Origin of the sequence: Winogradskyella sp. SM1960 (assembly GCF_020179375.1) — a bacterium.
In the GTDB taxonomy this organism is placed as follows: domain Bacteria; phylum Bacteroidota; class Bacteroidia; order Flavobacteriales; family Flavobacteriaceae; genus Winogradskyella; species Winogradskyella marina.
The window spans coordinates 1-57,671 of the sequence record NZ_JAICBG010000008.1 but is presented as its reverse complement, the minus strand read 5'-3'; the positions used below and the strand labels follow the sequence as shown (position 1 = coordinate 57,671).

The window sequence follows — 57,671 nt, the reverse complement described above, 5'->3', positions numbered from 1 at the left end:
TAAGACGTTATAATTGATATCATTAATACTATAATTAAATAGTATTTTAACAATCAGAAAACAATTCACTATCAAAAAAATCTTTTAATGATATATTAATCATTTTACAGAATCGGTTTATAGTATGTATGGAAATACCTCTGCTATCTTTAGTGTTTTCCCAACGGCTAATTATTTGTCTATCCACAAAATGAGCTTCAGCAAATTTAGATTGACTTTTATTCACGTTCAATCTTAATTCTTTCACTCTTAATGCTACTCTTTTATTAAATTCTATATCTTCTGACTTCAATTTGGACATACTGCAATTTTGACATTTAATTAATAAATGTTGTAATCCATTTGGATGACAAAAAATAAATTTGTTATATTTGTTATCAATTACATAAATTTGCGATTCTTCGTATTTAAAAATATTTGAAGCCATCGCTTTGAGTCTCTCAATAGAAAACTGGTAATTTTTGCAGATGAGATGATAAGTAGATAGGCTCACGTCCCGGGCGTGAGCTCTCTTATCTCTGCACGGTATACCAGTACCTCTATTGGATAAGTTGAGTTTCACGCCCTATTTTTTTTAGCATAATTTGAAATTTGAAAAACATTGGGAAGTTTTAAGTAAAACCGTGTGATGCTTAAAGTTTATCTGGAAATCATTAAAAAGTTTCCTCTAAAAACCAATGGAACATGTCCAAAGACAAAGTACACCTCAAAAGTTTGGACGGGTTTAAGTCACTTTTTGAGACCCTCTACCCTTCGTTGTGCTTATTTGCCAACAAATATCTCAATGATATGGATACGTCTAAGGATGTTGTACAAGAGGTATTTATTAAGATATGGGAACGAGACACCCCATATCCTAATTTTTATGCGATAAAATCTTTATTGTATACATCCGTTAAAAACCGCTGTTTAGACTACCTAAAAAGTAAATATCACAGGAGTATGGTTCAATCTCCAGATATTGACTTTGACCATATGGTAAGCGACACGTTTTTTTATACCCAATTAACACTTATTGATACCTATGCCCAGCTAGAGACTGCCATAAAGCAACTCCCCAATAAAAGTGAAGCCGTTATTAGGTTAACGCTAAATGCCTATACTAATAAAGAAATCGCTGAAGAACTCTCTATAAGCAAAAACACCGTTAAATCTCAAAAGCGTATTGCCTATAAGAAACTAAGGCATGCACTTGGCAGCCTTCTGAATATTTTTTAATTCTTTTTTACACCCTCTTTTTAACTTTTGTCGTTTTGGTGTTATAACCCACGGTTTAACATGACAATTTTTAGAGACCTATTTAAACTCAGCAAGAAGCTATCTAAAGCCCTACTTGAAAATAAAGGCTTCCGAGATTTGGAAGCGTCTGATTTGTTTTCAGATGACGCCAAGACGCATATTAAACAACATCTGTCTAACGAAGCCATTAAAGAAAATTTAGAACTCCTTAACCAAATTGATAAGGAGGCGGATTGGAAAAACGTAGAGCAAAGTATCTCTGGTGATGGCAAATTAAAACCTAGAAAGCGTCGTTCTATGTCTACTTTTATGAAAGTGGCTGCTGTGGTTATTCCTGTAGTCTCGTTAACCTATATGGTACTTCATAATCGTACTAACACCACGCTTTTGGAGGTAGAACCGCTACCAATTACAGCAGGAACGGATAAAGCCATTTTAACCCTTGACGATGGTGTAGATATAGCTCTTGAACAGGATAACCCCTATGAAAATGCTATGGTTAAAAGTAATGGCGAGCGCTTAACGTACAGCAAAGCCACTACCCCTTCTAAACTGGCTTTTAATTACCTCACAGTACCTAGAGGTGGGCAGTATCAAATTGCCCTATCAGATGGCACTTTAGTGTGGTTAAATGCAGATAGTCAACTAAAATATCCTGTAAATTTTGTTGAAGGAGAGCCTCGCATTGTTGAGTTAGTCTATGGCGAGGCTTACTTTGACGTGTCCCCTAGTACCGAGCATCAGGGGAATCATTTTAAAGTGCTCACCAAACAACAAGAAGTGGACGTTCTCGGTACCGTATTTAATATAAAGGCCTACCAAGATGAGCCTTATATGTATACCACCTTGGTTGAGGGCCATATAAATATACTTATAGACGATACCTTAGAAGAATTAATCCCCACAGAGCAAACTCAAATAGACTTGAGAACAGGCCAGTTAACAAAGTCTATAGTGAATGTGGATTATACTGTGGCTTGGGTAAAGGGCTACTTTAATTTTAAAGATACCTCTTTACAGGACATTATGAAGGTGCTTTCTAGATGGTATGATGTGGATATATCCTTTGCGTCTGATGACCTTAAAGACGTCCGTTTCAGTGGTCTTCTAAATAGAAAACATAATATTAATACTCTACTAAACGGAATTAAAAACACACAATTTATAAATGCCTATGAAATAAAAAACAATACGATTACAATTAAATAAGAAAAGGGAATAAAGCTACTACCTGGACAGTACTCAGCTAAATCCCCTTTATACACTAACCGGTTTTAAACCAATTAACGCACAAATTTATGCAAATTAAATTTACAAGCCTGCATTTCTTTCGATGGAAAGGCATGTCGATGTTCATCATGAAAACTTTATTCCTCCTATTCTGCACTACTGCTTTTAGTCTTGCACCAAGCGCTACTTTTTCGCAAAACGCGAAAGTGACCATCGCCTCAGATAAGACTATGACTATTTATGAGGTGTTGGAACTAATAGGACAACAAACAGAGTGTACCTTTATTTACCAGTCTGACATATTTAACGATGTCCCAAACATCCCACTCAAAAGCGGAGTGATTAAGGTTATGACGTTATTATCACAATGCCTTCCAGCTAGGAATTTCAAAATTAATAGCAACACAGAGAACCTCATAACTATCAGTCGCACGTATTCTGAAGATTTGCAAAAAGAACCTATTCAAGTCAAAGGAACAATTAAGGATATTAATGGTGTACCCTTAGCAGGAGCCACAATCATAATCAAAGGTACTATGAGAGGCACCACATCAGATTTTGATGGGAATTATGAAATTTCGGCAAACTCTGATGATGTATTAATAGTTTCGTACTTGGGTTACAAGTCCATAGAACAACAAATTAATGGGCAAACCATCATCCCTATTATCCTTCAACCAGATGCCGAAAATCTACAAGAAGTGGTTATTAATGCAGGCTATTATTCGGTAAAGTCAAAAGAGCAAACCGGAAGCATTTCAAGAATTACCTCAAAGGACATTGAAGACCAACCCGTGCCCAATGTCATTGCGACTATGCAGGGACGTATGCCTGGTGTAAATATTGTTCAAGAAAGCGGTATTGCAGGTGGTGGATTTAGAATCAACATTCGAGGGTTGAACAGTCTTCGAGAAAATGCAAACAACCCACTTTACATTATTGATGGTGTCCCCTATTCTTCCGACCCCATAAGCGATGCCCAAACATCTAGCTCCATTCCAGGAGATGGAAACCCATTAGCAAGCCTAAATCCAGCCGATGTTGAAAGTATCGAAATATTGAAAGATGCAGATGCAACCGCCATTTATGGTTCGAGAGGGGCAAATGGTGTCGTACTTATTACCACAAAAGGCGGGAAAATTGGAAAAACAACATTAACCATCAATTCAACCCATTCAATCGGAACGGTTACAAAAATGATGGACTTAATGAATACGGAACAGTATCTAGATATGCGACGTGAAGCTTTTGCCAACGATGGCATCACTGACTATCCGTTTAATGCCTATGACATAAATGGGACTTGGGACCAAAACAGATATACTGATTGGCAGAAAGTCTTAACAGGTGACACTTCCCATATTAGCGCATTACAGGCTTCTGTCACTGGAGGCAACGCGCAAACCAAATATATCTTGAGTAGTTATTATCGAACTGAAAGTAGTGTATTTCCTGGAGATTTCTTGTATAAAAAAGGTGGTGCACGACTCAACTTCAATCATACATCAACGGATAGAAAATTTAATATAAATTTATCTGGAAGCTATACTCTACAGGACAATGATCTACCCTGGATTGATTTTGTAACACTTTCAAGGCAACTCGCTCCTAATGCTCCAGCCCTATTTGATGATGAGGGCAATCTGAATTGGGAAGATAACACATGGACAAATCCACTTTCAAATTTGGAAAGCAAAAGTTTAGCTACTACCACGGATTTAATAGTGAATACCACAATAAATTATCAGTTAAATGAAGATCTCTCTTTTAATTCCAGCTTTGGCTTTACGGAACTGCATAATGATGAGAGCCGGTCAATTCCTTCAACCATTTATAATCCTGCTTACAATTTGGGCAGCCAATACTCTTCAATTTACATGAATACCTTTAAAAGAAAGTCATGGATTATTGAGCCAAAAGTTAACTGGCAGAAAGACTTTGGCAAATCGCGTTTTACGCTATTAGCAGGAGCAACTTTCCAAAATCAGATTAGCGATAAATTTGTAATTCTTGCCAGTGGATTCTCCAACAATAGTCTGCTATATGATTTAGCTTCCGCATCAGAAACATTGGTTAGAAACAATGATGAATTAGTTTATAAATATCAAGCGTTCTTTGGCAGAGCCAACTACAGTTATGCAGATAAATACTTCCTGAACATTACGGGAAGACGAGATGGCTCAAGCAGATTTGGACCCGGAAAACAATATGCCACTTTTGGAGCTGTAGGAGCCGCTTGGCTATTTTCTAAAGAAACTGCTATAGCTGAAAATATGGAGTGGCTATCATTTGGAAAATTAAGAGCTAGTTATGGAGTTACAGGGAGTGACCAAATTGGAGACTATCAATTTTTAAATACGTATACCTCATCAGGTTTCCAGTATGCAGGCAGTAGTGGTTTAATGCCATCTCAACTTTATAATGCCAATTTTGGTTGGGAAACCAATAAAAAGCTTGAAGCATCTTTAGAACTTGGATTTTTAAATGACCGTATGTTGCTAACAACGTCATGGTATAAAAATCGCTCTTCAAATCAATTGGTTGGGTTTCCATTACCTGCAACAACTGGGTTTTCGTCAATACAAGCGAATCTTGATGCCTCTGTTGAAAACACAGGGTTTGAAGCCACATTGAGATTGGCACCAATTCAAAAAGAGCATTTTTCTTGGGTTGCCAATATCAATTTTACAAAGGCCACAAATAAACTATTATCCTTTCCCGGATTGGAAGAGTCGAGCTATCGTAGTCAATTCATTGTGGGACAACCTACAACCATACAAAAGCTGTTTAATTTCATAGGAGTCAATCCAGAAACAGGGCTTTATGAATTTGAAGATGTGAATGGAGATGGCGAAATCACCTTTGAAAATGACCGTGAGGCTTTTAGAGATTTCAATCCAGAGTTTTACGGAGGAGTTCTTAACCAATTCAATTATAAGAATTTTCAACTGGATTTTCTATTTCAATTTGTAAAGCAGGAAAATTTCAATTTAGCCAATACACAACGCTTTGCCGGTTTATTAAGCAACCAACCGACTGCTTATATTGATAGTTGGCGTCAACCTGGAGACGTAAAGCCTTACCAAATGTTCTCTAATAGTCAAGACGCTAGACAAGCAAGTGATTTTTTTGCTTTGAGTACAGGAGCAGTTAGTGATGCTTCCTATATAAGATTCAAAAACATCTCATTGTCCTATAATTTCCCAAGGGAACTACTAAAACATATGGAATGTAGACTATCGCTACAAGCACAAAACCTTTTTACCATTACATCCTTCAAAGGAGCAGACCCTGAATTCACGCAAGGTGGTACTCTACCTCCATTACGCATTTTTTCAGTAGGCATACAGCTTGCTTTTTAATCTTTAAAATAAAACAAATGAAAAATCAAATCATTACATATTTCAAAAACTTGCTAGCATTATTATGCATAATGCTCGTATCTAATTGCGACGATTTCATTGACGTAGACAGACCCAATTCACAACTCACGACAGATACTGTTTTTGAGGATGAAACAACAGCAACAGCAGCTATAATTGATATCTATGCGCAAATGAGAGAAAACGGCATTATAACAGGTAGAATTGACGGTTTATCAAGTCTTTTAGGAACATATGCGGACGAACTTGTATCCTTTGAAAATGGAATTTACACAACGGAAAGCTTTTACAACAATTCATTGCTCCCTTCTAGTAATTACGTTTCAAATATCTGGAACGCTAGTTATAGCCAGATTTATGCAGCAAATGCAATTTTAGAAGGTATTGATGATTCCAACACCTTGACCGAAAACGTCAAAAGTCAATTACAGGGTGAAGCTCTTTTTATTAGAGCCTTCTTACATTTTCACCTTGTCAATACCTATGGAGACATCCCATATGTTGCAACAACCGATTACGTCGAAAACAGTAATGTTATCCGAATGCCTATTGAAACTGTTTATCAAGCAATCATATCTGATTTGGAAGTGTCCATAGGATTACTGAACACGCAATATTCCAATTCCGAAAGAACTAGACCCAATAAAAGCACAGCTCAAGCATTTTTGGCAAGAGTTTATCTATATCATGGTGATTTTGAAGAAGCCGAGACTATGACTACATCGGTCATAAATAATACAGAAAATTATGCTTTAGAAGAAAATATTGATGATGTATTTCTAGCGAATAGCATGTCCACTATTTGGCAGCTTTCTCCTGGTGCGAGTGGGGCAAATACATATGAAGCCATTACTTTTATTTTCTATGAAGGTCCTCCGAGTCAAGTTTCATTAAATGAAAACCTGATTTCTCAATTTGAGGATAATGACTTAAGAGAAACACACTGGGTTGCAGAAGTAAGCGATGGTAATGAAACTTGGTATCATTCCTTCAAATACAAACTTGACTATTCTACAGGTTCATCTTCAGAAAATTCCATTGTGATGAGACTTGCAGAACAGTATTTAATTCGGTCTGAAGCAAGGGCAATGCTTGGCAATATTACAGGTTCTAAAGAAGATTTAAATCAAGTAAGAAATCGAGCAGGACTACCCAATACGGATGTGAATTCTCAAAATGAATTAATTGAAACAATTCTTCAAGAGCGTAACCTCGAGCTATTCACAGAGTTCGGTCATCGCTTTTTTGATTTGAAACGTTCAGGTAGACTTGACGATACCTTAAGTTCAAAGTCTGGGTGGAATACAAATGACAACTTATGGCCACTTCCATTGACAGAACTTGTTGCAAATCCAAACTTAACCCCACAAAACCCAGGTTATTAAATGAAAGCTATAACTTATAACAATATCATTAAACTCGTGAGTCCGAAAAACAAATCATTTGTGGATTGTACAGGCACGTTAACCATATTACTTCTTTTAATTGCAAACATAAATCTCTGGAGCCAAACTCAAAAAAAAAAGCCAGTAACTGTTTCTGATTATAATCGTTGGGGTACAATGCACAAACACAAAGTATCAGAAGAAGGAAATTGGGTCAGCTTTCTAATGCAATACGATGAAAGTCCTGATACACTTTTGGTAAAGCAGGTTCATGGTAAAAAGACCTTCCGACTTTTAAATACTACTGATGGAAAATTCTGGAATGAGGACAAATTTGCTTTTTTGGACCGTAGTAATCTCCTTCATGTAATCGATTTGGATAGCGGTTCTGAAAATATAATTGAAAATGTAAAGGACTTCTCAATTGCCAAAAACGGAAAGTATTTGATTACTCGAGAATTAAAAAATGGAATTCAGCATTTGGTAATAAGAAATTTGGAGGGTCGTGAATTGGAACGCATTGAAGGTTTACAATATTATAAGATGAATAATTTAAAAGATGCGATGGTCAACATCATTTCTAAAAATGGTTCAAGCAAGGTGCTTTTAATGAATCTAGGAGTTAAAATTGGTAAAATACTCATTACTGAAAGTGATGACTTGAAATTTTCGAAACCTGTTTGGAGTAATTCTGATAATTCGATCGCTTTCTTCAATGTTACCTTGGATGAAATTTCGGTAGGTATCAATCACTATGAACTTAAAAATAACAAATTGAGTTATTTTATGCCATCAAAATTTGAAAATGTGGTTAATGATTATTCATTGAGCGATGTAAACAACAATTTATTTATTTCTCCTGACAATAAAAGAGTTTTTTTTTTGATTATGAAAAAAACCGACCCTAATACAAAGGCTGATAGTGTACAAATCTGGAATACTAACGACGCTGAAATTTATCCCCAAAAAAAAATAGTTGAGAATTTTGAATCCAACACTAAAGTTATGACCTGGATTCCTGAATCCAATAAACTTACGTCGATTACCGATAAAGAATCACCCTATTGTTTAATAAATCCCACTAGGGATTTTGCTCTTACCTATAACACTCAGGACTTGGGAGCTCAATATAAAATGAATCCTAACGTCAATTATTTTTTAAAAAATCTTAAGACAAATGAAAGTGAGATGTTACTTGAAAATCAGATCACCACATCAAGGTGGTCCACCTTATCTCCTGACGGCCGCTATTTTGCCTATATAAAGGATAAGGATTGGTGGATCTATGACTTTAAGAAGAAGGTCAAATTCATAGTTGCGAGTGAAGCTCTTATACAAACAATAAACAATGATGATCCTTGGAAAATAACCTACGGTGTCGCAGGATGGGGTTTAAACGATAGATACTTATTGTTATATGACAAATATGATATATGGAAGATAACATTTGATGGCATTAAACCTGTTAGATTGACAAAAGGTAGAGAGAAGAAAGTGGTATATAGAATTCCACGATTAAATCAGGAAAAATACGCCGAATTTTATGATGTAGTTGATCAAGTGATTGACACTAAAGGTGATATTCTATTATCTGCCAATGGGGAAAATCAAACTGGCTACTTTATGTTACAGCCAAACGGGCAACTTAAAAAAATTATTTTTGATGATTATTTCTATGGAAATATTGTTAGGTCGTCCAAAGGCAACAATTATGTTTTTCAATATAGAAGGTACGATAGTCCTCCGGGTTTAATATACTATAATGTTCAAGGCGATTCATTAAATTCATTTTACCAAAGTAACAAACATCATTATGAGTATTTATGGGGTAAACAGGAAATAATTCATTATAAAAACTCAAAGGGTGTTCCACTGAAAGGCATTTTATATTACCCTGCGGATTATAATCCAAACAAGAAGTATCCTTTGGTCGTATCCATATATGAAGATCAAAACTACCTTAAGAATTATTATATTAATCCAACACTTTATAATCCAGCTGGATTAAATGTTACCACCCTGAATGCTCAAGGTTATTTTGTATTGCTTCCTGATATTGTTTACGAAGTTGGAAACCCCGGTATTTCGGCCACAGATTGTGTAGTGGCGGCTGCAAATAAAGTCATAAACACAGGACTTATTCTTAAGGAAAAAATTGCCTTAATGGGACAGTCTTTCGGAGGTTATGAGACTAATTTTATAATTACCCAAACCGATTTATTCAAAACAGCAATTTCAAGTGCTTCCGTTTTTGATTTGACTAGCTTTTATTTATCTATAAGTAAAAATTCAAGTGTGCCAGAACATTGGCGATTTGAAAATCAGCAATGGCGCATGGGAAATTCACTATTTGCAGATAGAGATAAGTATAATGATAATTCTCCTTTGACTTGGGTCGAACAGATACATACTCCAGTTCTAATTTGGACAGGGGAAAACGACACACAAATCAATCCTAATCAAAGTTATGCCATGTATTTGGCATTACGAAGATTAAATAAAAAAGCAGTAATGCTGGTTTATCCTGAAGAATCCCATTCCCTCATTTTTAAAGAAAACCAAAAAGATCTTTATTTTAAAATTCAAGAATGGCTGGCATATTTTCTCAAAGATAAAACTGAAGTTAACTGGGTCAATAAAGGCATGTAATAAGGAATGCAGGCTAAAATAATTATAGCCTGCATTGATTTATCCTAAAAAAGGATTAAGGTCGGTGCGTGAGCAATTCCGAACAATCCGATGTAGGAGATGGCTTTGCATACATTTGATCGAATCCATCAACACAAAGAATTGACCCAATGTTATTACACTTTTTTACGGCCTGACAATTAAACGGGGAAACTCTCTTCCATCCTTGAATCTCGGCGGTTGTCGTGTTTGCGTTTCCATTGACAGAACCCATAGCACCCGCAGAAGCGAATAAAAATGCTAATACTGGTACAACCATTTTAAATACTGAAGTTTTCATAATATTAAATTTAAATTAATTTATTTGACCTACTCTTTTTTACAGGTTTTCAGTCTTACTCCTGATACTAGCCAGTATATTTTAAATCAGTTTTTATATTTACTTTGAAGTGACTCGCTCAATTTGTACGAAACAAGGTTAGAACCTATCAATACAAACAAATGACTATTAGTTACGATTAAATCGTCTATTTTATCACCGTCTATTTTATATATATAAAAACTCATTACGTAAGTTTTTGTAAGAATGTCGTATACATCAATAACGTTTGCATTCTTCCACATTTTAATTTCGTCGTAACGACCAGGCAGCATGGAATTTACAAACAACAGGTTGTTATGTATAGCACTGATCCTGTTAACCAAAAAAGGAGGGGCTGAAAATTTTCTTTCCTTTCTGCTCTCCACATATTCCATTTTAATTTTTGCACGAGATGTCGTGTCAATAGTATTTCCTCTTTTTAATAAGTTTAATTCATAATCCGTAACCGTATATTCGTTACGATAATAGTATAAGTAAACAAGTTTTTCTTGTTTAGAACTATAATGTAAAGTTCCATCAGTATCAAATAAACCGTCAATCTGTTTTTGAAGTAAATTTGGTGCCGACTTCTTGACCTGCCCTGTATGAATATCTATAGTAGATAATAAATTCTCTCGTTTCTCGCTTAATGTCCTTATTGCAAGTGTTGAAGAGTCAATAACTTCTGCCTTTGTAAATCCTGGAATTTCTGTAGTTTGCAATAAGGCAATGCTATCATTCAAATTTCCTCTAAAAACACACGGGACCGTTCCATCAAAAAGAAAAAAATAAGGTGGTGATACACGTAGTTGTATGTTATGAAAATCAAATAATGTGTCGGTAATTTTAATATTATAATTATTAGTTACAGTAAGCGTCGTGTCTAATACAACTATTAATGCAGGTGCTGAATGGTTGCCCAAATACACATTCTTATCATCTTTTCCAGCAAAATAATAAGAGTTGAATTTTAAGTCTTTAACATCAACTCGTTTAGTTGGAAAAGGAGGAAATCTTCGTACGAAATTATTGCGCTTATATATGATATTATCGGATGCCAAATACAAGCCAAACATAAAAATAGAACTTGATAAAATTATTGTGAGAACTCTAAAATTAATTTTTCGATTGTGCTTGTATATGACATTCAAAGAAACCCATGCAAGAATAACAAAGATGATATTAAACCAGAGATGAGTTTTCCAACTCATGCTTTCAAGCACTCCTCCACAAGCACAAGGTATGAACGTACTGTAATTTAAAACGATAAAAATATAAAGTGTAAATAGAACCATTAAAATAAATGCAAGATGAATTCCAATATTTCTAGTTCTTGAGTAGGACAACAATATTGCTATTATCAATTCAAATGAAATCACTGTATAGGAAATGAATCCAGCAAAGGCACCCAATAAAGGAGATCGACCTAACTGAACTTGAAAATTCTGAAAGTCAATTATTTTACTTACCGCTGCATAAACAAATAATAAAATGTATAGATAACTAACAATGATTGGTAGATTGTTATATATCGACTTATTAAGTTTCATATCATTTGATTTGATATGATAAAATTCGGAAGATAATTTTATTTTAAAAGTGCAATCCCTTAACTATAAAGGATTAATCCATTCAAAGACTTTCAAATACTATTTGTCGCTTGAGATAGAATTATTTCTTAATGCACTCGGTGAATAGCCATAACGTTTTTTAAATGAGCGTGAAAAATGCGGCATACTTTTAAAACCAACCTTGTAGGCAATTGATTTTATTGAGACATCACTATACTGAATCATCATTTGTGCCTTTCGCAAACGCTCTTGCATCAAGAATCGATGAACTGTAGTTCCATATAATTCTTTAAATCCGTATTTCAGTTTGAATTCATTTGTACCAATTTGTAAAGCAAAATCCTTAAGAGACGGAAAATCGCTTTCTAAATTATTTATAATGATGTCATGTCCTTCACGTATTTTACGGATATCCTCAAAACTCAATCTTATTTTTGGTTTAGTGGATTTTCCTTTCCTTACTAAAGTAAGTTTTTCATCTTTTATAACGCGTTGCTTCAAATCTGCATCCAATTGATTTCGAAAGTTAGAATGGTGTATGACAGTTATAAGTATTCTCTTGTCATTAGTGGCAAAATCATGAAAGGTCGAAATGTATGCAATTTTAGGTATGATAAGATTTCCTTTTGATTTAAAATGCAATCCGATTGAAGTATCGAAGATTTCTTTCTTTATTAGTTGTTTCCATATCGCACTCCACATTATTGTTGATTCCTCGGTTATGAAGTTTTCAAAATCATTACCAACAATATCATCATATAAACAGGATAAAATACTACAAGTTAACTGATTAACCATTTGAACAATTCCTTTTTTATCAAGTATAAAACTCATCTGAACAATATCAAGATTGGTTTGATCAGTATTTGCATAGCCTTGATGCACTATAGTATCTTGTATCTCTTCGGCCAACATATTGAGCGTTAATATAAGTGCTTCAATATCATCATTTTCAGAATTTCGTTCAATACGGTAGAAGAAGTTACCAGAAGCCATTTCTAGCAACATCGTATTGATTACTTGCATTCTATGATGTAGATTAGTCTCCATTTATTCTGTAAGTTGCTCTATTCTAAAAATCATTTATATGGGTTTAAAAACTTTAAGGCCAAATCAAAATTATTAAAAGCTTTTGTAGGGATTGTGGGTGTGTTGGTTCGTAAGTAGAATTCTGATAACATTTCAGAAACAGGAGAATCAACTATAAATGCTACCGCCTTGACTAAAATAGATCCCTCGATTGATAAATAAGACCTGGCTGCTTTGTTAACTTCCTTAATCTGCCGAACATCACAAAGTACTGGCAGAGCACGTCCCTCATGGATTTCAAGACGTTCTTTAACCACATATACAGCTACGGGCAAATCTATTACAACATCTTTATTATAAGTTATAATTAAGATACCATCGGAAAATTTATACGACGCATAGTCATTTTCTGAAATTACTGTCATGATTTGAAAACTGGCTTTTCAAGAATATAAATTTACAAAATAATCAACATAAGATTTGCATCTTTCATTACAACCATTAGTCAATATGGATTAACTTTTGTCTACAAAGGATTAAGATTTGACTCTAAAGGATTTAGAAGTATCAAGATTTCTCATTGTCTAACAAAAGATATTAACTTAATATTCTAAATTATTGAAGATGGCAAAAATTAAGCACAACAACTTTTTAGATACAGTAAATAATGTATTTACAGATGCGATAGATGAGGGCATACTTCATCTATATGCCGAAGGCGAAAGTTTTAACGGAAGAACTATAGGAGTAAAAAACAAAAAATTATTCCATTTTGGCACAACAGGTTATTTGGGATTGGAACAAGACACCAGATTGAAAGATGCCGCAATTAGTGCAATACAACGATACGGGACTCAGTTTCCTTTATCAAAATCGTACATCTCCAACCCTCTGTATAGACAATTAGAGGAAAAGGTTTCAGAAATGTACAATCACCCCGTTGTCATCACAAAAAATAGCACCTTGGGTCATCTTGGCGTAATTCCTAGCGCTGTCAGAGATCAAGATGCCATTATTCTCGATCACCAAGTCCATTGGAGTGTTCAGAGCGCAGCTAAAGTTTTAAAATTAAGAAGTGTTCCTGTAGATATGGTTCGGCACAACGATTTGAACATGTTAGAAGATAAAATTAAATTGTACTCAAATACCAAAAAAAAAATATGGTATATGGCTGATGGTATTTATTCCATGTTCGGCGACTTCGCTCCTGTAAAAGAGTTAAAAGCGTTAAGCTTAAAATATCCGCAATTACATCTTTATTTTGATGATGTTCATGGCATGAGTTGGATTGGAAAAAATGGGACAGGTTACGTCATGAGCGAAATAGATGAACTATCAGAAAACATGCTACTTTTCGGAACCTTAAGTAAAACCTTTGGCGCGAGCGGTTCGGTGTTAGTCTGCTCAAATAAAAAATTGTATCAAGAGATAAAAACCTTTGGAGGGCCTTTGACCTTCTCTGCGCAATTAGAACCAGCATCTGTTGCTGCTGCCACGGCTTCTGCTGAGATTCATCTCTCTCCAGAAATCAACGAACTTCAGGAGGATCTAAAGGTCAGAATTGATTATTTTAATGAATTGGTAAAACAAACGGATCTACCGCTTGTAGATAAGAACAGATCTCCCGTGTTTTTTATCGGCACTGGCATGCCAAAGACTGGTTATAACTTTATCAATCGATTAATGAACGAAGGTTTCTATGTGAACTTAGGAATGTTTCCAGCTGTACCTGTAAAAAATACTGGCGTTAGAATAACCATCTCTAGACACAATCAACAGGAAGAAATAAAAGCCCTAGTTGACGCTATGGAATACCATTTACCTAAAGCTATCGAAGAAACCCATACGAATTTACGTCGTGTTTATGAAGCATTCAAATTAGAGCCAAAAACCTCCACAGATACCTCATCTAGCTCAGAATTAAAAGCGCAAATTGAAACTAGCATTTCGAATATTGACAAAGTCACCTGGAACAAATTGGTTGGAACTTCAGGAGTTCAGGATTATGATGGACTTAAATTTATTGAACATACCTTCAGTAATAACGCATTAAAAGAAAATAATTGGGATTTTTGGTATGTAATAATCTATGACAAACATGAACACCCTATTTTGGCTACAGTTTTGTCATCATCGATATGGAAAGATGATATGTTAGCAAATTTAAACGCTTCTAAAATTATTGAGGAAAAGCGCAAAACTGATCCTTATTACATGACCTCAAACGTTTTAAGTTTAGGATGTTTATTCACTGAGGGTAATCACCTCTATATCAACGGTAATCATCCCCGTAAGCAAGAGGCACTACATATACTTATGCAAACTTTAGAGACATTGGAACAGCGCTCTAATTCTAAAATGATTGCGCTTCGGGATTTTAGCATCAACGATAGCTTAAATCGTTATTTTCTTGGTCAGGGTTTTGTTAGAATACAAATGCCAAATTCATGTCGCATTAATTTAAGAGCTAATGAAGCCATTGAAGCTTATGTAGCCCGACTTTCCTCAAAAAACAGAAAACATTTGAGGAAAGACATTTTAACTTATGAAACCTCTTTAGAGATCTCAATTTTACAAACACTTAATGATCCCCAACTCAACCAAGTTCATTTACTGTATAATAATGTCCGCTTAAACAACCTTGGACTAAATACCTTTCCATACCCTATAAAATTGTTCAAAAACATGTCTGATCACCCCAATTGGGAATTTATACTCATACATCATCCTGAGCAACCTAACAAAATCATTGGAGTTATGTTTTGCTATAAAAACAACAATCAAACCTATGTTCCGTCCTTAGTTGGCATTGACTATGATTACCTTAAAATCTATCAGACTTACAGACAATTATTATATCAAACTTTAAAGAGGGCCATTCAATTAAAATTTAAAACAATTGATTTGGGACTAACCGCTTCATTTGAGAAAAAGAAACTTGGTGCTGTGGTAGAAGAGAAATATGCTTATATACAAGCTTCAGATAATTACACTTTGGAACTTTTGGGATTACTAGAATGTCGTTGAAAATGAAACACATGGCTTTGTATAGTTATGAAGTATCAAGAATTAATATCAGAATTTGAAACAACGGTGGAGTCTTTGGAGTCCCGTAGTGATGATATTTTATACAAAGCCGAAAATGGCATTGCTAAAGCTGAAAAATGCATTAAAAAACTCCGAAAAAGTGTCCTAAAAAAAGGGTTTAGTTCAAAAAATGAAGAAATTAGTTTTTTTAAGCACATAAAACCTCAAATATTCAGTCGATTGATTTATTACGTTAGGCTCTTTAATATAGAAAGTAAACGCCCTAGAAGTAGCTCCAAATACCAAATAGAATATTTAAATAATCACATCAATAAATTACAAGTCTTTTTCAACGATAATTTAGAGTTCTATCACTACTATCGAAGAGGAGCTACGACACTAGATGAAGAGTATTTTGTTAGGGGCAAATCTGATTTACGATTGCCGACTGAATTCTTTCACTTTTTTATTGATGACCAGTTTTCTACGTGTCAAGACACCACAGTAGCCACAATTATAGCCTATGATATGTTGATTGTTTACCTGCAACAAGAAATTGAAAAATTACAATCTCATAAAGACACAAAAATTAGGACAATGAAGCAAACATCTTCAAAACTTTTCTGGACAGGAAGCAAAACAGAATTAACTGAATTAATTTATGCTCTGCATAGTAGCGGATCCATAAATAGTGGCACTGCCGACATTAAGGAATTAGCCTCTATGTTTGAGCAAGTATTTAACATAGAACTCGGTAATTATTATCACACTTTTATTGAAATAAGAGCTAGGAAAAATAGTCAAACAAAGTTCTTAGATTGGTTGACAAAAGTACTTTTGAAGCGCTTTAAGGATTCGGATGAATAATCCTAAGTTTCCCCCAAGTTGGGAATACCATATCTCCTAAAAACTCCATTATTTTTAATACAAAATAGGGCAATACATTTATTGAACTCGCCCTTCTCATCTCCAAAACTATTTAAAACTTATATTAAAAAAAAACTCCCATCTCTGGATAAACTATTGAAGACAATAGAATAATCCCCCACAAATTTGCATAACGAAAGTCAAATCAACAGAACAGAGACTATCAAAATGTTTAAAGACCTTTTTTTAGTCTCTTTCTTTAAAACCCTTTTATTATGCCAGCCACTATAATCACGACCGATGATTTAAGAGAATTCAAATTAGAATTACTCGCTGATATTAAACACATTATCAGCAAACAATCACAAGGCCAATTGAAGAAATACTTAAAATCTTCAGAACTCATGGATTTACTCAAAATTAGTCCAGGCACATTACAGAACCTCCGAATAAATGGTACCCTTCCTTTTACAAAGGTTGGAGGTATTATATACTATGATTCCGCAGAAATTCAAAAGGTAATGGATAAGAACCGTGTAGACAATACCATTTAAAACGCTTTATGAACTATATAAAACATCTCAATTCAATATTTCAAATATTCTATTTAGATAAGCGATTAAATCCAACACATGTTAGTTTATATATGGCACTATTCCAATGTTGGAACGTTAACCGGTTTCCAAAAGAATTTTATATCGATAGACAAGAAATTATGTCACAATCTAAAATTGGATCAAAAGCAACCTATCATCGGTGCCTTAAGCAATTACATAGTTGGGACTACATACATTATTTGCCCTCTCATAATCCCTATAAAGGGAGCAAAATTAGGATGCTCATTTTTGATACAAGCTCTAAACAAGTTCTAAACAAGCATGAAACAAGCACTGAACAAGCATTAGTACCTAATACAAACATTACTAAACAAAAAGAAAACATAACTAAAACTAAGCTACCAAAAAATGAATTTGAAGTTATTGTTTTTTTTAAAAGTAAAAAATGGCCAACGATTGAAGCTTCAAAATTTTACAATCACTATCAAGCGATTGGTTGGAAAATTGGTGGTAAAATAAAAATTGAAGATTGGCACGCCAGCGCCAGTAATTGGATGCTTAAAGCAAAGGCACTTGAAACTAAAAATGAAGTGTCTCATAAAAAGGACAACTTGAGCACCTCAAAGCAAAAAGATTATGGTCAACCCTTGTAAACTCATTGAAGAAAACATAGAATATTCCATTGGATCTTTTAATGGCAAAGAAGTGATTTACGACTTTGAAAAAATATTAATTTACCTCGACGTTAAAGGAAAATTGCTATTTGGTAACCGTTTTAAAATCTATGAAGAAGACCATGACATTATTTTAAAACTCTGCCATTACCTTATAAAAGATGAAGACAATTGCGCTAAAAATGATATTGACATCAACAAAGGCATTCTACTTTCTGGACCAGTGGGCTGTGGTAAAACAAGCTTAATGTTATTGCTAAAACATATCGTCCCTCTACAAAAACCATATATTTTAATTCCGTGTAGAAATATTGTATTTGGATTTAATCATATTGGTTATAAAATTATTGAAGATTATGGTTGTAGGCAATTCTTTTGCTTCGATGATTTAGGTGTGGAACCTATGGGACGACATTATGGAAAAGACTGTAATGTTATGGGAGAAATTCTGATCTCGCGTCACGAGATTTTTTTAGACCACAAGATAAAAACCCATGCCACCACAAATCTAAATGCTGAAGAGTTGGAAGATCTATATGGTCATCGCGTCCGAAGTCGAATGCGCGAACTATTTAACCTTATTCACTTTGATGAAAACACCAATGATAAACGCAAATGAAAACCCGTATTATGAAAATCGCCACCTTTAACATTCAGAATTTATTTCACAGAGACAAAAGCCTTCTAGAAAAACCTTATGGAAAGAATCTCAAAGATTGGATAAATGAACTCGATGGACTAATGCTTCATCCTTCTAAATCGTTGAACCAACAAGACCGCATTAAAGAGTTATCATTTCTCATTGGCTTTGAAAAACCAAGCCCTCGCCCTTATGCTATTTTACGAAGAAAATCGGGTTTTCTTTATATGAAAGGCTTAAGTCATTCTTTAGAAAATAAAGCAAATGATATTACCAATTGGAATGGTTGGGTGGAACTTCAAACTATTCCCATCCAATCGAAGGCAACGGATCACAAAGCACGGGTTATTGCTGACGTAAATCCTGATATATTATTAGTTCAGGAAATTGAAGACAGAGCTTCATTTGAAGAATTCAATCAGCTCATTCTTCCAAAATATGGATGTCAACCATATCCACAATCATTTGTCATACAAGGCAATGATATGAATAGTTTAGAAATGGGTATTGCGTTTAGAGAAGGGTATCATCTTGAGTCTGTGAGAACGCACAACATCAACACCACCCTAAACGACGACGGTAAAAACCTCATCGTATATGAAATTACCACACCTTTCAAAAAAACAATTTGGCTGCTCAATGTCTACCTCATAAAAGACAAACAGGATAAAACCTATTCTGACACCATTAGAAAAAATCAAGCTACGCGAATTGCAGCGATTTATAATCAGCTTAAAACAGAAGGTAAAACCAATATCATCATTGCAGGCACATTTAATGCTCCTCCTTATTGCAATTCTTTATCGCCTATAATCCAAGACACAGACTTAAAAGACGTTACTAAACATCGCTCTTTTCATGTGGATTCTGATAAAGGGAATGATGCCAATTATTTTAGATTAGGTGCTTATCGTATGGGTGTAAATATTAAGCAAAACGATTATATGCTCTTCTCACCTGCTCTATTTGATAAGATGACATCATGTGGTTTAAATCGTAAAGCAATGTGGCCAGAAAAACAACCACAATGGTCTATTTACAAATCTGTTTCTAATAAGAATATGGCTGCTAGTGCGCATCCTTTGGTTTGGGGGAATATTGAGGTTTAAACTACTTAATTTTATTTATCTCTTTAAAAGAAAAGTCTTTCAAAGCTTCATTTATGAAGATATGTAGCCCGTTTTTTATTTCCATAATCTTATCATTTGACAAATGTTTTATGATTGAAGGATGGAATAAAATTCTTAATTGTTTATAAAACATGGTTAGTCGGTTTGACGTATCTAAGATAGAAATATAATCCTCTTTATTAACAGTTCTTTGTGGAATTAAAATTTCATTCCTATAATCGACATAAAAACCTGCATTTTTTAACTCATTGAACTTTTTGATGCCCTCAATTCTATTAATTGACATACTAACATTTGATAATACAAATGCTGCATCAGATAAAAACTGTAATGTATTATTAAGCCATTCTTTTTTCGTGTTAGGAATTTGCTTTTTGATTTGCCATGTTCAAGTTATAAGTGCAACTGGCCAAGTAGATTTTAATTTTTCTATTGGACTAATGTAGCCAAATTTTCTAACTCTTCTGTTATTGATTAATTTTTCTATTTCTTTAACGCGTTTATCACTCACTAAATTTAGGTCAGTCTTCTTAGGCAAAAACCTTCTTATCAAGCCTATTCGATTCTCTACAGTCCCTTTATCCTGCGACGTATACGGTCTTGTGAAATATGTTTTGACACCGTGCTGGTCAGCTATTTTCTTATGTTGAGCAAATTCTTTTCCATTGTCAAAGGTCATCGTTTTAATCCAGCTGCTACCTATTCTGGATACCCTGTCACTAATTAGTTCTTGAACGATTTTTGAGTCTTTTCCCTTTAATTTGTCCAAGGTCGTTATCAGTGTCGTTCTTTCTGTCATTACCAACAATGCGGAATTATGGTCTTTTCCCATCATCAGGTCAACCTCTATATCTCCCAGTCGTTCTCGATTCTCGACTACTTTAGGGCGCTTTTCTATAGACACCCTGTCTTTGATCGTCCCTCTGGTCTGCTTGTAATTTCCCCTTTTAAATCTGCGCCTGCCGTGTCTCAGGTAGCGATAAAGATCTTTAAAGGGCAGATTCTCTCTGCGGTTACTTTTTTTACAATCCCATATCCACTGATAGATACATTCTAAAGAAACTCCCTGAATACCCAAACATTCCCATTCGACCGCAATTAGCTCTGGACTCAGCTGCTCCTTCCTTAACCAGCCTGCCGCCTGCTCTTTGAGTTTATCTGTAAACTTTACTGATTTATTCTTTAGCTGATGTCTAGCATCTGTTCTGTTTTGAGCCAGACGTGGCACATATTCTCCAGCATGTTGTCCTCGCTTGCCTATATTCCGTTGTAGTTCACGGCTAATAGTACATTTGTGGACACCTATCAATAGAGCTATCTCACTTTTGCTCTTTCCTGCTTCCAATAGAACTCCAATTTGGTATCTTTGTTCCGTGTCAAGTTGTTTATAATTTTTTTTCACAATTCAAATTTAGCACTTGGCTAATCATTGGGGGCAATTTGTCCCCAATGATTTAATTTGAGTTGCACTTATTTGTTGAACTTAGATTTTTCTATTTTCCCACTTATCAATTGTTTCAAATAGAGACATTCCTGTTTCAATAAGCATTTGAAGCGAATGCCTTATTTCATGGTTTTTAAAAAAGCCTTTAGCATCTTTAAGCAAATAAACTCTATACCCATTAGTATGTAATAATACCAGTATAGCTTTAATTATTTCTTCAGAACTCAAAATAAGCAATGAACTTGCGCTACTATATGATTTATTTACATCAGCTAATACTGAAGAATCAGACTTTAACTGTTTTGCATTTTCAAAAATATGAATATGCAAACCTTTTGATTTTTCTTTGGATAAATTAATGAAAGTAATCTCTTGCATCGTTTCAATTTATGTTTTATTTAAAAATCTGTATTCTATTTTCTTTTCTTTTTTAAACTATTAAGTACTTGCTTTTTTAATCTCAACAATTCTTCTTTTTGTTCATCTAGCTGCTCCTCTAACTCAATAAATAAATTTTCTGTTTTTTCATTTTCAGTAACCTCTTTTTCTAAATCTTTGCTAAAAGAGATTGTAATTTCCTTAATAGAATCTAAATATTCTACTACGCTCTTTTCGTCCTCAGATAAAAAACTACCATGCTCCTCAATCCATTTTTTATCTTTTTCCAAAAGCTCTTCACTAATCATTGAAATCAATGATTTTCGATAAATTCTTTCAGAATTATTTTTCACAACCTCTAAAAAGGTAAGCCAACTTGAATTTTTATTTCTTAAAGCAGAATTATTGCCTAAAAACCTATGACGAATAAATGGATGCTCTTTTTTTTTTAATAATGACAAAACGTCAATTATTGGCTTTAACTTTTCAGTAGGTTTTTCAATCGGTATTCTTTCTCTTTTCCCCCATATTTCTAATATTATTTCGCAACATTCTCTCTGAAGATTGTTTTTTTCCTCTTTAGACTCACACTTATCAATATTACTGATTAATTCAGCTAGATAATGAGCCAACCATCTCGCTAAGGTATTTCCTGTATAAACTAATTCTAATTCTTTTATTAGTTTCTTACCTAACTTTAAAATCTCTTCCTCTGAGTGTTTTGACTGTTCCATTCGCTTTTAATAAATAAATTTTAGTATGCTCCCAAGGCTGTTTCCTATTATCGCTCCTATATTGACTTTCCTTAAGTTGTTTCGTTATTTGACACTTTATAATCATATTTAAATTCTTCTTTTCCAAAATTTTCAATATGAAATGAATATCAACTTTTAATATTTCTCCTGAACTTTCAATGTTCTTAATATCTCTATATCTACTATCACTTGTTTCATCCCAAAATTCTAATATAGATACTTTATCATCATTTAGCTGAGTCATCTTTAAATCATCACTAAATTCAATTTGGAAAGCCTCTTGGATATTTGTTCCAAAAGTAATAATACTTTTACCTGTTCTTTTCGCTAGAGAATCATGTTGGTCTAAACCATCATATATCGTGTCATTGACTTTCAACCAACTTTTAAAGATTAAATCATTGTTATCGACCTCAAAACGCTCACCATCACTCTCTATGGGAAAGGCATAATCATGCTGATCTTCTGCACTTTGAAACGCTCTTAATAGCGCTTCAGAACCCTTAACTGAAACTAAAGCTGAACGAATATAAACGATCTCACTATTATCTCCAATATGACGCGTAAATCCAGCGTGAGGAATAATAAACCTGTCATTATAAAATTCCGAAAAACCTATGTCTTTATCAAATTTATCTTCATGAATAGTATCTCTCCATTCTTTATCAAATTTATCATATTCATTTTTCCAAAACTTATCTAATAAAGGTAATGGGTCTCGTAAATCTGAAGCCCAAAAATCATTCCAAGTGATAGCTTTAGATTTAAGCCAATAGTCCCAGGAATCGTAATCATCATCGTCATCATAATATTTTACTAATTGAGGTTCTTTCTCTAGCAACTCATTTGCAGCGCAAAACATAGCATGGTATTCAAAATAGGTATCTAAACTTTCAACTTGTGGGTTGCTACCTTTTCTTTTATCTCTTAATCCCCAATCGTAATTTCGAGTATAATCATCTTTATTTATATCGCCTGCATATCCCCATTTTTCTACAATATATTTATCAGCTATATCTGCGACATCATATTCAGATAAATTAAAAATACCTCCAAGATTACTATACCAATAAGGTAAGACATCCATACCATCAAAATCAAATCGCCAACTTTTATCTGAAGTCGAGTTATATCTTCTTTGCTTTCTAGAATACGATTCTTCTTTTACTTTATCAAATTTACTTACTAAAGCATTTTCAATTATTTGTTGTTCATCTTTATTATAAATCTTATCATTATATTTTAATAAGTTCTGACAGACCCTTTTAATGAAAAAATTAATTAACACATGTGGTAATTCTTCATTTTGAAGTTCTTTGATGAAAAGTTCTTTTAAGTCCATAAGTTTTTCAGGCACTTCAGCACTTAATCTATCTATTGCAATCCAAAGATATAATTTGGCCGATATCCAATAAAAAATGTATTCCTCATTCTGAAATGGGCTACAATTGGTTTCATTTTGAGCTTTTATTAGATAGTTAAGAACACTCTTATTACCAAGATTAACTAGATTCCTTATACTATGAATTGCTTCCCATCTTAGTTCCTTATCTGGCAATCCTAGATATAATCGTAAAATATTTGCAATAGCTTCGTCGGTATCTGAAGGTGGCATCATCTTATCATTCCATAAGCCATCTCTAAAATCAAAATTTATGTTTTTATTCCATCTCGTTAAAACCCAATTAAAAATTTCGGTATTATCTTTTATAGTGAGCCTATGTTTGATTAAGAAAAATACACTATATATAGATTCATCAGTTAATACTTCTATCTTTTCTGGTAAAATTTCAAGAATGATTTCTCCTAATTGAGTTTCGTTAAAATCAAACATTTTAGCAAACTCTAACAACTTACCGATACTTAGAGAATTACCATAATCAAAGTTTTCAAACCATGTTAGAATAACATACCTAAATTTCTCTTTTTTCCATTGTTTTAAAGAGGGATAATAACTCCATTCCTCTAGTCGCTCTTTAATGGCATCTTCAAAAGAATAGAAACTTAAAAGCTCCGAGTCTATATCCACAATGGCATCCAATTGATTTGTATAATCCTTAGGCTGACAGTTATTTTTTATCTCGGTCAAAAAATTATCTATTTTCCATCTGTTAGAATAACTGTCGTTATTTTCAATTATAGTACTAATAGCTTTTTCCAAGTCTCTTGTCGAACTTATATCAATACCGCTAAGATCTATCTCATGAACATGTTTTTCTCTATCAAAATCATTAGAATATGTACTTTCTTTTTCTTTTTCAATTGTTTCTCTAAAGTTTAAGTACGCTTCAATTTTTTGGATTATTTGCATTTCAACAAATGCGCCTGACTTAATTCCATTGTAAATATGATTTAACGTACTTTTATTTTTATGAAGTAAGCAATCTCTATAAATTATTTCAACAAATTTAGTTTTACCTGTTAAGTCTCTTGATTCATTGTATTTTGTTAAAATCATATCAAAAAGCTCAATCGATTCGTCTGTAAAATATTTATACTGATACATTGGAATTAATGAACCTGCTACGACATGATTAATCTTACCTTTCTTAAGAGAACATTTTAAAATAGCTACAATATATTTAGACAAGCTAATTACACCTCTATGATGCCATCTAGACGCTGTCGTAAACATTGAATTAAAATTGATATCCGAAATTCCAAACAAAGCATTCTTAAAAGGAAAATGTTTTTTATCATAACCTTCTAGCATGTAATCACTATATTCTGTAAACCTAGCGTATTCATGGGCAAGTTTAGGATCTGGTTTTTCAAAGCCTATCTTTGCTAAATCCGATAAACAACTGATTTTAGAAAAGACTTCAAAATCAATTTCTTCAGTAGCTTTTATAGCTTCATTAAAGTAATGCTTACCAGAAGTAAAGTCTATCTTTCGGCTAATCAAAGCACATTTAATATAACTTTCTATTCTTTGTGATGAAGGGTTTGAACCAGTTTTAATTAGTTCATCAATTTCACTTAGTATTTTGAGATTTTTATTTAGAAAGCCTTTTGAGTATTTTGTTTCTTCTACAATCCAAAATCTCATTGCTATTTTACTTGCGTTACTAACCAATGATGATATGAGCAAATCTATTAAATCATTATTGTTAATTTTTACTGCAAAATTGGCTAATAGGCTAGCAAAATAATTTACTTTTTCTTGGTAACTATGCCCATTTTCGTACCTAAAATCATAATCTCTAGAAAAAGACTCGCAAATATTACCAAATTTTTTAGTTGCTTCTTCATTTGTGATTTTTTTGGAAACAAAATCTATATTTAATTGAAAGATGGGTAGAATATGATTATAAAAACTAGTAAACTCTTTTTTCTCTCTTTCTAAAGAATTTTTCTTTTCGTAGTCCTCAATCTTTTCAAGATCTTCAAATTTATTTGGAAGTAAACTTTCGACTGACAATAATCCATTATCAATAAAAGCTTTTAAAGATTTGATCTTTAAAAATAGATTTATTTCGTTTGCATCATCATCGTTACCATGTCTTCGATAAAAGCTAGGAATATAATTTGGCAACTCATATTTAATATGCTTTAGAATACTGTTTACCAACAATCTGTCAATATCATTAGATATCAATATCTCACAAAAATCGACAAGTATTTGTCTGAATTTAATATTGAACTTAATTATTTTTCTGGATAGCACTTTTTCAATTTCACTAGCAATTACCTTTAATTCAAAATCTTGATGCATCCCAAACTTAAAAGCCTTGGCAACAACAAATATCTTAGCATCAATTCTTAAAGGCTCTATTTCAAACCATTTATTAATTTCTGTTTTATTACTGAATAAAAACAAACTCTCAATTAAATAATTCCCTCCAGATAATCTAACGTCTCTAGGTGTCCAACTATTGATTGAACTCAATGCTTCGTCAACACCAACTAATCTTAAAACTGCTTCTGTATAATAAGCTATGTCCTTACTTGAAATAGGGTATTTATGTAAATCATCTTTCTTAACAGAGTCACTTCTCCAGTTAAGCCATTCTTTAGCTGTTTTTAAATGTTTTAAAGCAGCTTTTTGATTCTCTGTCTGTCTTGAATACACACCTGCTAACTTCATGTGAAATGAGCCAGCCCATGATTTTTCATCTGAATTGAGTTTTAGTTTATTAAGCGAAGTATCATCTCCAAATTCTGACACTAAATCAGGATAATCAATTAATAATGCAGTCAAGGCCTTCTCCTTTTTAGCTTCTTCGGCAGCAATAAATATGAGTTTAAAATAAGTTAAATTATCATCAACAGTATTAGCCACCTTCATTGCTAATCTCGTCCTACTTATATAAGTAGCTCTATTTTTTATTGGATCCTCTGGAAGTAATAAGAACTTTCTCTCTAGAACTATATCCTTTAATAATTGGTTTTGTTTTGACTGAAAAAGTAAGTTGCCCAAATTAATTGAAGCATAGCTATCATTCTCTGCATTTTTAACAAAAACTTCAGTTATTTGAGTTAACTTTTTCTGACTTAATGAATAATTATCTCGAATATAATTTTCAAAATCTTCATCTCTAAATTCAAAGTTGTTATTTTCATAAATTAAACCACTCCATAATTCAGACCTGACATCTAATAAAAAACTTTCACTAACATCTAAGATTTCTGATAAATAATTAATAGGAACAGGTCTCGGTAATCCTATTAAAAGTTTAAAAAAATCATCTATTATTATTTTTTCTTTATTAGACACCTTTTTTTTGGCTTCTTTTATTTTATCAAGGATAAGTAACTCTACGGTTTTACCATTAGGCTTCAAGAAATTTATAACTTCTTTTATCCCTTTCTTTTTCAAATCAATTGAATAAAATTGAGCTCTTGGTATACCATAAGTGTATTTATGGAAATCTTTAACTTCTTGTTCTGAAATTTCAGGAAAGTATGTTTTTGTAAATAGAGTCGTTTCTTCTATATTAAATGGTTCTAACTCAATATCAATATATTCTTCTGGTAAATTAAGTGACTCTTTTCGATGTGTTCTAGTAGTCACTATTAAATTGCACCCTGAAGGTATTTCTATATTTAAAATATCCTGAACAAAACTTTTATCTCCATTATTATTAGCTGCTGTGATACTATTATCTGCTGCATCAATAATAATGGTAAGAGTAGCATTAATATCTCTTTGTTTTAAAATTTCTACAGCATGTACAATTCTTTTCTTAAATTCTTTTACATAAACATCACTCTGTAAAGGAAAATACGCTATCAAAAAATCTGTTCCTATTTTTTTTGCAATATCATTCGATATATGGGTTAATGCATTTTTGTGTAAATGTCTATTATCTTCAGCATTTTGATATGAACCAGAACCATAGCAATCAAAGGTTATACACTCATTACTATCTGGTAAGTATTTTTGTATTTGTTGAATTATAGTTGACTTTCCTATTCCAGCACCACCATGAATACAAATCGGCATAAAATCTGTATTCTTTGCTATTTTAGAATTTATTGATTCTAATTGCTTTCTAATAATACTATTTGTATTAACCTCAAAACTTTGATTAACAGGAAATAAATTTTCTATACTACCATCGTTAAACCCTAAATTTGCGATAACATCTGTGAGCGTAATTTTTCTTCTGCTTCTGGCTTCTGGCATCATTTTATCAAAAACTAACTCTCGTAATTGATTGTATTGGATTTTTGAATTATAAGTTGTTCTAGGAATATCTTTATATAACTGAATTTTTAGATTTAGTCTTGAATCTGCACCACAATCATGTAAGTCAAGTAATCGAATAAAATCAGTAAACTCTGTTACTTTTAATCTGGAAGCTGCAAATAATTTTTTTAACGAATCACTATTCTCGGGAATATCCTTGAGTACCGCATTAAAACTTACTTTTCCTTTTTTTTTAATTAGATAAGTTTTAATATCATTGATAGACTTGAGGTGATTAGCATTAAAGTTTCTATTAGTGACTAATTTTATGCGTACTTTATTTAAAGTAGATTCTCTACCGAATTCATCCAAATAAATCTTAAATATATTTGCTAACCTATGAATTAAAGAACCTTCAGTAGATTTACTTTTTTTGCCTAACCATAATTCGCCTAGCGTATAATTCTTATTTCTTCTAAGTGTACTGTATTTTAGCTGTGAGATTACAACCTTTTCTGCTTCAATATAATTATCTGCACCATAATATTCACTTAGATCTACACCTAACAAATTTTTTCCTGTTGGATCCAACTGATCTGATTCTGACAATTCAACACCTTCAATATTGATAGCCTTAAGACCTAAGTCATTAAAATTTAATAATTCTAAAGACTTTTTTATTGTCCAAAGAATATGAAAATCGTCTCCTGCGCTAGATATATCTGCATCTTGAATGTGTGTAATTTTGTCTTTACTCATTTAACTATATAAATATTGGATTAAAATAAGAATTTTAAGAAGTAATAAACGACAATAACTGATTAATTAATAAGAGCATTACAAATTTTTGAATTTTTGATAAATTTCAATAAACAAAGCTTTTACAATTTCCCTCAAACTATTTACCAGAGCAATTATAAACTCACTCATAACCCCAAAAATTTAATAATCGATTGAAGTATAACCAAAGCAATAGCATTCTGAGACTCTTCTTTAGTTAAGTAAATAGCCTCGTTGGATTTAGATAAAAATCCTAACTCTAATAGTATTGACCCATTACTATCATTATCTCGTAATACCTGAAAGTTTCCATATTTCAATCCTCGATTTTTAATACCAAGAACATCTGTCAATCCTTTCTGTACTGTAAGCCCTAAATAAGTAGATGCTGATGCCTGCGCTTCACTTTTAGGATAAATAAAAACGTCTGTTCCAGCTGCGGTTGTATTTATAGATTGGTTGCAATGGATTGAAATAAAAATATCCGCTTTCAATGTTTTTGCCAAAAGAGTTCTATCACGAAGGGCTATTAAGGTCTCTGTATATCTCGTTAGAAATAACCTCAACGGATTATCAAATAAAGTATCATTGAGAACTACCATTTTAGAAGCGATTGCTAAAACGATATCTTTTTCCTTTATACCTTTTATGGTCATAGCCCCAGGATCTCTTCCCCCATGTCCTGGATCTATTACAACAATGGGTTTCTTTTCTTGGTCTTTCTCATTCTGTGTAAAAGAAATATTAATAAAAAACAAACAGAATAACGCAAGTAGCATTTGATTTAAATTATACATCATAATCATTTTAGATTACACAATATTCAAGAAATCAACCACTTCCTTAACAATCTTCAAAAGTTTAACACCACTTAGCGTTAAAATTTAGAGATTTTCTTCCGTCAGCTTCATTTCGTAATAGATTTCATAACGTATTAATCAAAACCTGCCATTTAGATCCCATCGGTAAATGGCTAAATCTAGCACTTATGAAAAAATTAATGTTTACGCTATTCACATTTTTACTGACAACAGCCACAAGCTTTGCTCAAATTGGAGGTATTGAAGACTCCGTTAATGATGTTTCAGATACCATAAGAACCATATTTCCAATTATTTTAGGAGTCATTTTTTTAATTGGATTCCTCTTTAACGCTGGTCATTTCTTTGGAGAAAACGCAGATCTTAAAAAAGGCATTACCCGAGTTCTCGTATTTGTCTTGATTGCAGGTGCAGTGGTAGGCATCTTTACTTACCTCATAGGCATCGTTGTCTAATGAAACGGTTTGAGGTCTATAAGAACATAAGAAAACGGGCAGCCATTTTTGGATTGCCCATTTCTCTATTTGCCTTAATGATGGTGGCTATTCTTGCGTCATTATTAATCATCATTTTCTCATTCAGCTTTGGGGTTATAATTGGTCTGATGTTTTTTAATGCTAGCTTATATGTGGCTTTAACACGGATCACAAACCATCCACAGCTTTTCCAGATGACAAAAGCCTTTCCAAAACTTATAAGTAACAAAAGAATTTCTGTTTTAAATTATGAACACGATTAACCTTTCAAAATATCAACCCATTGTCGCTATTAAAGACCATATGGTATTTGCCAACAATGGTAATGTAGTGTTGTGCTTTAAGGGGCATCTGCCAGAAATCTATTCCTTATCTGAAAAGGATTTTGAAGATATACATGGTGCATGGTTTCAGGCGTTCAAATCCTTACCTATTGGCACCGTGGTCCATAAACAAGACATTTATCTTAAAAAAACATATCACTCAGAACTGCTTCCAAACACCACCTTTCTCGAAAAAGCCACACACGCCCATTTTAAAGGTCGTGAGCATATAACACACCACTGCTATTTGTTCTTCATCTTAACCAAGAACAAGTCTCTAAACCATCCTAAATATGTCAACCCTTTCAAAACAATTTCAAAAGGCATTGCACAAGAACTAGATGAAAATATTAAAAGCTTCGCCAACGCCGTAAACGATTCCGTTTCATTTATAAACAATAGTCGTAAAATGGAATTTCTTCCACTACCACCAGAAGCTATTCAGCAATTAACACGTCAATATTTCAATGGTTTCAACGAGGGGTTCGACACGGACATTTTATTGGAAAAGAAAAACGTCACCATAGGCGAAAACCATTTTGATGCGCTTGCCGTCAACAGTGAATTATGCTTTGGAGACCATGTACAAAGTAGCAAAACCAATGAGAAATTTACTTCGGACGATTTTGTATTTCATCAAGGATTTATTGATGGTATAGGGCTTACACTTAACGAGAATCACATTGTTAACCAGATTCTTTATCTGGACGACAAGCAAAAGTGGCGTAAGCTATTGGATAAGAAAATCGAGGAACTTAATAAGAGTTCCAATTTTGGTTCACAAAACAAAGTCGTTCTAGGAAAAATTCAACACATTCTAGATCAAATTAATGCCGATGATAATTCACGAATCATTCGTGGTCATCTCAATATTATCTATTGGTCAAAAGACGCTAAAACTTTAGATAAGATCACCTCACAAATTAAGACTGAATTCAAGGAATTGGATATCATTCCTTATTATCCAAGAGGTGAAGAACGCAAAAATTATATCCTGAACAGTTACTGTTGCTTTTCATCCAATTTCTCAAACAACGATTTGTATGTTACCGATTTGAAACACGGGCTTTGTCTGTTCATTAATAACACCAATTACAAATCCGATAAAACCGGCATTATTTTTAACGATAGAGAACATAACATTCCGGTATTAAAAGATGTTTGGGATGAAAATAAGAAGCGCATCAAAGCTCGGAATTTTGCCATTTTCGCACCCACAGGTGAAGGCAAATCGTTTTTAGCTAATAACATCTTACGGCAATATTTTGAAAGTGGTGTACGATTAGTCATCATTGATTTGGGGGGTTCTTATACCAAATTTGCCAAACTCTATCCTGAAAAGTATACCGTATTGCGTTATGAGAGCGGACAAAACTTAGGGATCAATCCTTTTTATATCAGCGACGTCAAAGATCTGACTCCAGAACGCTTAGAGGATTTATCCGTATTTCTATTTGAACTGTTTGCTTCAGATTTAAAAGTTACCAAGGCACAATCGGTTTCGGTTAAGAAAATATTGCGTCATTATTACCGTCATACGTCTAAACAGCATTCTCTCGAAGGTTTCTATAATTATATAGAAAAGCACCAGAACGATCTTCTGAGTCGCTTAAAAATCCATCCCGACTACTTTAATGTGACCAGCTTTTTGCACGTTATGTCTGAGTACGTTGGAGATGGTCTATATAGTTTTCTATTTGAAGTAAGTGAAGACCAGACGTATAAAATCGAAGACAAACGCTTAATTGTTTTTGAACTGGATGAAGTGAAAGACAATAAGGAAATTTTGTCGGTCATGTTGAAGTTAATTAAATCGGCGATCCAAAGAACCATATGGAAAAACAGAGCCGAAAAAGGCATCATTTTATTCGATGAGTTTGCGAAACAACTAAAGTTTGACAACGTACTGGAAAGTGTTGAATTTTACTATCAAGCGATACGAAAACAAAATGGGGCTATTGGGATCATACTACAATCCATTAATCAACTTCCCGACAATGCAACCTCAGCAAGTATTTTAGAAAACACCCAAGTTATCTATAGTCTGAATAATGAAAAAGGTTATGAAGAACTTGTAAAAAGACTCAATTTATCAAGTCATGATTTAAACCAATTAAAATCTATTAAAAACAATCTTTCTGGTTCACGGAAGTATACTGAAATGTTCATCAAAATCGGAAAAGAAAGCAACATTTTCAGGCTCGAGGTCCCGAAGGAAGTCTATGCCGCTTACTTAACTGATGGACAAGAAAATGAAGCTATAATGGCCATTTATGACAAGTGTCAAAATATGGAAATGGCTATTAAAGAATTCACATCAAAACTATAATATTATGAAATTATCAAACAAAATTATCGAACACTTAAGCCATAGACTTGCTCTAAGTAAAACAAAAATTAAAACATTAGTTTTTGGGGGCATCTTTAGTATTATTCTTTTATGCCCTGGCAGGGCTACTGCCCAAGGCATGCCCACCTATGACAACACCAATTTTGTCAGTCTTGTAAAGCAATTGGTAGAATCGGGCAAACAAACTGCGCAGATGATTAAGTCTGTACAATTTTTGAAAGACGCCAAAGAAGCGATCGAAAAAGTATCTAGTGTGGTACAACAACTCCGAGCGGTTGAGGAAATTGCACAAAACAATCAGCGACTAATTCAAGTGATGCAAACCGATTTGCAGGACATTTTGAACTCGCCTTATATACAACCTGAAGAAGTAACTCGAATTGCAGAATCCTTTGATGCTATAGTTCAAAACGCTTTAGATACCGTAGATTTTATTGACGAAGTCCTATCGAGTGACCATCTAAAAATGACTGATGCAGAACGTGCTGAAGTTCTCAGAAAGAAGGAACAAGAATCTAAAGAAATGGTTGTGAACATCACGATAAAAACGAAGCGCTACAGAGCTATTATTTCCTTTAGAAAAATGCAAGACAAAGTTAATAATCGCGAAACAAACTTTTAGAAATGACCGCAGCGATTATTTTAGGAATTGGACTTGAGTATATCGATACGATTTTTCAAACCATACAAAACAGCAGCTTCTCGCAATACACTATTGCAGGAATGAAAACGCTAGCGGTTTTATTTTTCTTAATCAATATTCTAAAAAAATACAATGAAGGTGTTGCAGATAAAGATGGGTATTCTTGGGGATTAAGTCCTGGTGAGCTCGCCAAGAATTTTGCTGTTGTGCTCTTGGTTATTTTCTCAACGCAGGTGTTAGGTTTTTTTGATGGCATATTAGTAGCCATTGAAGGGCAATATAGAGGGACTGCACCTGCGTTATTACCATTACAACTACAAGATTTACCACTTGAAGAAGATGTAGGATTATTAGATGCTGCAAGTATGGCAATGACGCTTCTTTATGAAGTTTTGCTTACACCACTCTATGGATTCAAGCTCTTAGCCTTTATACTAAGCACCATGCTGTGGATTCTTGACTTATTTATCTACCCCTTGTTTTTAGCAGAACGCTTCTTTCTATTAGGAATTATGCAAGCCTTTTTCCCTTTAGTTATAAGTCTCGCCGTATTTGAAAAGTTCCGTTCACTTGCCTATACCTTTTTTAAACTCTATGCAGCCGTCTATATGTTAGTTCCTGCTTTCTTCTTAGTCAATGTATTTATTAACGCGATCTATACGGAATTAAACACCAATTTTTGGACCAACCTATTTGGGACCGATTTTGGTCAAGGCTTTTTTGCTCCCGTTGTACAATTGGGCACCGTTGGCTTTATAGTTTTCTTAAAATTTAAACTCTACAAGCGAGCTACATCATTTACACTAAGACTATTTACCAGCTAATCCAACTCAATATGAAAACACCATACAAAAACATCTATAGCGTATTAAAGCTCAATCGATTTATTGTTTTAGTCGTCGTTATTTGTGCCTTACTATCGAGTACTTTTTCCGTTTGGGTGGCCTTTAGGACATATAAAAATGCCTTGAATAGTGCTTTTGCCATCAATACAGATGGTAGTATAATTCCGCTTAAACTCGTTAAACAAAAGGAAAATTTTAAAGTAGAAGCTTTAGCACATTTAGAACAATTTCACAACTACTTCTATAACATTGATGCCAGCAATTATGAAAAAAATCTAGAAAAAGCGCTTTGGTTAGGTAACAGTTCTATAGATAATTTGTATCGGCAAAAAAAAGCAGACGGTGTTTATAACCGATTATTACAATATTCCTTAGTTCAGAAAGTACTACAAATTACTACGCAATTAACAGAACACAATGGCTCATATACGTTTACTACAACCACCATTTTTGAAATTAATCGAGGCTCTATTGTCGATACCTATGAATTGGTTTCCACAGGCAACTTAATTAGTGTTGACCGGAACTTCCCGAACAATCCACATGGCCTTTTGATTACCAATTATTTTGAAAACACCTTAAAAAAGCTAAACACTAAAAACTGAGTCGCTAAAAACATCAGCAAATGAAAGTAGAAAAGAACAAAATAGTATTTATAGCAGTATTAGCCATTGTGTTCATATTCCTTATTTCTTATAGTCTAATGCTCATGGGAGATGACGACAATGAAAAGGACAGCCTTGAACAGACGTTGATTCCTGATTTAGAAGACAACCAGAAAACATATGACTCCAAATTAGATGCGCTCAATGATTTAAAAGAAGTACGCGAAACCAACGCTCCTAGTATCTATGATGAAAAATTAATGGACTCCATGGGGTATTACGATCCAGAACTACCAGAACGCAATAAAAAACGCATTGTAGACAGTATTTACGCCGCTGGAAAAATTCAATATTCAGAATTAAAATATCAAAACTTAGGACGACATAACGTAAAAACGAAGTCCCCTATAGCCATTGATTCTTCAGAAATAATTAGGGAGTTAAAAATACAAGCTAAAGAATTGGGACTGGAACATCAACTATTTTTTGCGGCTGCACCAAAACCCAATACACTTTCAATTATTGGTCATACAGATACCACAATTTACGCCGTTGTTGATGGAGACCAAATTGTAAAAGCAAATACGCGATTGCGAATGCGACTTACCAAAGCTGCAATGGTCAATGGAAAACAAATGCCCAAGAACACACTTTTATTTGGTTTTATAAGCTTTCAGCCCAATCGTGCATTAATTGAGATTGAGAATATCAACCATCACCCAACAAAACTCAAAGCTTTCGACTTACAAGATGGCAGCGAAGGCATTTATGTGGAAAACAACTTCAGAGCCGAAGCTACCAGTGAAGTTCTGGACGATGTTATAGGAGATATAAATATTCCAACAGTTCCACAAGTCGGTGGCATTACAAAAGTATTGAAACGTAGTAATCGAAATGTGAAGGTTACAGTACTGAACAATTATAAACTTATTTTAAAACCAAAATTATGAGCTCATAATGAGCATTTAAAAACACACTCTTATGAAAACGTATATGAGCATTCTAACACTTATTATCACTTCCGCTTTTATGGAAGCCCAAACATCAGCAACACTTGACACTATTTACGCCAATGACACCAAAAATGTGGCCCTCTTTTTCCCAGAACCTATACGTCAAGGCATCACAGGTTCCGAAAACTTTGTATTTACCTACAATCGTGAAAAAGAACAGTACTTCGGTTTATTACAAGCCAAACAAGGAAAAGAAAGCAACCTATTAGTCATTAACAACAACGGCTCCATATTTTCCTATATTGTAAAATATAAAGCACAGCTTTCTAAGCTCAATTATTTTATCCCACTAGCCTCTAGTATTGGAAATGAAAAACCAAAAGTTAAAGATTCAATTCAGACTGAAACTTCTGAAAAAAGTATTGAACACGACACTTATTATTATCAAAAATTCTGCTCATATTTACTAGATTTGAAACAACACTTCGGATATTTCACAAAACGAAATAGTCGTGTGATTTTGAATCTTGAGAATATTGTTTTTGATAAAGAAGCGCTTTACTTCGTTATTCAAATTAAGAATAATTCTACTTTGGATTATGATTTAAACTTCTTAAAACTTTCCATTGAAACGCGGCAAAAAGGTAAAAAGAAATCGTTGCAACGTTTATATCAAGAGCCTATTTTTAAACATCATGTGCCTTCTAAAGTTGCCGGCAATGAAACGGTAAGATTTGTATATGTTATGCATAAATTTTCACTATCGAAGGATCGAAGGGTCATTTTAGAATTGAACGAGAAAGATGGAGAACGCAATATAGAACTTAAAGTATCCCATAAATATATCAATAACCCCAATTAATACGATATTGAAAGCCACCGCTATGCTCCTATTGGAGGATTTTTGATCTTTTTTGTATCAAAAAAAATAGAAGAGTTAGAATTTTTAAACATAGAGTAAATATTTGAACTTCCCTATTTGGATTCACTTATTTACTAAAAGCCGCAGACATTAGCGTTATCTCCGAGTTTTTAATTCCGATGTGCTTTGCCACTGCCTTCCAATCTTTAACTACTGTTAATACGTCAGTAAGTATGGCATTCATTTCTGTATCATTTAACCTAAAATACACGCCAACACTTTTAGCAAGATCAAAGCTTAGAGCATTATCGTCCATATCTATATTCAAAGACAAACCTTCTTTTTCTATTGAAGGATTTAAATCGTACGCTGGTGATAAAATCCAACCTTTAGGCGTTAATAGAAATCCATGATTACGCATATGATCATCCGTATTAGAAATCGCGATATTGAATACGATTCGACGCCAAAGTTGATGTAAATTAGCGTCTACATCGGCACCATAATTCTCAATAAACTCAACAATTTCAAGATAACTTGGTGCAGAATCTTTGAGAATATCTTCCGTGTTTCCTGTCATCGTCATTGCAGACGCGAAGTGAATACGTTTTCTATTGTTTCTATCAAAACGTCTCGTTAGAAAAGTGTGGTATTGACCACTAATCTTTTCTATTTTGGAATCTGCCATTTGAATTCCTGCAGCAGTTGCTAGTTGATATGCTAAAAACTCCCAAGCGGCTTTATCAACGGTATCGGTCTTTGATGGAAATTTTGCAATCCAAAGATTCTTCTTTGCGTCCAGAATATTCGCCTTTGGTCTTGCTCCACCTAGAGAAGATCCAGGCGCTATTAAAACGGCGATCCATTTTCTTATAGCATCACTATGATCATCATTTTCTAATTGATTTACAGCCTCTTGAAGTTCACCAAGTGAAGACCAAGGAGGTGTTGGATTTTGGTTGTCATTATCTAAAAAAGGACCATCCATTTCCGTTTTAAAGCGCAGAGCTCCCATCCTACTCTCATCATAAACTCCAAGAAGATAATCAATTTCATAGAGGGCACTTGCTTTTTCATTCTTTGCCCTAGCCTCTTGCGCCGCCCTACGCTTCATTAAGGTCTTCCCCCAAGTGTCAGGCATACTATCCAAAAAAATTCCAAAATTCTCCTTGTTATTAGGATATTGCGGTCCCGAATAAAAAACGATATCAGGATCTAGTAATCGTTGCGCATCGGTCTTTAGCCAATCTTTATCATACTCAAAACTAAAGGCCTTTTTACCTTTTGCAAAATGTGCAGAAAGCACACCAACGAGCGTTGGAGTTTCTAAACCATCCCAATCTGCAAATACGTATATGTCAAATTTTCCTTTAGCCATTTTGCTTATAATAAATCAAGATCCTGTAATTTTCGTCCAAACTCATCATCGACCGCGAGCTTAAGAAAATCGTCTTGAAGATTCAACACTCTAAACACATTAAAATAGTGACCTATTGCTACAGCTGGGTCTCCTTTTTCTATACGATAAAGCGTTGCTCTGTGAATACCTGCACGTTCAGAAACCTGCTCTGTTGTTAACTTCCTTCTTTTTCTTGCCAGCTTTATATTCTCGCCTAACTGTTCAAAAATCTTTTGATATTTAGGAAGAAGAATGGTTTTCTTAGAATTCATTTTGTCGCTTATTTAAAACAAATATAGACATATTGCTACAAATAAGCGACAATAATCGATACACTTTACTTCTAATCACTTGAAAATTGATTGTACCTCTTCATAAATCCTATCAAAATTAGCTTGTAAGTCAGCCTCAGAATAATCCCGTGACCTTCTTGGTAATCGTTTTTCAATTTTAGGCAATTTAAATTGAACTTTTCTATCCTTTCCATCAGCGAACGTAATAAATTCGCCTTCTTTTAGTCTAAAAAACACATCAGCTCTAATTTTGGAGACTTCACGTTCCCCTATTGTAATTCGGGTGTCAAAATTGAGATTATGACCACGATTAACACTAGTGGTTTCTTTCTTTACAATTTCAAAAAAGCGTTCATAATATTTCGCGGTGTCTGGGTCATTTACCTTACCAAAGAACTGATACGATAAATTACTCAAAATGGCTTTACTAGCCTTATCTCCATACATCATATCGTTTTGAATTTTGTCTTGCATAACGTAAATCGTGGCAATATCATAACTTCGTAACGTCGCAGGAATACGATGCATATTTAGTAACCGAATGGTAGGAGCTTCTTCCATGAGTAAAAATGAAGGATTTGAATTTCGTACACTCATTTGCTTTGTGATGGTATGCACTATAGTGGCAATAATTGGCGAATACGCAGTCTCATATTTTGGAGTATTGACGACTGAAATCACAAGCGGTTGCTCTTGCGTATTAATATTAAGAGGAACATCATCTGCAGATAGGATCATAAAAATACGTTGTGTACTTATTTTTTTAAGCGCATTCGCCAAAGTACTCTTTACTCCTGCGGTTTGCCTATCAGAATCCTTACCACTAATAAAAGCATCCGCCATCGCTCTAGATGTTGTATTAGAACTTAAAAATGCGATTAAACTATCGGTATCTAAAAATTGATACATTGCTATTAAGTGGGGCAATGTACACAGGTGTGGATAGGAGGTACGTAATTTCCAAATTAGTCCACCGATTAGTCCTTCAGCGGCATCATTAAAGAATTTGGTTGTGCCTATACTCCCCGACTCTCTTTGTTCTAATAGGTTTTCAATTAGTACTCGTGCGACTTCGTTGACGCTTTCCTCATTAGGCATATATCGCGGTGCTATTGGATTTACACGATCGTAAATAGTATCGAATGAAATCACTTTAAAATCAATTTGTTTTTTTTCAAATAAAGGGAATGCCATTTCTGTAATTTCAAAGTTTTTATAATCGTGAATGACACCCGAAAATTTATAGTTGCTAAAATGCTGAAGAAAATTAAAAACGACACTCTCTGTTTTCCCACTTCCTGCAGAACCGATTATTGAAGCGCCTCGTTTGATATTATTAATTTTAAAACTACCACGTTTAGTTTTAAAATGAACCTGGTGCTTAGCATCAAAATTATATTTTTCCTTGTGAAGAAACACATATAAAACGGTGTTTATAAGCAAGAGTATACAGCCTATAAGAAGCAACACTATATACCATTGCTTTTCGTAGTAGCTGAAATTAAAAAGTAGCCTTAAACAAATTACAGTCCAAATAAGATTAATAAAAAAGGCATATTTAGTTATTTTGAAAAGGCTATAAAACAACAAGCTCATTCCAAATATCACTCCAATAACAGCTATAATTCCCTTTATCTCCATATCATATACCAATGGAACTTGATTTAATTGCCACCTCCACACCACGTTTTAAATACCTAATGGTTTTGAGCGCTAACTGTACTTGACTTGTTGGAATACTTGCCATAGGCACACCAGATTTCGACAACATTTTAAAAGCAACTGCTTTTTCACTTACTGGCAGTCCTAATAGTGTTGTAAAGTAGAGCTTCGGATTTTTAATAAAATCTTTTTTCGATTTATAGGATTCCACATAGTTCCGTTTGTAGCCAAACGTTTTATCAAAAGTTCTTTCTGCTTTTGTAAAAAAGGCATCTCTATCAAATCCTCGTTTCACTAATTTTCCGTTCATCATAACTTCCGACGCTTTGTATTTAGATCCAGGAGACAAACTCACAGAATTTGAGGAGTCTTTTCTACTCACGATGATATGAATATGACTTTGATTACCCTCTTTTTTCATGCCTTGAACAATTCGTTTTCCATTCTGTTGATGCGGTGCATCAGCCTCCAATTTAAGTATATCGGATTTCATCTGTTTCGTATCACCTTCTAATTGACCTTGCTCAATTTTTCGAATAGCCTGTTTTAACTGCAATATTTTTGTAGCAAAGGGTTGGTTCTCTCTTACTTGTTTATCTGTACCTTTAAATTTACGTTGGTGTTCAATTTTAGCAAAATATTTTATGTTGTCAACAGTTATTGGTTTACCATTAATTTCACGATTGAAGGACTTAGCATAATCAGTCATTAGAGCTCTAGTATATCTTTTTAAATCCTCAGAATTATTTTGTAAGTTTTGTAACTCTGATTGACTGGGATTTATGGTAATAGAATAAAATTTCGGTTCTTTCTTTTTGAGTTTTGCTGTATTACCATCAATTTCTTTCACGACTTCTTTAGCTTCTATTTCATCTCCATATTGATTAAAAAAATGCTCCACATCGTCTTGCTCCAAGCCTTGATTTTCTTTCTCCAGATATGCAACAAAATCCACAGAACTTTGCGAATACTCTCCTCCTAATTTTTGAGCTGTGATGGTGATATACATATTCTTATAATTGATTATTAGACTCTTTTTTTTCTACAAACTGAACGTTCTTTTGTTTGAGTTCTTTCTCCAAAATGAGTTTCTTTTCTGCTGACTCAAATTCCATAAACAAGGATTGTAGCATAGCAGTTGTAGGTTTGTCATGGTGCTTTTCGATGTCTTTTATGATGGCGATTACCGCATTGATTCGTTTCTTGATTTGACTTTCTAAGGTTTTCATTTGCGGTCCTAAAGTTTCGTTTGGAGATATCCCATTAGTTTCAAAAAAGTCGAGCATCATTAAAAGTGTCATTGATTTTGAGTGCGACATTTTTTTACAAAATTCATTAAATTTTTGAGCCACTGAAGTTTTAATACTTAGGCTATCAAACCGTTCTTTTTCATATCCTTTATCCATATTTCCTTGAAAAATTTGTTGTTTTTATTGGGCTAACAGCTTTTATCCGTGAAAAACGATGCTAAAACTTCAAAAACCAAAACAATCAATCGCTGTAAACTATTGATTTTACTCGTGTTTTGGAAAAACTAAAAATTGAAACATCGCGCTAGCGTGTTACCCTCTTGCTATTCCTTTTCGTCCAGCTCGCTGGACAAAAAAAATACCATTACATCCAAAAATGTAATGGGTTTTATCGTAATACGAATTGAAATTTGATTTTTTATGAGTGTTCTCTTTGAAGTTTAAAAGTATCTTTAGTAAACCGCTCTTTTTGTTGCAGAATATAAAATATCGGAACAAAAAAAAAGACTGCCTTTTCAGACAGCGCCTTGGGTTAATAATTTAGATTTTAAATATTAAAAACATAGTCGTAAGAATACAAATTTCTTAGAGCTTCTTCTTCCAAAAGTGTATCATATTTAATATGATGTTCTTTGGCATAGCGTTTCAAATCATTTCCAAATTCATGCTCAACATCTTTATTGGAAACCGAAACCAATCGTTCTTGAGTTTCGTTATCGAGGTTCGTATAATTGAGATATACCATAGTGCAATTTTTAATATTCGCTTGGAAGCATTAGCGTATTATTGACAAAAAATAATCGCAATTCATCCAAAGGAAAATCGGTTACATTATATCGGTGCGTTTCAAAAATTTTATCATTTCCATCACTATAATTAATGATGGCTTCGCATTGCTTTTCAATCTGTTCCTTTTCAGAAAGTCGCTTAAAATCAATGGTAATAAAAGAACTTCTATTTGATAATTTTTTTGCACTTACGGATGCATCTGTAATCAGCCAAAAGCATTCCGCTTCATTAGCTAAATATTTTAATCCGTCAGTAAAACGCGTTCCAATTAATGGAATTTTAAAGAGCATTTCGGTACCGCAAAAATGTTGTAAATCGGCTTTTATTTTGTTAACTTGTGTCTTCATTGTAATTCTATTTAGTAAGATTAATTATGAAAAGAGAGCGCATCTTTTGGATAGGAACGCTCTCTTTTAATTTTTAATTATTCGGTAGCGTTATCTCCTTTAATTCCTAAAAGCAAGATTTCATCTGCGACCACTTCGGTAACGTATCTCTTTTCCCCGACGGCGGTTTCATAAGAGCGTGAGGTTAATTTCCCTTCTAATGCTACTTCTTTTCCTTTGCCTACGTATTTCTCTACTATTTCGGCAATCTTTCCCCATGCTACAATAGTGTGCCATTGGGTGTCTGTCACTTTTTCTCCCTTAGAATCTTTGTAAGATTCATTGGTTGCGATTGAAAATTTTGAAACTTTCTTACCATTTTCAAAGTTTGTAATTTCTGGCACGTTTCCTACGTTACCAATTAACTGTACTTTGTTTTTTAGAGTACTCATAATTAAAAAATTTAAAGATTAATATTGACCTATCTGAACTATTCAGAAAGGCTTTGTTATTGATTTACTTATTATATCCAGAGCGTTTTCCTTTTTTTTGTTTTTTAACTTTTGTTCCGCTTCCTTTTTATTTATTTTGTAAGATTTCATAAGATTCATTTTAGATTTACTTCCCATAGAGCCGACGCTGTTACCTTCTTTTGTTGCTTAGTGCTTTCGATATTCAGCTTTGTTTAGACATATAAAAAGTGCGAGGGTAGCCTGCGCTTAGCATTATCGAGAAAGGAAATATATTTTCTCTTGAAGATAGCTAGCGAAGCTATTAGAAGTGAGCCTGGTTATGCTGTCGTTCAAAGCTGAATGTTGTTATTTTGCTGTCAAAAAAAGGGATGACGGTGTTGGATTAAGGAAGTGATTCTAAAGTCTTTGTGAAATATAAAATCATAGGAAGTGGAACAAAATGTAAATACATTTTTATTCTATTTAGCGAACTTGATTCACGCTTTTTACGTGAGAATAGAGTGTTCCTTTCCAGCAGAGCGGAAAGGGTTAACGGAATGAAGCGTCAAAAGTGGGGATTAGGTTCAAGTCCTTTTTTAATGAAGCTCTTTTATCGGAATGAAGCTTTTCGCGGCATGTAGAGAAATGTGCTGAATGGAATACGATGAATTTTTATACCTGCGCGTTTAATGTAAATTATCAAAATAAAGATGCAAAAAATCGTTTATTCTAAGTAAGATTAGTTATGACTTTTAATCATTCAACATTTTTACTGTAGCATCAGGACTAAACCTAAATACTCTAAAACATATCCCCTATCTGTTGTCATTATTAAAGATCCTCTATAACTAGCGTAATAAGAATCATTCCACAAAAATGAGTCTACTACTATAATTATATTCTATAGAACTTGATTGTACTGTTCTAACATTTTACATAAAGTCATAATATTCAATGAGGACTTTCTATTTCTGAACCATATAATCCTGCCATTTTATTAGTACATATTTATGTACACCATGCTCTGCTCTTTTTAAAAATCCATATTCATACACAAAAAGATAAACATCACCTTTTGAGTTTTTCCAATAATGTGTGAAAAAATTTGGATCAAATCCTTCTTGAGTAAGCATGCTTGACCGAACTATAACTTTACCGCCTTTATTATATTCCTTCAATATTTTTCTGTTAAGTTTTAGCTGATTGTCGACTTTATTATAAAATCGTTCTGGTTTATCTTTTGCTTGTTGATATTGATATGCACTTTTACACTGTGGGTCGCAAAATTTCTTATCGGTTCTTCCCTTTAACTCTTTCTTACAATATAGACAAGTTTTATAAAATCTCATGTTTTCTAAATTAAGTGTATGTTATACGTATCCTATCCGAATAAGATACGATTAAATCGTTAACATCCACTACATTGCATTAAATAATACTTTATGGAAAAAGGAAGGAGCGTTACTTTAAAGCATCTTTTAATAAAAGATAAAAGATATATTGGCTTGCAATTCAATACAGACAAAATCATTCAGGCACTTGTTAAAGAGTTGCCTAACGTAAGATGGAGCAATGAATTTAACATGGCTTATATTTTAAACTCAAATGAAAACCTTAATAAAATATTTAATATTTTTAGTGGTGTTGTTTGGGTGAATTGTAATTACTTTTTTGATAAAAAACCCATAAATGATAATATTGAGCCTATGGATATCACGTGGTTTAGACAACGATCTCTACCAAATAATTTTCGACACTGTCCTACTTCGTACTTAGATAAGTTACAATTAAAAAAATACGCTAATAATACTGTAAAATCTTATATTCTTGCTTTTGAAACTTTCATAAACTATCACAAAGCCAAAGAATTGATGCAGATCAATGAAAATGATGTTAGGAACTATATTCTCAAATTAATTCAAGAAAACAAATCTGATTCTTATATAAATATAGCTATCAACAGTATCAAATTTTATTACGAATCTGTACTTGGTATGCCAAATCGTTTTTATCAAATAGAACGACCTAGAAAAGCAAAAAAATTGCCAAAAGTTCTTTCAAAAGAGGATGTTTTAAAAATCATTACAAATACAAATAATTTAAAACATAAATGTATTGTAAGTCTTTTGTACTCATCTGGGATTAGGAGAAATGAACTAATCAATTTAAAAATTACAGATATTGATAGTAAACGAATGCTAATACTCATTGAAGCCGCTAAAGGTAAAAAGGATCGTTATACGTTACTTTCTAATACATTATTAAAAGATTTACGTGACTACTATAAACAATGGAAACCAGAAACTTATATTTTTGAAGGAGCGTATGGAAAACAATATTCCGCACAAAGCGTTGGCCAAATAGTAAAAAATGCCGCAATAAAGGCAGGAATACAAATTACTGTAACACCACATATGCTAAGACATAGTTTTGCAACTCACCTTTTAGAAGATGGCGTTGATTTAAGACAAATCCAAGTTTTATTAGGTCATAGCTCTACCAAAACAACGGAGATTTACACCCATGTTGCCACGACTACTTTTAAGAAAATTAAGAACCCTTTAGATATTTAAGAATATATAAAGGATATATATAACATATGTTTTATATATCTTATATTTGGGTGTATATAGAACATATGTTCTATATACTATTGTTGGCAACAATTTGAGAAAACCTAAATCTGAATCAGAATCTATCATAATGAATAAAATTCCTTTACTGACTTTTGACAAACTATTTGACTTAATAGAGGAAAATCAATTTGAAAACAAAACTGACAAAAAGATTGCAGAAAAAATATTAGAAGCGGAAAGAGACTGGAGAATATCACTCGAATCCTTAAATGATTTTATAACTGTATTGGAAAAAGAAGTTGGCGGAACTGTAACCAAAACAAGTCTGAACAAACTCTTGAAAAAATATAATCGGAATATCGCACAATACGCTTGGGAATCAGAAAGCGTTAGTTATCTATTAGATATTTTTGACTTAACCCAAAAAATCGAATTAAGAATAATATTCAACGAATTGGCAGAAAAACTGAATAAAAAAATGAATAGTGCTGAAAAATTATATGATTATCTCAATCAAAAATTACCAAGTTCTGTAAAGTATGAAGATTTGCATAACTTATATTATTCGTTGTTTTGTACTCTAGATATTCTACCTGAAAATTTAAAATCCCTAAAACTTACAAAAGAAGTTCTAGCTCTGACGTTTGTGAAATTATCATCGAGAAAAAATATTACCAAATTAGTATCTAATAATAACATTACGGACGAAAATTATTGGATTGAACAAATTGCAATTTCTATGACAGAAGATAAACAGCCGAATCACGAAAACGCAAGAATATTAATCGGAATTAAATAAAAACTGTTGCCAACACCGTATATAATTTATTGCTAGTTCTAGCCTACTTACGAAAATCCTCGCGGATTTTCTATTCGGTTTTTATTTGCTAAATTTAGTGCTTAAACCACGCAACAAACCATATACAACAACGTTGTACTGCATTTCGCAACCAAACCAGATAATTACAAATTAATCATTAAATCATTTAAAAAAGTACTGTAATTATTCAACTCAAAAGGAACATCTGCATTTTTTTCCATATCGTGAAAATGATGTGTTGCTAATAATTCCATTCCTGTAAAAGCATTCATTCTGTGAAACCCAAACATAACACCTTCATCTACACTTTTTTGATTAAAAAATTCATTTTCTAAAGTAAATGCAGTTTTAGGTGCATTCCAACTTGTAGTAAGTATATATTTTTTTCCGTGCATTAAACCACCAGTTCCGTAATTGATGTTTGGATTTTTTCTACTTCTTCCATCACTTGCATAAATTCCATTTTGATGACCTTCAGTAAAAACTTCATCTATATATTTTTTAAATCCAAAAGGGATTTGAAACCACCAAATTGGAGTATGATAAATCACTATATCTGCCCACTTAAATTTTTCAACTTCTTCTTTTACGTTATAATTTTCACCTACTTGAGTAAACTTCACTTCAAATTCTTCAAGCGTATCAAAATATGAAATAGTATTATTGAAAAGTGTTTCGTTAAATTTTCCACCAGAATGCGCAAATGGATGACTTCCATTAATTATAAATATATTTTTCATTTGTCTTTTATTTTATTTGAGGCAAAATTAAAGCAATATTTATTATTGTAAAAATAATACAAATCATACCTTTGTATCAATATTTTAATAGCTATGGTAAATTTAGAATGGTACAGAACATTTAAAGAAATATATGAAAACGGAACTTTGACTAAAGCTTCTATTGCTTTATACGCTTCACAGCCTGGAGTTAGTGTACACTTAAATGCCTTAGAAGCTTATGTTGGTAAAAAACTATTTGAACGTACTTCGAGAAAAATGATTCCAACAGAGGATGGGAAATTTTTATATGAATATATTATTGAATCTTTAAAAAAACTTGAAGTTGCAGAACAGCATTTTAAAAAAACAACTCAAGAAAAAAATCCATCTCTAAACATTGGAATGTGTTCAGAAATGTTTCAACTAATTATTGAACCCGAAATTCCCAAACTAGACTTTGACCTAGTAGCTAGATTTGGAGCACATACAGATTTAATAAAAGACCTAAACAATGGTATTTTAGATTTAGTAATAACACCTAAAAAACAGAATGAAAAAAAATCATTAGTTGAGTATATTCCGTTTTCAAAAGAAAGAATCGTTTTAATAGCAGGAAATAAAACGAATGTAACTAAAATACAAAAACACTTAAAATCTAACAATTTAAACAAGTTAGAAGAAGAATTACTTCAAAATGTTTGGTATAGTTCATCAAATGAAATGGAACATTTTAGACGTTTTTGGTTTGAGAATTTTAATAAGAAACCTGCTTTCAAACCAAACTATATTTTACCAAACATTACTTCTATTATAAGATGTTTAAACAATGGTAACGGACTTGCATTAGTTCCAGATTTTTTATGTCAAGAACAAATTATAAGAAACGAAATAAGTTTAGTTTGGGAAGGAAAAGTAAAAACGGAAAACACCTTATATTTTGCATCAAGAACAGATTTGAAATACAAAAAAGAATTAGATACAATTAAGAATATATTTACATCAAAAATGAAATAAACGCAGTACAACAACGTGTATAATTAATTGCTTTGGTCGTTGCTTATTTGGAAAATTCCTTCGGAATTTTCTCGCGTTCGTTTTTGTTTACTAAATTAGTTGCTGAAACACGCAACTAACCATACACAAACACGTTAGCATTAATTTACACCAACACCTGAATTAATTTGGAAAACATTGAAATTAAAATAAAATTTTGGAATGAACTTTGGGAAGATTTAATACATAATTTTCTAAAAAAATCTTATGGTTTAACTCTTTATTCACCACATATTTTAATTGAAGATATTATTGTAGAAATAGAAGAAAATCAATTTAGAAATAAAGAAAACAGAAAATATTTCTATTCTAGATTATCAGAGTTTTTAGAAAATGATATTGTTATAAAAAAACACTTAAAATCAGAGTTCACATTATTAAGAAAAGACTTTAATTCCGATAAAACGAACTATATTCTTGCTCTGAGTAAGAAAATAAACGAATCTTTCAAAAAGGGAATTTACTTCCAAAAGACTTTAGCTTTAACAGAAAAAATTTTACTAGAAGATTCAGATTTAGATATCGACTTTGTTAACCAAATAAATTATTATTCTCAAAGTTTAATTGTAGAGTTAATACGAAAATCATATGCACTAGAAGACATCAAGAAATTCGTCGAAAATATTTTTGACAATATTCATTATCACGGAGACTCTCTTATTACAGATTATCCTCATAATGTAGATTATGCAAAGTATAAAAATAAAGATGAAAAAATAGATTTTAAAAAAGCCGAGGAAGTAATTAAAAACATAATTGATAAACTTTCCACTAGCGATAGAATAAAAAGGCTATCATATTATTATAATAAAAAAACTGAAAAAGTTAAATATATATTCTTCATAAAAGGAATTAAAGGAGATATTGAAAAAACAATTTTTGATGTGAATTTTTATAATATAAATATAAAAAGATATACAGAAGATGATAGGTCTTTTGACTCAGAGGATTTACAAAAAGATTTAAAAAAAGACAAATATTTACAAGCAGCTGTAGAAATTGATTATTTACTTCCAAAATCATCATTAAAATTAGCAAAATCAAAAATTGAAAATGCATTAGATATCTTAGCTTGTTACTTTAATTTCAAAACAGACGTATCATTAAACGAATCGAAATACGTTATTGTAAATAAGGATGGTAGAATGCTGTTTTCAACATCTGGCGGAGAAAAAGATGATAGGTTTATGAACTATCACGACGCATTAAACTTTAACGAAATAGAAAACCATATTGATAATCTTAAAGAATTTTCGTTTTTATGGAACTCTAAATTAAATTCTGAGACAGTTTCAAAAATTAAAAATGCTTTACATTGGTATCGCAAAGGCGAACAATCAACCAAGGAAGCTGATAAAATGCTAAATTACTGGATAGCTATTGAGAATTTATTTAATTCAAAAGAAGATATCAAAAAAGATATTTTTAAAGATACTAATAGAAGTAAGTTCAATTTAATTCAAGAAATAATAGCTGACGAGCAAATTTTTAAATTTGTCTACGATTATGGTTGGGAACTATATCATTACTTCAGTAATAAAGTTGGCAACCATTTTAATAAATCAGATATACCTGAAAAACTTATAAAACTTGGACAATTAAATCCTGAACTTGGAACAAGTATATATTTAGAAAAATTTATAAAAGTGCTTCCTGAATTAAGAGATTATGAAAAGAACTTATTTATCCTTGATAAAATAGATTCAGTAATAAAATTTTACTCAGATTCTTCTTTTACAAAATCAGAAATCCTAAATCACATTGAACAAGTCAAAACCGATGTTTTAATGATTTATAGATTTAGAAACCTTATTGTACACAATGCCCATTTTGACAATACTATCTTACCTTATTTTGTTTGGAAAACTAGGTCATATTGTGGAGGAATTTTAAGGAAATTCATAAATAGTTATAAAGAAAATTCAAAATTAAGTGATATAATATTTGAAATTTACATTGAAAAAGAAAAGTTCCTACTTGATTTTGAAAAGGGGAATATCGATTTATTTGAAAAGAAAAACTAATGCTAACACCGTATATAATTTATTGCTAGCTTCTCGCCTACTTACGAAAGTCCTCGCGGACTTTCTTGGTCGGTAATTATTTACTAAATTAGTTGCTTAAACTACGCAACAAACCATATACAAACACGTTGGCAACAATTAAACCAAAACGCAGATGAATACTTCAATTTTAGAATCTAAATTGAAAAGACATAGAATTTCCTACTCAAATGAAAACGGAAAAATAATTATTGGGAAATCAAAAGCAGATTATGGAACACTAATCGGACTTGTCATTCTTCCAATAGTTGCTGCTCTTGGAATTTGTTTATTTATGTTTATAAACGATGTTGAATTTCGCGGAAAAATTATTGCTGGGATTATATTATTGTTCGGAACAGGATTTTTTAGCTACTCAAGAATAAGAGCAAAAAAACAATCAAATGACAACTTAAAAACACTTGACCACAAAGCAATTAAAATAAAAAACGATTTTGGAGAATATACCTTTGACGCAAAGAGCATAAAAGATTTTGAATACTCTGCCGAACAAATTGGAGAAGAAACCTACGAGGGAAATCTTTACTTAATAGACAACGAAGAAAGGAAACATCAAATTCTCGGATTTGACGACGAAAATGAAAAATATGTTCTGAATGATTTAAAATGGTTTTCGGAATATTTAATGAATCACGTAGAATTAAAAATAACTGTTGCCAACAATGTATAACCGCAATTACGGCGGATTCGACTACGTCCGAATCCACTCGGAATTGCTAACGCCAGTTCTTAACCGAAAATTATTAACTTTAATCCCGTAACTGACGGTTATACGAGACCGTTGCCATTAATTTGAATGATGTACTTTCCTGAAATAGGTTGACTAAAAATTAAACACTTAATTATAGTCACTTATGAAAACAAAAAATGAACACTGGCTAAAAAAAAGCTATCAAAAAGCAACTTTAGAAACCAAACTTTTAGTCGTTGACCAAATCTTAAATGGTCAGATTTCAAACAACCAAGCTTCTAAAAAATATGATATTCCGAGAACAACTATTTCCTATTGGTTAAGAAAATACAGTACATTAGTACAACAAAACATGGGTATGAGTAAAAACGATGAGATTAAAAAGCTAAAGGAGAAGATTGAAGAACTTGAGTTCCAAAAAGACTTCCAACAGGACATTATTGCTGATATGGAACTTATTACAGGTGTCGATATGTCAAAAAAGTCATTACCCAAAACATTAGCAAAAGAGATAGAGCAAAAGAAAAAACAGCGTATAAAAGAAAATGGCTCTATGGATGTTTTGGGATATCTAAACAAGCCTTCTACAAAAGACTAAGAACGCAACAGAAAAAAGAAATAGATCATCAAAAAATGATCAAGATGGTCAAGGACTACCGTAAAAAAGTAGGCTCTAAAACTGGCGGAATAAAACTACACAAGGAGTTAAAGAAAGACTTTATTAACGCTGATATCAAGATAGGTAGAGACAAGTTCTATCACTTCCTTAGACTAAATAATCTTTTGATTCCCAAAACTAAAAATTACATGACAACGACAAACTCAAACCATATGTACAAAAAATATAAGAACCTTGTTAAAGACCACGTTCCTACTCGACCGGAACAACTATGGGTTAGCGACATAACATACATTAAAACAGAAAATGGGCACAACTATCTAGCGTTAGTCACAGACGCTTATTCTAAGCAAATAATGGGATATAAACTCGACAACCACATGAGAACATCACTTTGCACAGATGCGCTCGCTATGGCTATTAAAAACAGAAAATATACCAATCAAAAGCTTATTCATCATTCTGACAGAGGTTTTCAATATTGCAATCCCAAATACACAGAATTCGCCGAAAACAATAACATTACAATGAGTATGACTGAGCAATACGACCCTTATGAAAATGCTATTGCAGAACGCATTAACAGAACTCTTAAATATGAATATGGATTAAAACAAACTATTAAAAATACTGAATTAGCACAAAAAATGACACAACAAGCAGTATATATTTATAACAATTTGAGAACCCATTTTAGCCTGGATCTCAGAAAACCTGCTGAAGTCCATCTGAATCCAAACATCAAATACAAATCCTATCGGAAAAATAATGTAAATTTACCTGAACTTACGATTTAAAAACAGACCTAGTTCAAATTATTTTTTGCCTTCTAAACGGCTAAAAAAATCTTTTGAACGGTATAAATTAACCTAAAAAAAGGTCAACCTATATCAGTATAATACATGAACTACACGAACGAGAAAATAATTGAACGATTTGAATCAGGCGAAAACCTGAAATTCCTATTATTTTGGGGACACACGAAATCTGATTTAATAACTAAATCTTGTTTCAGTCAATGGTACGAATCCAAATTTGAGGTTAACGGAATTGAATATCAAACAGCCGAACATTTTATGATGGCTGAAAAAGCTTTATTGTTTAATGACAAAGACATTTACGAACAAATAATCAAAAGCTCAAAAGCTGGAAAAGCAAAAGAACTTGGTAGACAAGTAAAGAACTTCAACCAACGAATTTGGGAAGAAAATAGATTTGAAATAGTTGTAAGAGGTAATTTTCACAAGTTTAGTCAAAACCCAAAGCTATCGGATTTTTTAAGAAATACAAATGCCCGAATTTTGGTTGAGGCAAGTCCTGTCGACAATATTTGGGGAATTGGACTCGCTCAAAATAATGAAGACGCTGAAAATCCATACTTTTGGAATGGACTGAATTTACTCGGATACGCTTTAATGGAAACAAGAGACATTCTGAATGAAATTGGAGAATTTAAAACTCTTAATAATCCGATTTTACCACCTTGGTTAGCTTATCCAGAAATTGACAAATATAGTATTGGTTGGAGAATGGGCTATGGAGAAACTCATATAATGGAATTAAGTAAATATTTGGACAGTTTAAGTGCATCTGAAAAGAGAATTTACGAACTGACTTATCCTGCAAATGGAGAATGGAAAGGTTGGTACAATGATAATTACGAATAAAAAACTAATGGCAACACCGTGTATAATTAATGGCTGGTTCTCGCCTACTTACGAAAATCCTCGCGGATTTTCTATTCGGTTTTTATTTGCTAAATTAGTTACTTAAACACGCCACTAATCATACACAAACACGTTGCCAGTAATAGCCACGCAACACCCATAAAACAGAAAAAGAATTGAAATATTAAGATGAGCGATAACTTTATTATGCATATTATATTATGTATTCCATTAATTCTTTTTGGAACTTGGTCTACAAGAAAGGCGGTTAATAAATATAAGCTTAAATCCTATTATGATTTCCAAATGTTAGGAGCTGGATTAGGTTCAATAATAATTGGAGTTTATTTCTTATATTCTGTGATTAGTGATATCATAACAGCACTTTAAAAAAATAAAAGCTCAATATGATTTAACAAATCTGAATAAAAAGTACAACGCTGGATTTTTTAACTAAAAAATAAATTAAGCCGAACAGTACGCAAAAAAAAGCGGATTGAAAAACTACAACATCTGAATAAAAGACGATGGAATTATTTTCGGAGAATATTTTGTTTTTAAGAGCAAAATTCAAAACGTAATTTCCCATTTATTTGCAACGTCGGATTTATAAACTGGACGAATAATTTTAAAAAATCGTCCGATAAAAATTATGAACTATATAACAACTGCTGAATAAAAAACGCTGGAATATTCTTTGGAGATATTTTTTCATTTTTAAGAAAAGTATCATGAAGAACAATCTCAGAATTAGAACAAAACTTGTAAATTTGAAATTGAACAAAAAAATAACGGTCGAATACAAAAAAACTACTACTGGCAACACCGTGTATAATTAATTGCTTTTTTAGGCTTACTTACGAAAATTCCTGCGGAATTTTCTCTGGTCCGTAAAAGTTTGCTAAATTAGCTACCAAACCACGCAACTAACCATACACAAACACGTTGTAAGTAATGCGAAAATAGAGCTAAAATTGAACATTTGAACTAAAAAAGCCAACGCACAAACAGCACATTTATTTTTTTGCCAACGCGAAAAGCCAACGCTGAAAAAAATAAAAGAGCTGTTTTTTGCCAACGCTCGAAATAATATTAAATTTGAGAAAAAAGATTAAAATTTTATGAGCTTATTTCAGAACTCTGTTCTAAACAAATATTTAAAAGGATTGGAGTCCGAAAAAGTTAATCAAGCTTACGAACGATTTACAAGCCATTTCCACAATCCAACCATTCAAGAAAACATACGAAATTCCAAAGAGGAACAATATCAAGGCGAATTTCTAATTGACCTTTTTGTAAACGTATTTGGATACGTTAAAAACCCAACACCTGATTTTAATCTTACAACGGAATTAAAAAACATAAAAGGCTCAAAAAAGACAGATGGAGCAATTTTAAAAGGGGAAAAAGCACTTGCGGTAATTGAACTGAAAGGAACAAACACAACCGATTTAAGCAAAGTAGAAACTCAAGCATTTGGATATAAAAACAACCAACCTGGTTGTAATTATGTAATTACTTCCAACTTTGAGAAATTGCGTTTTTACATCGACAACGCAGTAGATTTTGAGGAATTTAATTTATTCCAATTAACGAAAGAACGTTTTGATATTCTTTGGCTTTGCCTTTCGTCTGAATATCTTTTAAAAGACATTCCTAAAAAAATTAAGGATGAATCCTTAACGCAAGAGGAAAAAATCACAAAAGAACTTTACAAAGACTACGCATCTTTCAGAAATGAGGTTTTTGATAGCATCCAAAAGGAAAACCCGCAATACGACAAACTAACTTTATTCAAGAAAACGCAAAAATTACTTGACCGTTTTTTATTCATCTTCTTTGCAGAAGACAGATTATTACTTCCACCTAATTCAATTAGGTCTATTGTAAACCAATGGACAGATTTAAAAGATAAATACGATGAGTATTTTCCTTTGTACGACCGTTTTCAAAAGTATTTCGGTTATATGAATTCTGGTTATAAAGGACAACAACACGATATTTTTGCTTACAATGGTGGTTTATTTGCACCTGATGATATTTTAGATAACATCAAAATAAATGATGAACTACTTTACAAGCACACAGTTAATTTAAGCAATTACGATTTTGAAAGTGAAGTAAGTGTAAATATTCTTGGTCATATATTTGAGCATTCTCTAAACGACATTGACGAAATTCAAGCAGAAATTCAAGGAGTTTCAACTGAACAAAGCAAAACAAAACGAAAAAAAGATGGAGTTTTTTACACGCCAAAATACATTACCAAATACATTGTAGATAAAACTGTTGGTAAACTTTGTGAGGAAAAGAAAATTGAACTTGACATACAAGAAGCTGAATACGAAAAAGAACGTAAAGGAAGAAAGAAAGCAACTCTAAAAAACTTAACTCAAAAATTAGAAGTTTACAGAAATTGGTTGTTACAAATTACTATTTGCGACCCAGCTTGTGGTAGTGGAGCTTTTCTAAATCAAGCATTGGAATTTCTAATAGCCGAACATCAATACATTGACGAATTACAAGCCAAACTTTTCGGAGACGCAATGGTTTTGAGCGAAGTTGAAAATGCAATTTTAGAAAATAATATTTATGGAGTTGACATCAACGATGAAAGTGTAGAAATTGCCAAACTATCACTTTGGTTAAGAACAGCACAAAAAGGCAGAAAACTAACGTCATTAAACAATAATATTAAATGTGGTAACAGCTTAATTGATGACCCAACTTTTGCTGGAGAAAAAGCTTTTAATTGGAATAACGAATTTCCAGAAGTTTTTTCAAATGGAGGTTTTGATGTTATTATTGGAAATCCACCTTATGTTAGACACGAGATTATTAAAGAGTTTAAACCTTCATTTCAAAAGGAATATGAAACTTATTTAAGTACAGCAGATTTATATGTGTATTTTATTGAATTAGGCATCAAAGCTTTAAAAACAAACGGATTATTAGGCTTTATTAATCCAAACAAATTTATCAAAGCATCTTATGGTAAAAATTTAAAGCAGTTTTTAAGTAAATTACAAATTGAACAATTAATTGATTTTGGAGAATTAAATGTTTTTCAAGATGCTGTCACTTCACCTCTGATTTTGATAATTAGCAATAAAGCTTTTGAATATGATGCAAAATACCTTCAAATTCAAACTCTTAAAAATTTAGATATTAATTTCAGCTTAATAAGTGAGGCAATAAGTCTAAAACCTGAAATCTTTCAACAAGAAAAATGGAATTTAATATCAGAGCAAGAACTTTCAATTTTAAATAAAGTTCAAAACAACGGAATTTCCATTGCTGACAATAAAGAATTAGATATTAAACGTGGATTACTTACAGGTTTAAATGATGCTTTTATAATAAGCGAAGAAATACAGAACCAAATAATTACAAAAGACCCAAAGTCTACCGAATTAATTAAAAAATTTATTGATGGCGATGATGTTCGGAAATTTGAAATTAGAAGTAAAGGAAAACACTTAATTTGTATTCCAAGTGGTTATACAGATTTACAAGGAGATTTTGAAGATGAAAATGATGCGTGGTTATGGCTAAAAACTAATTTTTCTGGAATTGCTGAATTTTTAGAACCATTTAAAGAGAAAGCAAAAAAACGTAGTGATAAAGGTAAATATTGGTGGGAATTAAGAGCTTGTGATTATTACAATCTTATTGATAATCCAAAAATTATATATCCAGAAATTGCTATGAGTTCTCGTTTTGCATTTGACGAGGAAAGCACGTATATAAACAAAACAATATTTTTAATAAATAGTTCAAGTCTTTCATTATTAGGCTTATTAAATTCAAAACTTATTTGGTATTATTTAATGAATATTTGTGCTTCACTTGGCGACCCCAAAAATGGTGGTAGATTGAATATGCAAAGAATCTATTTAGAAACTATCAGCTTTCCGGAGCATTTAATAGTTGAAAGTTCTGACTTAACTGAACCTTCTAAAACAATAAGAACTTTATATTCTTCTCTTAACAAAAAGATTAATCGTTTTAGAAAGAGAATATTAAACACAGAGAGTTTTGGAATTGACAAACTATCTAAAAAGCTAAACGAGTTTTACGATTATGATTTTAAAACCTTTTTAGCAGAACTTAAGAAAAAGAAAATTACATTAAGTCTTTCTCAACAAGATGAGTGGGAAGAATATTTTGATGATTATAATAAAGAGATAAATGAGCTTCAAAGTCGTATAAATGGAATTGAAAACGAAATTGATAATTTGATTTACAAACACTATGAATTGACTCAAGAGGAAATTAAAATAGTAGAAAATGCCAACGCATAAGCCATACACATTTGCAATTCGCATCAGCCACCACACAAGCCAAAAATTGCAAAAGAGTATGTCTTGCCAACGCTCACATTTGAACTAAATAACAAACATCGGAAAACCAAGCAGAACGTGAAAAGCACTACTTACAACAACGTGTATAAAACATAGCTATTATAGGCTTTCCGAGAGTTTTTTGTATATTTACAAATTACGCCAAACTTTTTATTTGGTTATATTTATAAGAGAAATTTAAACATAAAAATAAAAAATTCGGCTCGTGCTAAATCCGAAAAGTTAGCGTTTATTTATACGCTACGTTTCATACACAAGACCGTTGGCAAACATATGAAAAGACATCTACTAACTTCAATCTTAATTCTGATTTTTATGTTTTCTTGTAAGCAAAAGG

At 32.6% G+C, this 57,671-nt stretch carries 50 protein-coding genes; 28 read left to right on the top strand and 22 right to left on the bottom strand.

Annotated features, from left to right (window positions below; genetic code table 11):
- Positions 1 to 46 precede the first annotated feature (46 nt).
- The gene (locus tag K1X16_RS15880; protein ID WP_225037100.1) at positions 47 to 562 is read right to left on the bottom strand and encodes a helix-turn-helix transcriptional regulator; all 516 of its coding nucleotides are present in this window, start codon (positions 560 to 562) and stop codon (positions 47 to 49) included.
- A 122-nt stretch (positions 563 to 684) separates the two neighbouring features.
- On the opposite strand from K1X16_RS15880, the gene K1X16_RS15875 reads away from it, so the two are divergent.
- The 5 genes from K1X16_RS15875 to K1X16_RS15855 all read left to right on the top strand — a co-directional run bounded on the left by K1X16_RS15875 (position 685) and on the right by K1X16_RS15855 (position 9,886).
- Positions 685 to 1,218, top strand: coding sequence for an RNA polymerase sigma-70 factor (locus K1X16_RS15875; protein ID WP_225037099.1), 534 nt, complete (start codon positions 685 to 687; stop codon positions 1,216 to 1,218).
- 60 nt (positions 1,219 to 1,278) lie between these two features.
- On the top strand, positions 1,279 to 2,448 hold the full coding sequence (locus K1X16_RS15870; protein ID WP_225037098.1) for a FecR family protein: 1,170 nt from the start codon (positions 1,279 to 1,281) through the stop codon (positions 2,446 to 2,448).
- Between the two features lie 149 nt (positions 2,449 to 2,597).
- On the top strand, positions 2,598 to 5,831 hold the full coding sequence (locus K1X16_RS15865) for a SusC/RagA family TonB-linked outer membrane protein (RefSeq protein WP_225037097.1): 3,234 nt from the start codon (positions 2,598 to 2,600) through the stop codon (positions 5,829 to 5,831).
- 17 nt (positions 5,832 to 5,848) lie between these two features.
- Positions 5,849 to 7,237 (top strand): RagB/SusD family nutrient uptake outer membrane protein, encoded by a 1,389-nt coding sequence (locus K1X16_RS15860; protein WP_225037096.1) that lies wholly within the window; start codon positions 5,849 to 5,851, stop codon positions 7,235 to 7,237.
- Complete coding sequence (locus K1X16_RS15855; protein ID WP_225037095.1) at positions 7,238 to 9,886, top strand: alpha/beta hydrolase family protein; 2,649 nt, start codon at positions 7,238 to 7,240, stop codon at positions 9,884 to 9,886. It begins immediately after the preceding gene.
- Positions 9,887 to 9,941: 55 nt separating this feature from the next.
- On the opposite strand, the gene K1X16_RS18105 is transcribed toward K1X16_RS15855, so the two are convergent.
- The 4 genes from K1X16_RS18105 to K1X16_RS15835 all read right to left on the bottom strand — a co-directional run bounded on the left by K1X16_RS18105 (position 9,942) and on the right by K1X16_RS15835 (position 13,251).
- Positions 9,942 to 10,205: a DUF6520 family protein gene (locus K1X16_RS18105; RefSeq protein ID WP_225037094.1), complete on the bottom strand. Its 264-nt coding sequence runs from the start codon at positions 10,203 to 10,205 to the stop codon at positions 9,942 to 9,944.
- An 86-nt stretch (positions 10,206 to 10,291) separates the two neighbouring features.
- Positions 10,292 to 11,776 (bottom strand): MauE/DoxX family redox-associated membrane protein, encoded by a 1,485-nt coding sequence (locus tag K1X16_RS15845; protein ID WP_225037093.1) that lies wholly within the window; start codon positions 11,774 to 11,776, stop codon positions 10,292 to 10,294.
- 99 nt (positions 11,777 to 11,875) lie between these two features.
- Entirely contained in the window at positions 11,876 to 12,847 is a 972-nt protein-coding gene (locus K1X16_RS15840) for a helix-turn-helix transcriptional regulator (protein WP_225037092.1), read from the bottom strand.
- Positions 12,848 to 12,876: 29 nt separating this feature from the next.
- Complete coding sequence (locus tag K1X16_RS15835) at positions 12,877 to 13,251, bottom strand: hypothetical protein (protein WP_225037091.1); 375 nt, start codon at positions 13,249 to 13,251, stop codon at positions 12,877 to 12,879.
- Between the two features lie 199 nt (positions 13,252 to 13,450).
- On the opposite strand from K1X16_RS15835, the gene K1X16_RS15830 reads away from it, so the two are divergent.
- The 6 genes from K1X16_RS15830 to K1X16_RS15805 all read left to right on the top strand — a co-directional run bounded on the left by K1X16_RS15830 (position 13,451) and on the right by K1X16_RS15805 (position 19,700).
- Positions 13,451 to 15,853, top strand: coding sequence for an aminotransferase class I/II-fold pyridoxal phosphate-dependent enzyme (locus K1X16_RS15830; RefSeq protein WP_225037090.1), 2,403 nt, complete (start codon positions 13,451 to 13,453; stop codon positions 15,851 to 15,853).
- A 27-nt stretch (positions 15,854 to 15,880) separates the two neighbouring features.
- Positions 15,881 to 16,720, top strand: coding sequence for an RteC domain-containing protein (locus K1X16_RS15825; RefSeq protein WP_225037089.1), 840 nt, complete (start codon positions 15,881 to 15,883; stop codon positions 16,718 to 16,720).
- Positions 16,721 to 16,995: 275 nt separating this feature from the next.
- Entirely contained in the window at positions 16,996 to 17,274 is a 279-nt protein-coding gene (locus K1X16_RS15820) for a helix-turn-helix domain-containing protein (protein ID WP_225037088.1), read from the top strand.
- Positions 17,275 to 17,282: 8 nt separating this feature from the next.
- Positions 17,283 to 17,930, top strand: a complete 648-nt coding sequence (locus K1X16_RS15815) for a hypothetical protein (RefSeq protein WP_225037087.1) — start codon at positions 17,283 to 17,285, stop codon at positions 17,928 to 17,930.
- Positions 17,914 to 18,570: an ATPase gene (locus K1X16_RS15810; protein ID WP_225037086.1), complete on the top strand. Its 657-nt coding sequence runs from the start codon at positions 17,914 to 17,916 to the stop codon at positions 18,568 to 18,570. Before K1X16_RS15815 ends, K1X16_RS15810 begins: the two co-directional genes overlap by 17 nt.
- An 11-nt stretch (positions 18,571 to 18,581) precedes the next feature.
- Positions 18,582 to 19,700, top strand: coding sequence for an endonuclease/exonuclease/phosphatase family protein (locus K1X16_RS15805; protein ID WP_225037085.1), 1,119 nt, complete (start codon positions 18,582 to 18,584; stop codon positions 19,698 to 19,700).
- A gap of 1 nt (position 19,701) precedes the next feature.
- Here the strand turns inward: K1X16_RS15805 and K1X16_RS15800 are convergent, their stop codons facing one another.
- The 6 genes from K1X16_RS15800 to K1X16_RS15775 form a co-directional block, all read right to left on the bottom strand.
- A complete protein-coding gene (locus K1X16_RS15800) occupies positions 19,702 to 20,088 on the bottom strand; it encodes a hypothetical protein (protein ID WP_225037179.1) in 387 nt (128 codons plus the stop codon).
- Between the two features lie 21 nt (positions 20,089 to 20,109).
- Positions 20,110 to 21,123, bottom strand: coding sequence for an IS30 family transposase (locus K1X16_RS15795; RefSeq protein WP_225037084.1), 1,014 nt, complete (start codon positions 21,121 to 21,123; stop codon positions 20,110 to 20,112).
- Positions 21,124 to 21,204: 81 nt separating this feature from the next.
- Positions 21,205 to 21,543 (bottom strand): AbiV family abortive infection protein, encoded by a 339-nt coding sequence (locus tag K1X16_RS15790; RefSeq protein ID WP_225037083.1) that lies wholly within the window; start codon positions 21,541 to 21,543, stop codon positions 21,205 to 21,207.
- Positions 21,544 to 21,578: 35 nt separating this feature from the next.
- Positions 21,579 to 22,277, bottom strand: a complete 699-nt coding sequence (locus tag K1X16_RS15785; RefSeq protein ID WP_225037082.1) for a hypothetical protein — start codon at positions 22,275 to 22,277, stop codon at positions 21,579 to 21,581.
- The gene (locus tag K1X16_RS15780) at positions 22,231 to 28,689 is read right to left on the bottom strand and encodes an AAA family ATPase (RefSeq protein ID WP_225037081.1); all 6,459 of its coding nucleotides are present in this window, start codon (positions 28,687 to 28,689) and stop codon (positions 22,231 to 22,233) included. Before K1X16_RS15780 ends, K1X16_RS15785 begins: the two co-directional genes overlap by 47 nt.
- A gap of 167 nt (positions 28,690 to 28,856) precedes the next feature.
- Positions 28,857 to 29,510: an N-acetylmuramoyl-L-alanine amidase gene (locus K1X16_RS15775; protein WP_225037080.1), complete on the bottom strand. Its 654-nt coding sequence runs from the start codon at positions 29,508 to 29,510 to the stop codon at positions 28,857 to 28,859.
- Between the two features lie 188 nt (positions 29,511 to 29,698).
- Between K1X16_RS15775 and K1X16_RS15770 the strand changes: the two genes are divergently transcribed.
- On the top strand, positions 29,699 to 29,986 hold the full coding sequence (locus tag K1X16_RS15770) for a hypothetical protein (protein ID WP_115812857.1): 288 nt from the start codon (positions 29,699 to 29,701) through the stop codon (positions 29,984 to 29,986).
- Between the two features lie 16 nt (positions 29,987 to 30,002).
- Here K1X16_RS15770 and K1X16_RS18065 read toward each other — a convergent pair whose 3' ends face one another.
- Positions 30,003 to 30,236 carry a hypothetical protein gene (locus tag K1X16_RS18065; RefSeq protein ID WP_317196442.1) on the bottom strand — a complete coding sequence of 78 codons (234 nt, stop codon included), beginning with the start codon at positions 30,234 to 30,236 and terminating at the stop codon, positions 30,003 to 30,005.
- A 20-nt stretch (positions 30,237 to 30,256) separates the two neighbouring features.
- Between K1X16_RS18065 and K1X16_RS15760 the strand changes: the two genes are divergently transcribed.
- Genes K1X16_RS15760 through K1X16_RS15735 form a run of 6 tightly spaced genes read left to right on the top strand, consistent with a single transcriptional unit; the run spans position 30,257 to position 36,588 of the window.
- The gene (locus K1X16_RS15760) at positions 30,257 to 32,659 is read left to right on the top strand and encodes a TraG family conjugative transposon ATPase (RefSeq protein ID WP_225037079.1); all 2,403 of its coding nucleotides are present in this window, start codon (positions 30,257 to 30,259) and stop codon (positions 32,657 to 32,659) included.
- A 4-nt stretch (positions 32,660 to 32,663) separates the two neighbouring features.
- Positions 32,664 to 33,302 carry a conjugal transfer protein gene (locus K1X16_RS15755; RefSeq protein ID WP_410530028.1) on the top strand — a complete coding sequence of 213 codons (639 nt, stop codon included), beginning with the start codon at positions 32,664 to 32,666 and terminating at the stop codon, positions 33,300 to 33,302.
- Between the two features lie 2 nt (positions 33,303 to 33,304).
- Positions 33,305 to 34,147 carry a hypothetical protein gene (locus K1X16_RS15750; RefSeq protein ID WP_115812851.1) on the top strand — a complete coding sequence of 281 codons (843 nt, stop codon included), beginning with the start codon at positions 33,305 to 33,307 and terminating at the stop codon, positions 34,145 to 34,147.
- A gap of 11 nt (positions 34,148 to 34,158) precedes the next feature.
- Positions 34,159 to 34,773, top strand: coding sequence for a conjugal transfer protein TraK (locus tag K1X16_RS15745; protein WP_225037078.1), 615 nt, complete (start codon positions 34,159 to 34,161; stop codon positions 34,771 to 34,773).
- A gap of 20 nt (positions 34,774 to 34,793) precedes the next feature.
- The gene (gene traM, locus K1X16_RS15740; protein ID WP_225037077.1) at positions 34,794 to 35,723 is read left to right on the top strand and encodes a conjugative transposon protein TraM; all 930 of its coding nucleotides are present in this window, start codon (positions 34,794 to 34,796) and stop codon (positions 35,721 to 35,723) included.
- A gap of 31 nt (positions 35,724 to 35,754) precedes the next feature.
- Positions 35,755 to 36,588 (top strand): DUF4138 domain-containing protein, encoded by an 834-nt coding sequence (locus K1X16_RS15735; RefSeq protein WP_225037076.1) that lies wholly within the window; start codon positions 35,755 to 35,757, stop codon positions 36,586 to 36,588.
- 127 nt (positions 36,589 to 36,715) lie between these two features.
- On the opposite strand, the gene K1X16_RS15730 is transcribed toward K1X16_RS15735, so the two are convergent.
- The 9 genes from K1X16_RS15730 to K1X16_RS15690 form a co-directional block, all read right to left on the bottom strand.
- The gene (locus K1X16_RS15730) at positions 36,716 to 37,966 is read right to left on the bottom strand and encodes a type II toxin-antitoxin system HipA family toxin (RefSeq protein WP_225037075.1); all 1,251 of its coding nucleotides are present in this window, start codon (positions 37,964 to 37,966) and stop codon (positions 36,716 to 36,718) included.
- 5 nt (positions 37,967 to 37,971) lie between these two features.
- On the bottom strand, positions 37,972 to 38,259 hold the full coding sequence (locus K1X16_RS15725; RefSeq protein ID WP_225037074.1) for a helix-turn-helix domain-containing protein: 288 nt from the start codon (positions 38,257 to 38,259) through the stop codon (positions 37,972 to 37,974).
- A gap of 75 nt (positions 38,260 to 38,334) precedes the next feature.
- A complete protein-coding gene (locus K1X16_RS15720; RefSeq protein WP_225037073.1) occupies positions 38,335 to 39,921 on the bottom strand; it encodes a type IV secretory system conjugative DNA transfer family protein in 1,587 nt (528 codons plus the stop codon).
- A 1-nt stretch (position 39,922) separates the two neighbouring features.
- Positions 39,923 to 40,951, bottom strand: coding sequence for a MobB family relaxase (gene mobB / locus K1X16_RS15715; protein WP_225037072.1), 1,029 nt, complete (start codon positions 40,949 to 40,951; stop codon positions 39,923 to 39,925).
- A 4-nt stretch (positions 40,952 to 40,955) separates the two neighbouring features.
- Positions 40,956 to 41,348 (bottom strand): BfmA/BtgA family mobilization protein, encoded by a 393-nt coding sequence (locus tag K1X16_RS15710; RefSeq protein WP_225037071.1) that lies wholly within the window; start codon positions 41,346 to 41,348, stop codon positions 40,956 to 40,958.
- 391 nt (positions 41,349 to 41,739) lie between these two features.
- On the bottom strand, positions 41,740 to 41,937 hold the full coding sequence (locus tag K1X16_RS15705; protein ID WP_225037070.1) for a hypothetical protein: 198 nt from the start codon (positions 41,935 to 41,937) through the stop codon (positions 41,740 to 41,742).
- A gap of 10 nt (positions 41,938 to 41,947) precedes the next feature.
- A complete protein-coding gene (locus K1X16_RS15700) occupies positions 41,948 to 42,328 on the bottom strand; it encodes a DUF6876 family protein (protein WP_225037069.1) in 381 nt (126 codons plus the stop codon).
- Between the two features lie 77 nt (positions 42,329 to 42,405).
- Positions 42,406 to 42,759, bottom strand: a complete 354-nt coding sequence (locus K1X16_RS15695; RefSeq protein WP_225037068.1) for a single-stranded DNA-binding protein — start codon at positions 42,757 to 42,759, stop codon at positions 42,406 to 42,408.
- A gap of 965 nt (positions 42,760 to 43,724) precedes the next feature.
- Positions 43,725 to 44,108 (bottom strand): hypothetical protein, encoded by a 384-nt coding sequence (locus K1X16_RS15690; protein WP_225037067.1) that lies wholly within the window; start codon positions 44,106 to 44,108, stop codon positions 43,725 to 43,727.
- Positions 44,109 to 44,201: 93 nt separating this feature from the next.
- Here K1X16_RS15690 and xerA point away from each other — a divergent pair, with 93 nt between their 5' ends.
- Both xerA and K1X16_RS15680 read left to right on the top strand, forming a co-directional pair.
- A complete protein-coding gene (gene xerA, locus K1X16_RS15685) occupies positions 44,202 to 45,332 on the top strand; it encodes a site-specific tyrosine recombinase/integron integrase (protein ID WP_225037066.1) in 1,131 nt (376 codons plus the stop codon).
- Positions 45,333 to 45,462: 130 nt separating this feature from the next.
- On the top strand, positions 45,463 to 46,134 hold the full coding sequence (locus tag K1X16_RS15680; protein WP_225037065.1) for a hypothetical protein: 672 nt from the start codon (positions 45,463 to 45,465) through the stop codon (positions 46,132 to 46,134).
- Positions 46,135 to 46,298: 164 nt separating this feature from the next.
- Here K1X16_RS15680 and K1X16_RS15675 read toward each other — a convergent pair whose 3' ends face one another.
- Entirely contained in the window at positions 46,299 to 46,895 is a 597-nt protein-coding gene (locus K1X16_RS15675; RefSeq protein WP_225037064.1) for an NAD(P)H-dependent oxidoreductase, read from the bottom strand.
- A 93-nt stretch (positions 46,896 to 46,988) separates the two neighbouring features.
- Here K1X16_RS15675 and K1X16_RS15670 point away from each other — a divergent pair, with 93 nt between their 5' ends.
- The 8 genes from K1X16_RS15670 to K1X16_RS15635 all read left to right on the top strand — a co-directional run bounded on the left by K1X16_RS15670 (position 46,989) and on the right by K1X16_RS15635 (position 57,274).
- Positions 46,989 to 47,891, top strand: coding sequence for a LysR family transcriptional regulator (locus K1X16_RS15670; protein WP_225037063.1), 903 nt, complete (start codon positions 46,989 to 46,991; stop codon positions 47,889 to 47,891).
- A gap of 167 nt (positions 47,892 to 48,058) precedes the next feature.
- Complete coding sequence (locus K1X16_RS15665; protein ID WP_225037062.1) at positions 48,059 to 49,954, top strand: hypothetical protein; 1,896 nt, start codon at positions 48,059 to 48,061, stop codon at positions 49,952 to 49,954.
- A 154-nt stretch (positions 49,955 to 50,108) separates the two neighbouring features.
- Complete coding sequence (locus K1X16_RS15660) at positions 50,109 to 50,663, top strand: hypothetical protein (RefSeq protein WP_110475563.1); 555 nt, start codon at positions 50,109 to 50,111, stop codon at positions 50,661 to 50,663.
- Between the two features lie 184 nt (positions 50,664 to 50,847).
- Positions 50,848 to 51,282: a helix-turn-helix domain-containing protein gene (locus K1X16_RS15655; protein WP_090842496.1), complete on the top strand. Its 435-nt coding sequence runs from the start codon at positions 50,848 to 50,850 to the stop codon at positions 51,280 to 51,282.
- Complete coding sequence (locus tag K1X16_RS15650; RefSeq protein ID WP_317196443.1) at positions 51,171 to 52,100, top strand: IS3 family transposase; 930 nt, start codon at positions 51,171 to 51,173, stop codon at positions 52,098 to 52,100. Before K1X16_RS15655 ends, K1X16_RS15650 begins: the two co-directional genes overlap by 112 nt.
- Before the next feature lie 105 nt (positions 52,101 to 52,205).
- Positions 52,206 to 52,970 carry an NADAR family protein gene (locus K1X16_RS15645; RefSeq protein WP_109310311.1) on the top strand — a complete coding sequence of 255 codons (765 nt, stop codon included), beginning with the start codon at positions 52,206 to 52,208 and terminating at the stop codon, positions 52,968 to 52,970.
- Positions 52,971 to 53,159: 189 nt separating this feature from the next.
- Positions 53,160 to 53,360 (top strand): hypothetical protein, encoded by a 201-nt coding sequence (locus K1X16_RS15640; protein ID WP_225037061.1) that lies wholly within the window; start codon positions 53,160 to 53,162, stop codon positions 53,358 to 53,360.
- Positions 53,361 to 54,091: 731 nt separating this feature from the next.
- Complete coding sequence (locus tag K1X16_RS15635; protein WP_225037060.1) at positions 54,092 to 57,274, top strand: Eco57I restriction-modification methylase domain-containing protein; 3,183 nt, start codon at positions 54,092 to 54,094, stop codon at positions 57,272 to 57,274.
- Positions 57,275 to 57,671 lie beyond the last annotated feature (397 nt).

What these genes read in the sequence shown, in the direction of transcription:
- K1X16_RS15875 (WP_225037099.1), top strand. Translation starts at nt 685, where the DNA reads ATGTCCAAAGACAAAGTACACCTCAAAAGTTTGGACGGGTTTAAGTCA.
- K1X16_RS15870 (WP_225037098.1), top strand. Translation starts at nt 1,279, where the DNA reads ATGACAATTTTTAGAGACCTATTTAAACTCAGCAAGAAGCTATCTAAA.
- K1X16_RS15865 (WP_225037097.1), top strand. Translation starts at nt 2,598, where the DNA reads ATGAAAACTTTATTCCTCCTATTCTGCACTACTGCTTTTAGTCTTGCA.
- K1X16_RS15860 (WP_225037096.1), top strand. Translation starts at nt 5,849, where the DNA reads ATGAAAAATCAAATCATTACATATTTCAAAAACTTGCTAGCATTATTA.
- K1X16_RS15855 (WP_225037095.1), top strand. Translation starts at nt 7,238, where the DNA reads ATGAAAGCTATAACTTATAACAATATCATTAAACTCGTGAGTCCGAAA.
- K1X16_RS18105 (WP_225037094.1), bottom strand. Translation starts at nt 10,205, where the DNA reads ATGAAAACTTCAGTATTTAAAATGGTTGTACCAGTATTAGCATTTTTA.
- K1X16_RS15845 (WP_225037093.1), bottom strand. Translation starts at nt 11,776, where the DNA reads ATGAAACTTAATAAGTCGATATATAACAATCTACCAATCATTGTTAGT.
- K1X16_RS15840 (WP_225037092.1), bottom strand. Translation starts at nt 12,847, where the DNA reads ATGGAGACTAATCTACATCATAGAATGCAAGTAATCAATACGATGTTG.
- K1X16_RS15835 (WP_225037091.1), bottom strand. Translation starts at nt 13,251, where the DNA reads ATGACAGTAATTTCAGAAAATGACTATGCGTCGTATAAATTTTCCGAT.
- K1X16_RS15830 (WP_225037090.1), top strand. Translation starts at nt 13,451, where the DNA reads ATGGCAAAAATTAAGCACAACAACTTTTTAGATACAGTAAATAATGTA.
- K1X16_RS15825 (WP_225037089.1), top strand. Translation starts at nt 15,881, where the DNA reads ATGAAGTATCAAGAATTAATATCAGAATTTGAAACAACGGTGGAGTCT.
- K1X16_RS15820 (WP_225037088.1), top strand. Translation starts at nt 16,996, where the DNA reads ATGCCAGCCACTATAATCACGACCGATGATTTAAGAGAATTCAAATTA.
- K1X16_RS15815 (WP_225037087.1), top strand. Translation starts at nt 17,283, where the DNA reads ATGAACTATATAAAACATCTCAATTCAATATTTCAAATATTCTATTTA.
- K1X16_RS15810 (WP_225037086.1), top strand. Translation starts at nt 17,914, where the DNA reads ATGGTCAACCCTTGTAAACTCATTGAAGAAAACATAGAATATTCCATT.
- K1X16_RS15805 (WP_225037085.1), top strand. Translation starts at nt 18,582, where the DNA reads ATGAAAATCGCCACCTTTAACATTCAGAATTTATTTCACAGAGACAAA.
- K1X16_RS15790 (WP_225037083.1), bottom strand. Translation starts at nt 21,543, where the DNA reads ATGCAAGAGATTACTTTCATTAATTTATCCAAAGAAAAATCAAAAGGT.
- K1X16_RS15785 (WP_225037082.1), bottom strand. Translation starts at nt 22,277, where the DNA reads ATGGAACAGTCAAAACACTCAGAGGAAGAGATTTTAAAGTTAGGTAAG.
- K1X16_RS15780 (WP_225037081.1), bottom strand. Translation starts at nt 28,689, where the DNA reads ATGAGTAAAGACAAAATTACACACATTCAAGATGCAGATATATCTAGC.
- K1X16_RS15775 (WP_225037080.1), bottom strand. Translation starts at nt 29,510, where the DNA reads ATGATGTATAATTTAAATCAAATGCTACTTGCGTTATTCTGTTTGTTT.
- K1X16_RS15770 (WP_115812857.1), top strand. Translation starts at nt 29,699, where the DNA reads ATGAAAAAATTAATGTTTACGCTATTCACATTTTTACTGACAACAGCC.
- K1X16_RS15760 (WP_225037079.1), top strand. Translation starts at nt 30,257, where the DNA reads ATGAACACGATTAACCTTTCAAAATATCAACCCATTGTCGCTATTAAA.
- K1X16_RS15755 (WP_410530028.1), top strand. Translation starts at nt 32,664, where the DNA reads ATGAAATTATCAAACAAAATTATCGAACACTTAAGCCATAGACTTGCT.
- K1X16_RS15750 (WP_115812851.1), top strand. Translation starts at nt 33,305, where the DNA reads ATGACCGCAGCGATTATTTTAGGAATTGGACTTGAGTATATCGATACG.
- K1X16_RS15745 (WP_225037078.1), top strand. Translation starts at nt 34,159, where the DNA reads ATGAAAACACCATACAAAAACATCTATAGCGTATTAAAGCTCAATCGA.
- traM (WP_225037077.1), top strand. Translation starts at nt 34,794, where the DNA reads ATGAAAGTAGAAAAGAACAAAATAGTATTTATAGCAGTATTAGCCATT.
- K1X16_RS15735 (WP_225037076.1), top strand. Translation starts at nt 35,755, where the DNA reads ATGAAAACGTATATGAGCATTCTAACACTTATTATCACTTCCGCTTTT.
- K1X16_RS15730 (WP_225037075.1), bottom strand. Translation starts at nt 37,966, where the DNA reads ATGGCTAAAGGAAAATTTGACATATACGTATTTGCAGATTGGGATGGT.
- K1X16_RS15725 (WP_225037074.1), bottom strand. Translation starts at nt 38,259, where the DNA reads ATGAATTCTAAGAAAACCATTCTTCTTCCTAAATATCAAAAGATTTTT.
- K1X16_RS15720 (WP_225037073.1), bottom strand. Translation starts at nt 39,921, where the DNA reads ATGGAGATAAAGGGAATTATAGCTGTTATTGGAGTGATATTTGGAATG.
- mobB (WP_225037072.1), bottom strand. Translation starts at nt 40,951, where the DNA reads ATGTATATCACCATCACAGCTCAAAAATTAGGAGGAGAGTATTCGCAA.
- K1X16_RS15710 (WP_225037071.1), bottom strand. Translation starts at nt 41,348, where the DNA reads ATGGATAAAGGATATGAAAAAGAACGGTTTGATAGCCTAAGTATTAAA.
- K1X16_RS15705 (WP_225037070.1), bottom strand. Translation starts at nt 41,937, where the DNA reads ATGGTATATCTCAATTATACGAACCTCGATAACGAAACTCAAGAACGA.
- K1X16_RS15700 (WP_225037069.1), bottom strand. Translation starts at nt 42,328, where the DNA reads ATGAAGACACAAGTTAACAAAATAAAAGCCGATTTACAACATTTTTGC.
- K1X16_RS15695 (WP_225037068.1), bottom strand. Translation starts at nt 42,759, where the DNA reads ATGAGTACTCTAAAAAACAAAGTACAGTTAATTGGTAACGTAGGAAAC.
- K1X16_RS15690 (WP_225037067.1), bottom strand. Translation starts at nt 44,108, where the DNA reads ATGAGATTTTATAAAACTTGTCTATATTGTAAGAAAGAGTTAAAGGGA.
- xerA (WP_225037066.1), top strand. Translation starts at nt 44,202, where the DNA reads ATGGAAAAAGGAAGGAGCGTTACTTTAAAGCATCTTTTAATAAAAGAT.
- K1X16_RS15680 (WP_225037065.1), top strand. Translation starts at nt 45,463, where the DNA reads ATGAATAAAATTCCTTTACTGACTTTTGACAAACTATTTGACTTAATA.
- K1X16_RS15675 (WP_225037064.1), bottom strand. Translation starts at nt 46,895, where the DNA reads ATGAAAAATATATTTATAATTAATGGAAGTCATCCATTTGCGCATTCT.
- K1X16_RS15670 (WP_225037063.1), top strand. Translation starts at nt 46,989, where the DNA reads ATGGTAAATTTAGAATGGTACAGAACATTTAAAGAAATATATGAAAAC.
- K1X16_RS15660 (WP_110475563.1), top strand. Translation starts at nt 50,109, where the DNA reads ATGAATACTTCAATTTTAGAATCTAAATTGAAAAGACATAGAATTTCC.
- K1X16_RS15655 (WP_090842496.1), top strand. Translation starts at nt 50,848, where the DNA reads ATGAAAACAAAAAATGAACACTGGCTAAAAAAAAGCTATCAAAAAGCA.
- K1X16_RS15645 (WP_109310311.1), top strand. Translation starts at nt 52,206, where the DNA reads ATGAACTACACGAACGAGAAAATAATTGAACGATTTGAATCAGGCGAA.
- K1X16_RS15640 (WP_225037061.1), top strand. Translation starts at nt 53,160, where the DNA reads ATGAGCGATAACTTTATTATGCATATTATATTATGTATTCCATTAATT.
- K1X16_RS15635 (WP_225037060.1), top strand. Translation starts at nt 54,092, where the DNA reads ATGAGCTTATTTCAGAACTCTGTTCTAAACAAATATTTAAAAGGATTG.